A 57,671-nucleotide genomic window follows, 5' to 3' on the forward strand; every position below is an offset into this window, starting at 1 on the left:
GAGGACGACAGTACCGCACTGTCGGCAGCGCGCGTCGAGCAGCGACTGCAGAAGTTCTTCCCCAAAACGGACCCCTACCACGTCGAGTACGCCAGGGTCTACAGGGTCAATCAACGCGTGGCCGGGACCTTCCATAAAGGCCGCGTCTTGCTGGCTGGAGACAGCGCGCACGTCAACAACCCGATCGGCGGCATGGGCATGAACGGCGGCATCCATGACGCCATCAACCTTGCGGAGAAGCTCCCCCGGGTGATCCGCGGTCGGGACGGCGACGATCTGCTCGACCTCTACAGCCGCCAGCGCCGTCACGCCGCGCTGAACTACGTCCAAGCCCAGACGATCGCCAACAAGCGAATGCTGGAGGAACGCGACCCCGCCGTGCGCCGACAGAACCTCGACCAACTGCGCTGCACGGCCGAGAACCGTGATAGTGCGCGCTCCTATATGCGCCGCGCGGCCCTCTTTGACAGCCTGCGCGACGCCGCCTCCATCACCTAGGCCTGCCGCCTGGCCCCCGATCTGACGGTGGTTTGTCGGATCGGGGCGGGAAGTAGAGGTGCATGCCGTGACCCGCGCTGATGGCGGTAACAAGGGCATGGAGCTCAGGGGGCGGGGGCATGGTGGACGAGGCTTTCCACCAGCGGTGGAATCCGAGCCAGGGAGTCAGCCAGCCGCGGACCGTGCGTAGCGTCGTCGGCCAGGATGCCTGCGCGGATGATCGAGGCGTGTGAGCGCCTCCTCTCTCTCCGGTCGGGCTGCGTGGTGGGCTCCTGCTGTGGGGGCGGTGGCCGGGTGAATCAGGTGTTCCAACAGAACGAGAACGCGCAGAGCACCAGGGCCTGGTGACGGCGGATCGCGAGGTCCGGACGGGCCTGGGAATCGGCCCAGCCCAGTTCCTTCCTTGACCTGCTTGTAGCTCTGTTCGATCCAGTTCCGGATCCCGTAGATCCGGACGAGTTCAGCGAGACCAGCGGCCGGGTGCGGGCTGGTCGACGGCCATCCCCGTCCCCGGGGCGTGGGTCGCGGAACTGACCGGGCTGCTCGAACTGTCCGGCTGGCCGCCGGTATGCGAGTTCTCCGCTACCGCGAACCCCAGCACGCCGGCGCCCAGCTACGTATCACCCACGTGGGTGGCAACCGGATCACCGCATTCGCGACGAACGGCCTTCGCGGCCAGTTCGCCGTCCTGAGGTACGCCACCGCCGCCGGGCCTGCCGGGAGGACCGGATCCGCGGTGCCAAGGACACCGACCCCGCGAACCTGCCCCTGCACGACTTCGCGCAGAACCAGATCTGATGCTGGTCGTCGCTCTCGCTCTCGCGCTCTGCCTGACCGCCTGGACGCAGATTCTCGCGCTGCCCAGTGGGGCAGGCCCGCCGCTGGGACCCGAAGCGGCGACGCCACCGGTCTGTCCCGCTTCGCCGCCCGGATCGACCTCCACGCCCGCCGCGTCGTGGTGCACCTGCCCGCGCATCACTCCTGGACCCCACTCGCCGTCGAAGCGATCACCCGGGCTGCGGCACCCTGCCCGCACCCGGATAGCCACCAGCCTCCCCGCCTGACCGACCCGAAGGACCCCCGGACGCGGACCGGGCGCCCACCCCACGCGACAGCCGGGCACCCGGCCATGGCCCGACCCGGCCGAAACCGCAATTCGACACCAACAAGGCTGGGAGGAGCGCCCACGACCAAGGGACCCCATTCCATAGAAGATCGAGGACAACTATGGGCGCCAGACTCGCCGATCGGCGTTGTCGCCGACTTTGCCCAGCGCGTTCTCGAACGCCAGCATCACGGCACGGGCAAATCCGATGACCGTCAGAATAGTGCTGCCGGCCTCCACCCTGTATCGGATCACCGCGCGGTACGCTGCCTCGCTCGGTTCGATCGCCAAGGGTTCTGCACCGGCGGAATAGGATCGGCTAATAAGTATCGGCGCGATCGGTCTGCCGGCCAGGAGACGCCTACCCAGGCTACTGCCATAGCGTGCCAATGCGAACTCAGGATCTGGGTGCCAAGCATCCTGCTCGATAGGCACGGGAACGGCTACCGTCATCGGGCCGAGCCGCCCCAGGACGGCATCTGGCAGAAGAGCAGCTTCGTGATCTACGACACCGCCGAGTCGCGATCCGTACCCAGTCGCGTGCAGTGCTCGTCGGATGGTCTCGCGCATGGTGGCATCGGTGTGAGAGCCGTACCAGTGTATGACCTGAGTTCTGTCGGCCGAGTACAGTGCCTCGTCGAGTGAATCCGTGCGCTCGATCAGCTCAATCTGGTTCTCGATCTGATCCATGTTGAGAGCTGCAGCGATATCGGCGACTTCAGTCAAGGCCGTTGTGACGGGCGGCGCTGATGGCATGCTCGTAGTGGCGTTCTCATCAGTGAGCGTGCGGAGGGCCTCCAGTAGCTGGTGCACGGTGTATCGATCCGCCGCGGCAGCATGTACTGCAAGCGCAATGTCGGTGTGTGTCGAGCTGCTTGCGTATGCGAGGCCTGACGGCCGTGCATTGGTGGCATCGATCATCTGGCTGGCCATCGTCCGAAGAGCTGTCAGCTTCGTGGAGGGCGAGGCCTCTGCGAGATGCAGTCTGGAGAGAGTTGGTGCGATGGCTGTCACAGGGGTTACCCAGGTGAGCCACAGTCGACGACTTACCGTCTGAATCGACAAGCGAAGCAGATCATGTTCTTGAACAAGCGAAGCGTATGCCGCGAGTAGCGCGTCGTGCGATAACGAGACGGGGAGAACGGCGGTCTCGGTCAAGATCCATGAGTTTGGATCGTCGCGCGACTCACGTAGCCTCTCGAGAGTTGGAGAGGCGGGCACGGCGACTTTGCTTGTCGAATGCGCCTCGACTTCTCTGATGATCTTCTGAGACAGCTTCGCGACGGTTCGCTGCTCGAAGACGTCCCGCAAAGCGAAAGTGTGCTGTCGTTGTGACGCGCGAGCAACAAGACGTATCGCGAGGATGCTGTCACCCCCGAGCCGGAAGAAGTCGTCGTCCACGGACAGGGATATGCCCTCCGGAAGAGCGAGCACGTCACGGAACACCCCGGCCAACGCCAGTTCGGTGTCCGTCTCCGGAGGCCGGCCGCCACCGGACCCGGCAGCCAGATCAGGGACGGGGAGCGCTCGACGGTCGAGTTTCCCACTCACGGTCGTGGGAAGCACACCCAGGCGGGTGAACGACACGGGAACCATGTACTCCGGCAGAAGCCTGGCCGTGTGTTCCCGCAGCACCACGGCCAGCATGGTTGCGTCCGCCGGCGCGGACGGTCCGGTCGTGACATAAGCCGCGAGGAACTTCCCCCCGGCAGGATGATCGAGAGCGGTCACCGCGGCACCCGAAACAGCCGGGTGCCGTTCCAACACAGCACGGATCTCCTCGAGTTCGATCCGGAACCCACGCACCTTCACCTGGTCATCGGACCGACCCAGATACTCCAACTCACCCCGGCCGTTCCACCGGGCCAGATCCCCCGTCCGATACAACCGCCCACCCGACCCACCGAAAGGATCAGCGACGAACCTCTCCGCCGTCAGCCCCGCCCGGCCCACATACCCCTCCGCGAGCTGCACCCCACCCAGATACAACTCACCGGCCACCCCCACCGGAACCGGACGCAGCCACCCGTCCAACACCCGCACATAGGAATTCGACACCGGACGGCCGATCGGCGTCGAATCCGCGTCGACGCGCAGACCGGCGATGTCGTAGCTGGCGATCTCGACCGCCGCCTCGGTCGGCCCGTACAGGTTGAACAGCCCCGCCCGGTCGAACACCTCCCGGGCGCCGACCGCCGCCGCCACCGGCAACGCCTCCCCCGTGAACGACACCAGCCGCACACCCGGGAACGACCCCGCCTCCACCCCCGAATCCAGGAACGCCTGCAACATCGACGGCACGAAATGCACACTCGTCACCTGGCGTTCCCGCACCACACCGGCGATATAACCCGGATCCCCATGCGCGTTGTCACGGGCGACCACGACCACCGCCCCGACAACCAGCGGGAGGAAGAACTCCGGCACCGACACATCAAACGTGAACGGCGTCTTCAACAACACCCGATCCGACGACGAGAACCCCAACACCTCCCGGCCCCACACAAGCCGGTTCACCACCGCCGCATGCGACACCGCCACACCCTTGGGCCGCCCCGTCGTCCCCGACGTGAACATCACATACGCGGAATCGTCGGGACTCAGAGGACGCGGCAACACCGGCCCGTCAGACGCCCCCTGCTCCAACCGGCCACGGACAGCATCCTCATCGACGACCACCATGGCAACACCCGCGGCTGCGAACACGCCCGCCTGAGCCGCCGCCGTCGCACCATCGGCAATGACCACCCGGGCAGCGGAATCCTGCAGGATCGCCGCCACACGCTCCGCCGGATACCCCGGATCCACCGGCACATACGCAGCACCCGCACGCAGAACCGCGACCAGAGCGGTCACCAGATCCACCGAACGCGGCAAAGCCACCGCGACCCGGTCACCCACCGTCACACCCCGCCCAGCCAGAAGCCGGGCCAGCGCGTTCACCCGACCATCGAACCCCGCATACGTCAACACCCCACCATCCGCGTCATCCACCACCGCGACCGCCCCAGGAGAACGCACCACCTGCCCCCGGATCAGCCCATCCACCGTCACCGCCGGAACCACCACCCCCGCACCCACCGACCACACACCGGCCGCCGTGGTATCGGTCGAAGAGGGAGTGGTCGTGAGATCGGCGAGTTCGTGCAGTGTCCTGCCCGCAGGGCCATCGAGGAGGTGACCGAGGAACACGCCGAACGCCGCAGCATGCCGACTGGCCGTTTCTGCCGGCACGAGCGGAGACCGGCCGGAAACATTCATCCGCAGGCCCCGCCCCGGACTCCCATAGACGGAGAGATCCAACACGCCGGTCGGCCCGGGATTGACCAGCTCAATCAGCCCCGGAATCCCCCCGAACACCGGTGCCGCCCGGAATATCTTGATGTTGACCGAGGGCAGCGACAGGTAGGAAAGCTCGCCTCCCGTCCAGAGACGGGCAAGCTGATGATCCTCGATCGCGGAATTATCCCGTAGATCCCGGACCTGCGACCCCACCACCGACAACACCTCGCCGAAGGTGGCACCCGGGCGCAGAGCGGTCACGACGGGCAGCGCGCGGGCGACCGCACCCGGCACACGCAGCGACTCCGGCTCACCGCGCATCATCGACGGCACCCGCACAGCGAGGTAGTCCCGGTTCCCGGCAAGTGCCGTATACAGCCCCCACGCGGTGATGACGAGATCCGTCCACGTGCTCCTCACCTGCCGCGCCAGCATACGCAGACGATCATCGGCCCCCGCCGGAAGCGCCACGGGAACAGGCCGGTACGAAAACGAGAACAGATCAGCAGGCGCGCTTCCCGCAGGCTCGGAAAACACGTCGACAGCAAGCACATCACGCCAGTAACCAACAATGTCGGACCCACCCGGCGTCGATGCCGACCCCGCGACGAGATCCTCCAGACGACCGAACCACCTCGGCGGCGCAGGGGTCGCATCGACCGCAGCCGAGTACAGCTCCGCGACCCGGCGGATATAAAGAGACGTGCTATACCCGTCAAGCAGAAGATTATTCGTCGTGAACGACCACACCCACCCCCCACCGGCGCGTTTGAACAGCGTCGACGACGTGAGATCCGCAACCGCCGAAGATTCCCGCGCACTCACCCCGGCGCGAACCACGGCCCGGATCTCCTCATCGGTGAGCACCTCCTCGGGAACCACCGTCCGCAGAGACAGCCTCCCACCAACCGACTGCGAAGGAGCCCCGTCATCGTCATAAACGACCACCCGCAGCGCCTCCGTCTCCGCGAACGCCCCACTCACCGCGTCAGCGAACACCCCGGCATCGACAGGCCCGTCAAGCCACACCAGGTCGCACACACAGAACGCGGCAGAACCGGGGAACAACCGCTGCGCCGCCCAGTTCCCGCGCTGGGCAAACGAAAGAGGCAACCGCTTCCCACCGCTCACCCCCCGACCGGAAGGCACCGCTTCCCCAACCGATGGACTCCCCGCATCCTCACGGGAATCCCCGCTCATCGCGAACCCTCACCGCGCTGACCATCCATACCACCAGTGTAAGGTAACCTAACCTAAATTCACATAGGTCGGTCCGGGTGGGTGGTGTCCGGTGCCGCCAGGTGTATGGAACGTGTGTTCGATTCTGGATGTATGCCGCGCTCGCCGCGCTGCGGGAGTGTCTGGCCCGCCGAGACGGCTGGCGGAACATTGTCGCGACCAGCCCCAGTGGACCCGTCGCGCAGGCGTGGCATCTCGCGCTCCTACTACACTTGCAGTGAGATCTACTATGGATGTAGTGTTCTGCCGTGGCCAGTCGGCGGGATGACCTTCTTGACGCGGCGATCGCCCTGCTCGGGGAGCAGGGCGTTCGGGCGTTGACGCATCGCGCGGTGGATGCCGCCGCAGGCCTGCCCGCGGGGTCGACGTCCAATTACTTCCGGACGAAGGAGGCGCTGTTCGACGCGATCGTGGAGCGGGTACCGGCGCGGGAGCGGGCGAACTTCGAGGAGCTGGCCGCGCACCTGGCGCCGCGGACGACGACGGACCTGGCCAAGGCCCTGGCCGCCTTCGCCCGCGACAGCGCGGGTCGTGAGCGGGCGCTGACCTTGTCCCGGTATGCGATCCTCGTCGAGGCTTCCCGCCGGCCTGAGCTGCGGGAGAAGCTGGCGGATTCAGGCGCCCGGGTGAACGCCTGGTTCACCACCTGGCTGCGCCTGGTGGGGTCGACGAACCCCGACCACCACCTCCATGTCGTCGGCAACTACCTGACCGGTCTCGTTCTCCACCAGTTGGCGATTCCCGACCCGGACTTCGACCCGACGGCACACCTCGACGCCCTGCTGAGATCACTGATCCAGACCCAGCATGAGCAGGGCTCACAGGCCAGCGGCTCCTGATGAGCTCGGGCGCCAGGCGCCAGGCGCACCATGACCGATCTCGGTGCCGGGAACTTCCCGAACACCTTGTCTCGCCATGCCTCCGCGGGGTCGCGGCGCGGAGACTCCACCAAGCGTTGAGGAACAAACATGAACATCGACGACGCCTGGCAGGCCATCGACACCCAACGGCTACGGGTCGCTGACCTCCTGGAGAAACTGACCGACGAAGAATGGCGCACGCCCTCGCTGTGTGGCGGCTGGACGGTGCGGGATGTGGCGGCCCATCTGACCCTGCAACAGACCGGGCCGGGCGCGGCACTTCGCATGGCTGCCCGGTCACCGGGCGGGATGAAGCGGGTAATCCACCGCTCGGCGTGCCTGCGCGCGGAGATGCCGATCGAGCAGATGATCGCCGAGATTCGCGGAATGGTCGGTTCGCGAAAGCACAACGTGGGCGTCACCTACCGGGAAACCCTCATCGACATCCTCGTGCACGGCCTGGACATCGCCACTCCCCTCGACCGGCTCCTCGAGACACCCGCCGACGCCGCGGCCGTCGCTGCCGACCGGGTCTGGTCCGTTGCCTTCCCGTCCTTCGGCTACCCCTTCTTTCCCAGGAAACGACTCAGGGGACTGCGGCTCACCGCGTCCGACGCGGACTGGAGCGTCGGCGAGGGCGCGCCGGTCGACGGTCCTATGTACGCGATCCTGCTGCTGCTCACCGGCCGGACAGCCGCGGTGGAGCGGCTGTCCGGTGAAGGAACGCGGGTCCTGCGGGACGGGCTCGTGCCCGCCCAGGAGCCCTGATCACAGCCCCCATCGCCCTCGGGACGACTGAGCCACTCGCGGTGACCCGTCTGCATCTGTCGCCGGGGGGCAGATGCAGACGGTCGCCCGAGGGCTCAGTAGTTGCCGAGGCCGCCGCAGACGTTGAGGGCCTGCGCGGTGACCGCGCCGGCCGAGTCGCTGACGAGGTAGCGCACCATCGCGGCGACCTCGTCCGCGGCGACGTACCGCCCGAGCGGAACCCGGGCGGTGATCCGCTCGTGCACCTCCGTCGTCCCCACCCCCCAGATCCCGCTGTAGTGCTCCCGGACCTGTTCGGCCATCGGTGTCTCGACGAATCCCGGGCAGACCGCGTTGACGGTGATGCCGGTTCTGGCCAGTTCCAGGCCGAGCGCCTTGGAGAAACCGACCACGCCGTGCTTGGACGCCGAATAGGGCGCCGCGTGCACCACGCCCTGCTTTCCTCCGGTCGACGCGATGTTGATGATCCGCCCATAGGGCTGCCGCGTCATGCCGCCGATGGTCAGTACCCGCTTGGTCACGAGGAAGACGCTCGTGAGGTTCGTGTCGATGACGTCGCGCCAGAGCTCGTCGTCGATCTCGGCGGTCGCGCCGCCCCCGGGCCTGCCGGCGTTGTTCACGAGGATCTCGATCGGGCCGAAACGCTCGACACAGGCGGAGACCAGGCGGTCGACAGCGGCGGGCGACGTCACGTCGCAGGCATCTCCAGCGACCTCCCAGCCCTCCGCGGCGAGCTTCTCCACGGTGACGGCGACGGCCTCGGCGCGGCGCGAGCAGAGGTAGACGCGGTGGCCGTCGGCGGCGAGAGCACGGGCAGTTTCCAGTCCGATTCCACTGGTGGCTCCGGTGACAAGAGCGACCCGCCGGGCACTGGCAACCATGTCTGCTCCATTCCTTCGGCCCGGACAGACCGGTCCGGGCCGGGTCCGGTTCTTCGTGACCGGTGTCGGTCGAGCCGTTTGTAGGCGGGCCCGCTCAAATCGCGCTCAAGCCGCCTCCGTGATCGCCGGCCCGGCGCTGGACGCAGCCATGGAGTGCGTTCCGACCGGCCTTCGAGAATCCAGAGCGATCGTGGCGTCGGCCGCGCTGGAGCGCGGCGGCACCACCGGAACGGCCCGAAAGTCCAACGCTGAGCCCTTCCATCTCACGGCCGACGGTCAGGGACGCCGCGCGTCCGAGTCGGCGATGGAAAGGCTCACTCTGCGCGAGGAGCCGGCAGATGACGCTGACAGAGCACGAGGAACGCACTGATCCGTATCCCCGCAAGTGCTACCTGCCGTTCATCCTCTACCCGCCGGGAATGCATCGCACCACCGGTGGGAAGGAGTGGCTCGAAAGCCATATCGACATGCACCAGGACGGTGGTGACTTCGTCCTTTACATCGGCGTCCCGTTCTGCCGCACGCGCTGCAAGTCGTGTCCGTACTTCGCGAGCCTGCTGCCCGAGAACGACTCCCGTGGCCGCGAGGAGAGGTACGTGGACGCGCTGGTGCGGGATCTCCGCCACTGGGCGTCGTACCGGAAGTTCGGCACCGGTCGCATCCGCACCATCTTCATCGGCGGAGGGACCGGCAGCATCCTGCGGACCAGCAGCCTGCGCCGCCTGGTCGACACCGTGCACGAGCTGTTCGAGGTCGCCGACGACGCCGAGTTCACGCTGGAGGGAAACGCGCGCGACTTCGACGACGAGAAGATCGAGTACGTCGCGCAGTCGAAGATCAACCGGTTGAGTCTCGGTGTCCAGTCCTTCCAGCCCGAGATTCTCGGGGTCATCGGGTCGCCGCACGCGGCCGAGGACAGTGCCCGGGTCATCCGGGCGTTCCAGGCCAGGGGCTTCCGCAACATCCAGCTCGACCTCATGTACAACATGCCGGGGCACACGCTCGACATCTGGAAGCGTGACCTGGAGACGCTGGCGACGCTCGACGTGCCGCACTTCACGATCTACCTCTACCGGATTCACCGGGACACCATCCAGGACAAGCTCATCAGCCGGGGCCGGCTCAGCGCGCCGAAGGACCCGGAGGGCCCGATGGTGAAGGCGATGTATCGCGAGGCCGTCGAGATAGCCGAGCAGATGGGTTACACCATGTACATGGTCGACCATTTCTGCAAGCCCGGCTACGAGAACATGTACAACCACTGGAACTGGAAGGTGTACATCGACACCCTGGCTGTCGGCCCCGGGTCCTACAGCTACTTCGACGGCTACCGCCTGGGCACCGAGACCGATGTCGAGAAGTACATCGACGCCGTGGAAGGCGGTGACTTCCTGATCAGTACCATCACCGACGAACTCTCACCCCGGGTCGAGCGGGAGCGGTACGTCGTCTTCGCGCTGCTCTACTACGAGATCGAGTACTCGTTCTACCGGGACAAGTTCGGGACGTCTTTCCTGGAGGACTTCGCCGACGAACTCGCGCGGCTCGAACGCAAGGGACTCGTCGAGCTGACCGACGACCGGATGCGCCTGACCCAGCTCGGGCTGATCTGGCACACCAACGTCATTCTCGAGTTCTTCAACCCGTCGTTCTGGAACGACTCGGACTCCCTGAACGAGCCGAACTGGTCCCTGAACGGCGTCATGGTCGAGGTCGGCGCGCACAGCCGGGAGTACTGGCTGGGCGACCGGGGCGTGACCTTCTTCCCGGCCGCGCCCGACGCGGACCCGACCCTCGCGACGGCGTAGGAGGCCGACGATGACCGACGTACGGGAACCCGAAGCGCCGGCGTCCGGCGCAGTGAAGGCCGGAACCCAGGACTTCCTCGCGTCCGCGACGGTGACGGTCGGCGCGAACATGCATGACATCTGGGCGGTGTGGGTCGATGTCAACGCCTGGAAAAGCTGGGACACCGGCATCGAGAGCACGAAGCTGCACGGCAACTTCAAGGCCGGCAACACCTTCACCCTCACCCCGGCCGGGGGCCAGCCGATGGAGGTCACCATCACCTCCGTCACCCAGGGGGAGGAGTTCTCCGACGAGACCGTCCTGCCGTTCGGCACGATCCGGACGAGTCATCGCATGGAGCCACTCGGCGGGCTGGTACGGCTCACCCATGAGGTCCGCGCGGAGATCGTCGAGGACGCGGTGGAGATGTTCGGTGTGAAGATCTGGCCGCACCTGCAGAGCGGCCTGTCCACCGCGCTCAACGAGCTCGCCGAGATCGTGGCGAACTGAGGCCGTCCGCGGTGTCTCCCGACAAGCTCGTGTCCCTGCTGGACCGGGGCACCCGCCCCGGCGTGTTCGGCGCCTGCGTCCAACACGCCGGGGCCACCCACACGGCACGTCAGGCGCGCGCGGCGGTCACCCGACGCGCGCGCCGGCTGCTGGACCACGGTGTCGCCGCCGGCGACCGGGTGCTGCTGGTCTGTGACCACGACCTGGATGCCGTGGTCACCCTGGCCGCGGCGAGCGCGCTGGGGCTGCGGGTGCTGATGCCCTACAACCTGGCGGCGGCCGCCGTGCCCGAGTGGCGGTCCATCGCGACCGCTGCCCGGCCGGACGCCGTCGTGCACCAGCGCCGTGACGGTGTCGGCCTCGCCGATCTGCGGGCGGTCTGTCCGCGCCTCGTCGGCCTGAGCGACCTAAGTGCCCTGAACAACCTGGGTGCCCTGAACAATCTGGGTGCCCTCAACAACCTGGGTGCCCTGAGCGATCTGGATGCCCCGAGCGGGCACGACGAGGACGACGAGGCGCTGCCCATCGCGTGTCCCGATCCCGTCGACGGATTCCTGGTCCTGTTCACCAGCGGCACCACCGGCGCTCCGAAGGCCATCAGCCTGAGTGAGGACGTCGTCGCCCGCCGGGTGATGGCCGTGACGGAGCGGCTCGCGTTCGGCTCCGACGCGCGGGTGTTCATGTCCGGGCTGCTCAACAACACGACCGGCGTCATCTTCTCCTTCGGCGCGCTGGCGCACGGCGCGACGCTGATCATCCCGGACGGCCGGGACGTCTCCACCTGGCCCGCGCAGGTCGCCCGGTCACGTGCCAGCCACATCATGCTGCGGCCGGTGGCGATGGAGCGGTTCGTGGCGGCCGCGGTCGCCGGCGGCACGGACCTGTCCTGCCTGCGGGTCGTCGCCTACGGAGCGGCTCCGATGCCACATCGGCTGCTGGAGCTCGGCCGCCGGCTGATGCCGTGCGACTGGGTGCAGGGCTACGGCCTCAGCGAGACCTACGGCCCGTTCTGCTGGCTCGACGAGACCGCGCACCGGCAGCGACGATTCGAGGACACCTACTGCGTCGGACGGCCGGACGGCACCGTGGGGGTCCGCCTCGAGCCACTGCCGGGCCATCCCGATGGCGTGGGAGAGATCGTCGTGCGCGGCGACCTGATGATGGACGGCTACCTCGACATCACCACCGGTCGCCTCGACCCGCCGGGTCCCTGGCTGCGCACCGGCGACATGGGCGCCTTCGGCCCGGCCGGTGATCTGCTGCTCAAGGGCCGTATCGGAACCAGCGTGCTCAGCCAGGACGGCCACCGCATCTATCCGGAGGAGGTCGAGACCGTCCTCGCCGGCATGCCGGGTGTCGGTGAGGTCGTCGTCGTCGGACTGCGTGGCGGCGGCGAGAACGATCACACCCGGACGCCGGTCGCCTGCCTGTGGGGGCCTGTCACCCGCGACGGCCCGGCGGCGCTGCGCCGGGCGACGGCCGAGTTCCTGATTCCCCGGCTGAGCAGGGAGAAATGGCCTGATCTGCTCTACGCGAGCGCGGATCCGTTTCCCAAGAGCGGCAACGACAAGATCCTCCGTGCTGAGACCGAGCGGGCCATCGACCGGCAGGCGCTGTTCCCGCTCTGAAGCGCCGCGTTCTGCTTCGCCGCCTCCGGGGGCCCTGCGCTCCGGGGGCCCACGCTCCGACCGCTCACCGTCGACCAGACCGCTCACCGTCGACCAGACCAAGCCCGTCCTGAGGGAGACCAGCCGTGCGATATCACGCCAGCCACTCCATCGTCTGCGACACGCCTCCAGAACAGGTCTACGACGTGATCCGCCGCAGCCGGGACTGGCCGACGCTGCTTGAGCCGTGCCAGTCCGTCACCGTCCTGTCGGAAGAGCCCGACGGGGAGCACATCGAGATCTCCGCGCTCGTGGGTGGCGAACCGATGACCTGGCAGTCCCACCGCCGGTTCCACACCGACCTGTTCGGTGTGTCGGCCACCGTCGTCGTGCCCATGCCGCTGGTGAAGGCGATGTCCACCACGTGGCGGGTGATAGGAGTAAACGCCACCCAGTGCGTGCTGCTGCTGGAGCATGACTACGACCTGTGCGACGACATCGGCGGTCAGGTCGAGGGCGTGACGACCCGTGATCAGGCCGAGCGGTTCATCGGGGCGGCGATCGACGCGAACTCCCACACCGAGCTGGGCAACCTCCGTGGCGCGGCGCATCGGGCGGCGGCCGGGGCGGCCCAGGCGGATGGGGGAGACGCGATCGGGCTGGACGGCTTCATCCGTCATTCGGTCGTCCTGCGGGCTGATCCGGACACGGTGTACGGACTGATCCGCTCGACCGACTCCTGGCCCCGCCTGTTCGCCGCCTGCGTCGGCACCTCGGTGCTGGAGCATTCCGATGACCAGGAAACGGTCCGCGTCGAGGCGGAGCAGGACGGAAGGCCGGTCGCCTGGAACACCCGCCGCCGCTACGTCGACTCCGTGCGGCGGGTCGAGTACGACCTTCCGGTGCCGATGCCCTTCCTGGAGTCGATGCACGGGGTCTGGCGGGTCGTGCCGTTGGAGAACGGCCGCTGCCTGCTGACGGTGGACCGCCACTGGCGGCTGCTGGCCGACGTTCGCGGTATCCGTGACGGGATCAGCACCCGGTCCGAGGCCGCGGCGTTCGTCCGTGACTTCGTCGACGGGAACGCCGCCGCCGAGATGCTCGCGATCCGGGCCTTCGTCGAGGAGAACACCGAAGCGCTGCTGTCGTTGACCAGCCGCTACCGCCTGCCGCACAGCCCCCACCGGGTTTTCGCGCTGCTGGCCGACATCGGTGGCTGGCCGGCGATGCTGGATCATCTCGACTCCCTGGACGTGCTCTACGACGACGGCGCCCACCAGGAGTTCACGATGAAGGTACGAACCGCGCCGGGTACGGCAGGGTCGGCCGGTGAGCTGGAGAGCATCCGCAGCGTCCGGCACTGTGACGAGCGGACGCTGTCGATCACCTACTTCCAGCCACAGCCACCGCCGGGCATGCTCCGCCATGCGGGCCACTGGCAGGTCCGCGGCATCGCGGGCGGCAGCGAGGTGATCTCGCACCACCTCGTGGTCCTCGATCGCGACGGCTCCGCGGAGGTGTCCGGAACGGATGAGCTCCGGCGGCGGAAGACCCTGGTCGCCGACCTGTTGGAACGCAACAGCCGGGCGACGGTGGACGCCTGCGGGCGGGCTCTGGACCGCTCCGCCGGCCAGCCGTGAGCAGGGCCGCCCCGTCCGGCGGGACGGGCGCGCCCGAAGCCACGGCGGCGAACGGCTCGGGTGCCACGGCCGTGGCGCCTGGCCTCGGCGGCTCGCCGGACGTCCGGCGCACACGTCCGGCGCGGGTTCCCGCCGCCGTGCTGGAGGCGTGCGGGTACTTCCTTCCCCGCCTCATGTTTCTGCAGGCCCGGTACGCACCGCAGATCCACTGGGGTGATGTCGCGCTGGCACTCGACGGCTTCGGGCTCACCGAGATCGATCTGGGCTCGGCCGGGTTCTGGGACGAGTGGAGGGCCCGCTGGACCGCGCGGGCCGAGGTCTACGTGGCGGCGGCCGTGGCCTCGACCACTGCCGCCGGGCAGGCCCGCGCCTACCGGGGTGCAGCCGCCTGTTACCACTGGGCGGAGTTCATGGACTTCGGTGACCGGGCCCGCAAACTGGGCCTGCGCCGCCTGGTACGGACCTGCTTCGAACGCAGCCTGACCAGTCCCGATCCGGCGCAGGACGGCCTCGGCGGCCTCGGCGGCCTGGGCGACGACCTGGGTGGCGGCGTGCGCCGAGAGGCCAGGGCCCTCCCGGCGGGGAGCGTCTGCGCGCAACCGGTGCCGTACTGGCTCTACCTTCCACCGCGACGGGCGCGCGATGCCGATCGGCCGTTGGCCTGTGTCGTCCTGTCCAACGGGCTCGACTCGATGACGGAGGTCGAGATCCTCTCGCTGGCGGAGGCGTACCTCGACCGGGGGATCGCGGCTGTGCTGTTCGAGGGCCCGGGCCAGGGCCTGGACGCCGGCCAGACGCCCCTGCGCGTCGATATGGAGAGCGTCGTCGCGGCGCTGCTGGACGTGCTGCGTGCGGACAGCCGCCTCGCGGCCGATCGGATGGCCTTTCTCGGCGTCAGCTTCGGTGGTTATCTCGCGTTGCGGGTGGCTCGGACGCTCGGGCCGTCACTGCGATGCGTGGTCAACTTCTCCGGCGGCCCGCGTATCGCCCCGTTTGCGACCCTGCCGCGCCGGCTGCGCGACGACTTCCGTTACACCTTCGGCGGCGGCGAGCCGCTCGACGACGACGACATGCAGCACCGCTTCGATGCACTTGCGTTTCCGTCAGATCCCGCACCACATACCCGGGTGCTCAGCGTCCACGGCGCGCTTGACGACATCTTCCCACTCGCCGACCTGGTGGAGCTCGACCGGGCATGGGGTACCAGACACGAGTTGGTGACACACGAAAGCGAAGCACACGTGTGCCTGAATATGATCAACCTGTGTGGAATCGAGATAGCGGACTGGGTGGCACACCACCTGCGGCCCGATCCGCGCTGAGTCGGATACCCCGTGACATGTTCCGTTCCGGTGCCCTGCTCTGTCGGTGTGGTGCCCGTCCTGTACCGCTGCCCGGGAGGATCCGGTGAACGTGAGCCCACCGAGCCAGCCCCTGCCCGCGTCGCCGTCGGCACCTGCCGCCGCGGTCGCTACCAGGCTGTGGCACCGCTTCCGGATACCGGCGCGGCCGCCGTTCCGGTGGGACCATTCCCTCGATTTCGTCTGCGGGTTTCCAGCCACCCGAGGCGAGCAGGTCGCCGCCGGAGCGCACCTGGTGAAGGCCTGGCGTATCGACGGCTGTTTGCTCCTTACCAGGATCGGCCCGTCGCCGGCCGACGACGAGGGCCCAGACCCCGACTCTGGCGGGGGCCCGGGTGTGGGCAGTGACGGTCCCGGTGTCGAGGTGACCGTCGCCGCGCCGCATTCGCCATCCGAGCACGTTCTCGACGCGCTTACCGACCGGCTGCGTTTCTACCTCTCCCTGGATGACGACCTGACCGCCTTCGCGTCGGCCGCGTCGGCCGATCCTCCGTTCGCCCGGGTGGAACACCGTCTGCACGGTTATCACCAGGTCAAGTTCCCCTCGCCGTACGAGAACATCGTGTGGGCGATCCTTGCCCAGCGGACCCCCATCACCGCTGCCCGTGCCGTGAAGCTAAGGCTGATGCAGCACCTCAACCCGCCGTTGGCGGGCTTCGGGGCCGAGGTGACACCGTTCCCGAGTCCTGACCAGCTCGCCGAACTCCCGCTCGAGGTTCTCACCGGGATCCTGGGAAACAGCCGCAAGGCGGGGTACGTGTCCGGCTCGGTCCGGCGTCTCCTGGAGATCGAGGAGACGTTCCTGCGCACCGGCGACGTCGACGAGGTGGAGCGGTTCCTGCTGTCGCTGCCCGGAATCGGGCCTTGGTCAGCGACGTTCGTCATGATCAGAGGGCTGGGGCGGATGGAGCGCCTGCCCACGGACACCGAGCTGCTCAAGGCCGGCCGGCGGGTGTACGGCGCGGAGGTGTCCGCGTCGGATCTGGTTTCCCTGGCGGCGCCGTACGGCGCCCAGGCCGGCTACTGGGCGCACTACCTGAGGGCGGGCGGATGAGAGGGCTGGACGGGGCACCGGGCTCGGAGTGGGCTGAGTCGGAGTGGGCTGAGGCCGACATGCCTCCCCAGGCCGGCGCGGGCGAGATCGACCTGCAGGCACCGCCGGAGGGCGGGGTCCGGAAGTGGCTCGTGGCCGCGGCGACCGAAGCCGAGGTCGCGGCACTTCCGCGCGACCATCCGGCGCTGCTCGCGGTGCTGATCACGGGAGCGGGCAAGACCGCCGCCGCCGTCGCTGTCAGCGCGGCGCTGGCCCGGCTCGACGACCCGACGTCGATCGGCGTGATCAACGTCGGTACCGCGGGCGGGCTGGACGAAACCGGTGCCCGGCTGCGTTGGCCGAGCACGGCCTGGGCCTGGGATCTGGATGCCGCGAGCCTGAACGCGCTCGGCATTCCGGTGCGTGGCCAGCTCGCGCTGTCCGGTGGCGACGGATCGGTGATCGCCACCGGCGACCGTTTCGTCGCCGGTGGATCCCTGCGCACCGCCCTGCAGGCGCGGGCCGCGCTGGTGGACATGGAGTGCTACGCGGTCGCCGCGGCCTGCCATGCCTTCGGGACGCCGGTCCGTGCCGTCAAATGGGTCTCCGATGCCGCGGACGAGTCGGCGTCGGACGACTGGAGCGTCGCGGTGCCGCGCGGGGCCGCCGTTCTCGCCGAGGCCACCGTCGACTTCCTCGATCGTTTCCGCCCACACCCGGCCTGACTGGTCGGGATCGCCGGCATTCCCGCCGGTGACGGATATCCGACAGGAATGGGCTGCGTTGTGTTGTTCCGGTGGCGAGCCGGCCGGCCGCAGGCACCGCCAAACCAGTGGCAGGAGTCCGACAGACGGAGATTTTCCGCCATCCGGCTATTCGGTCCGATGGTCGCGGTTCAAGCCCGGGCCACCCCGTTGACCAGAGCATTCTTCGGAACGGTGCCCGGAGCAACGGCCAACACTCCGCGGTCCGCGGGACGATACATCTACCGCAGCCAAAGGCCGTCGCCCGCCGTTTGCGGCCACAACAACCTTCAAGATCCAGAATGCTGTGATCCAGGTCATGTTTGTCGAAAATTCAGCGCTGGCGCAAGGCTTACTCTGGCAATGCGGAGGGGTTAGGATCAACTTCGAGAGGGGGTGGGATCCTGAACCACGGGGCTGGGTATTATGGTCGGTTGGAGATCTCGGGGGAGGACCTTCTACATCGCTGTAGATGGTCGCCTGTCAGTATTCACGCGTCGCAGAGGATCGGTGCGGAGCGGTTTCCCGTTCTCGTTCGGCGCCAGCGCCAGACGACCTCGCCGGGTGCGACGCGCTCCACGCCCGGGCCATTACCTTCTCCGTCGGTCGGGGGTATTCCGCTGATTCCCCATGTCAGTTTCAGTCAGTCCCATATCTAGCGACACGAAGCCCGCGGCTCCGCCCGCACGCGTCGTGTCCGATTCGGACGGGGGCGATATGAAATTCAAGGTACTCGGCCGTGTCGAGATCGCGAACGGCACTGCCTCGACGGCGCTCGCCAGATCGAAGATCGGCCATATGCTCTCGTTGCTCCTGGCCATGAACAACGAGACCGTCAGCGTGGACATGCTGATCGACGAGCTGTGGGGGGAGCAGGTTCCCCGCAGCGCGCAGGCCACGCTGCAGACCTACGTCTATATGGCACGGAAGATGTTCACCGAGAGTCTGCGGGTCCCGAACGCCCAACGCCTGCTGGTTACCCAGCCACCCGGTTACATGCTCGCCGCCGACCAGGACGCTATCGACTCGGTCGTCTTCGAGCGCCTGGTCCGGGAAGGCAGCGAGAGCCTGGAGCGGGGTGACCCGGAATCGACCGTCGTCACGCTCACCGACGCGCTGAAGATGTCCCGCGGGTGCCCGTTCGCGGGCATGCCGACCGGGACGGCCCTCAAGGCGCACGTCACCTATCTTCAGGAACTCCGCCTGACCGCTCTCGGTCTTCGCATCGATGCCCGAGAACAGCTCGGGCGGCACCGGGACATCATTCCCGAGCTACGTTCCCTGGTGGCCGAGCACCCGCTCAACGAGGGATTCCACGCCCAGCTGATCAAGTCGCTGCTGCGCTGCGGTCGGCGGGCGGAGGCGCTGCAGGCCTACCAGCGCCTCTGGCAGATCCTGGACGCCGAGCTCGGACTCCAGCCGACGCCCGAGGTCCAACGGCTGCACCACGAGGTCCTCGGGTAGGTCGGGGCAGGCCGGCCCGGCCCGCCGGGGCCGGGCCCCGGCCCCGGTGCGGTGCGGCCCTGGTGCGGTGCGGCCCTGGTGCGGTGCGGCCCTGGTGCGGTGCGGCCCTGGTGCGGTGCGGCCCTGGTGCGGTGCGGCCCTGGTGCGGTGCGGCCCTGGTGCGGTGCGGCCCTGGCGGGCGACGTTCGGCGAACGCGCAGTGTTCTTTTCGGATCGTTCGGGCAGGCCGGGCACGCCGGCCGCAGCGATCACGCTGTCAGCGGCGCGCCCGATCCGCCCTCGGCGGTGCTCAGGCCAGGCAGGTCGGCAGACGTCCCCGGTTGTACGCCACCATCTCGGCGAAGACCGGCCCGACGTCCAGCGGCGGGGCGTCCGGTCCTCCGACCACCTCGGCGTACGCGCGGTGCAGGTTCCCGACCACCCGCTCCGGGTCGAGCAGGTGACCGAACTCGCCCGGCCCTGCCGCGCGGGCGGCACGGCTGATCGACCAGCCGGCCGCGACCCCGTCGGCGGCGATCTGTTGAATCCAGCGCAGGTACGCCACGTTCTCCGCGAAAACCTCCGGCCCGGCGACCGCTCCGTGCCCGCAGACGACAGTGGCCGGTTCGAGGGCACGCAGGCGTTCGATCGCCGTGAGCGATCCCGCTACCGAACCCATCAGCGTGAACGGCGTGCAGCCCGACAGGACGACGTCGCCGGTGAACAGGACCCGCTGTTCGGGCAGCCAGGCCACGATGTCGTTGCTGGTGTGCGCCGGCCCGACGTGGATCAGTTCGACGCGGTGCCGACCGACCGTCAGCGCGACCCGGTCGGCGAAGGTGAGCGTGGGGGCCGGCACCTGAAGGTCGCCCCAGTCGACGTCCGGCCACAGGCCGGTCAGGGCGAGACCTGTGCTGGCCAGCTCCTCGGCGGCCCGCTCGTGCGCGATGATCTCGGCCGCTGGTCCGAACACCTGGTTGCCGAACGTGTGATCGCCGTGGTGATGGGTGTTCACCACCGTTCGGCGCGGCCCCGCGCCGAACCCGTCGACGGTCTCCCGCAGCTGCCGGGCACGGTTCAGGGTGGCCAGCGTGTCGATGACGACGACCCCGTCGGGGCCGACGACCAGGCCGGCGTTGCTCACACACCACCCACCGGGCAGCTGGGTGTAGGCGTAGACGTCCTCGGCGACCTCGACCAGCTCTGATCTGGTCGAGGTCGCCGCTGTTGTCACGGCCGCGCCGCCACGGGGGCCGGGAGGTCGCCGGCCCCGGGTGCCCCGTTCACGAGGTCGAGCAGGTCACGTGGGGTCTGCATCTCGAAGATGTCGGCGTCGGGAATGCGCACACCGTACTCCTGGGCGATGCGTGCGGCCGCTTCCATCAGGGCCAGGGAGTCATACCCGAGTTCGGTGAACTCGGTGTCCGCCAGGTCGGTCGAGGCCACCTCGGCGATCGGTTCTCCGGCGACCGCCACCAGCAGGTGGCACAGCTCGTCAAGGGTCATGGCAGCCATGAACGTTCGTCCTCTCGTTGTCAGGGTGTTTCGCTGCCCGGTCGCGGGCTTCGACGGACGACGACGGCCGAGTTGAACCCCCACCGCCCGCGCCCCAGCACCAGTGCATGGGCCAGGTCGGCCGGTCTCGGAGCGTCGCGCACGAGATCGATCCGGTAGCTGTCGGGCACCCTGTCGGTGGCAGCGGTCGGAGGGATCAACCCGTCACGCATGGCCATCAGCGCGACGGCCACGTCGACCGGTCCGCCGCCCGAGTACAGCCGGCCCGTGACCGCCTTCGGCACGGTGACCGGGACGCCGCACGCCCCGAACAGCTCGGTGATCGTCTCGGCCTCGCTGCGGTCCAGCTCGGCGACGCCAGCGCCGTCGGCGAAGACCACGTCGACATCGGCCGGGCCGATACCCGCGTCCTCGAGCGCCAGCAGGGCCGCGCGGCCGAGCGCGGGCCGCCCACCCGACCAGGGCGGCGGGTCGAAGGTCGACCCGTAGCCGGCGATCTCGCCGTAGAGATTCTGGGCACCACGGGACGCAGCCGTGCCGGCGTCCTCCAGGACCAGAATCGCCCCGCCCTCGCCTGGGACATATCCGCGTGCGTCCGTGTCGAAAGGCAGATAGGCCCGATCCGGATCGGCGGCGGTACTCACCTGACCACCTGAAAGCTGGGCGGCCCATCCCCACGGATCGAGGGCCGAGTCGGCCCCGCCGGTGAGCATCATCGGCGTCCCGCGCCTGACGGCCCGGCAGGCATGGCCGATCGCGTCCAGCCCACCGGCCTGCTCGGCCACCAGCGCGCCGCTCGGGCCACGCAGCGTGTTGCGGATGGAGATCTGACCGGTGCTCACCGCGTAGAACCAGGCGAAGGACTCGTAGACGCTGACCGCGGCCGGGCCGGTCGTCCACAGCTTGCGGAACTCACGGTGCGTGAACTCGAACCCGCCGCAGGCGTTGGACGTGATCACACCGGTCTCGTAGTCGGTGTAGGTGCCCGGTTCGACCTTGGCGTCCCGCAGCGCCCAGTCCGCCGCGATCAGCACGAACCGGGTGGATATATCGGTCTGGACCAGCAGGCGGCTCGGCAGCAGCTCCGCCGGGTCCAACCCGGTGATCTGGCCCGCGAGCCGAGCCGGAAACCCGGATGTGTCGAACCGGGTCAGCTCGGATATGCCAGAACGGCGATCACAGACGCCCTCCCAGAACGGTTCGAGGCCGAGCCCGCCGGGCGCCAGTACCCCGATCCCGGTGACGACGACGGCGCTCATGCCGGGGCGCCCGTCGTACGACGCAGCACCATGGCGCTCTGGAAACCACCGAACCCGCTGCCCACCGTGAGTACGGCGTCCAGGCGCGCGTCGCGCGCGGTGATCGGAACATAGTCGAGGTCACATTCGGGATCACGTTCGTACAGGTTCGCGGTCGGTGGGATCACGCACCGGTCGATCGCCAGCGCGCAGGCGGCGATCTCGATCGAGCCGATCGCGCCGAGCGAGTGACCGACCATGGACTTGATCGAACTGACCGGGACCCGGTACGCGTCGTCTCCCAGGGCACGCTTGTAGGCCGCGGTCTCATGCCGGTCGTTCTGCCTCGTTCCGGAGCCGTGCGCGTTGATGTAGTCGATGTGCCCGGGGCCCACCCGAGCGTCGTCCATCGCCACCCGGATCGCCTCCGCCATCTCACGGCCGTCGGCCTTCAGACCGGTCATGTGATAGGCGTTGCAGCGCGAGGCGTATCCGGCCACCTCCGCGTAGACGCGGGCTCCACGCGCCCGGGCGTGCTCGTAGGATTCCAGCACCAGCACCGCGGCGCCCTCGGCGAGCACGAAGCCGTCCCTCGACCGGTCGAAAGGCCGCGACGCATGCTCGGGATCGTCGTTCCGTGGAGTGGTCGCCTTGATCGCGTCGAAGCAGGCGACGACGATCGGGGTGATCGGGGTGTCCGCCGCACCGGCCAGCGCCACGTCGGCCCGGCCCTCGCGAATCAGCTGACAGGCATGTCCCACGGCGTCGATGCCCGATGTGCAGCCGTTGGAGACCATCGCCACCGGCCCCTGCGCGCCGACGGTCCAGGCGACCTCCGCCGGCATCCGGCTCGGTATCAGGTAGTCGAACATGTGGGGCGACACCGCGTCGTTGTCCACCACCCAGTCGCGGCCGCCGTGAGAGACGGCGAGGTACTGCCGTTCCAGGCTGGTGGCGGCGGCGACGGCGCTGCCGATGCTGACGGCGATGGCGGCCGGATCCACGCGGTCGACGTCCAGACCGCTGTCGCTCACCGCCTCACGCGCGCACACCACGGCGAACTGCGCGGCCCGGTCCATGCGCTCCGTCTCCTGCGCCGTCAGCCCGTCCACCGCCGGATCGAACGACGCCTCGGCGGCGACCTGGGAGCGGAAGGGCGACGCGTCGAACATGGAGATCGTCCGGGTGGCCGTGCGCCCGGAGGCCAGCATTTCCCAGAATGCCTCGCGGTCACCGCCGCCCGGCGTCCGCACGCCAATTCCCGAGATAACGACCCGGCGGTTCACGTGCCCGCTCCACGGTCGCAGAAACCAGACCAGGGAACCATCGTCAACCTTTCCTTCAGGCCCGGCCGTCCAGGGTGCGAGCTGCCTCCCCGAAACTTCTCCGTCCGGTGCCACACGGTAGGTTGACGACTGGTTCTCGAACATCACTGAGCGCCCGGTCGCGCACGAATCAGACGATCTCCGCCGCATCTTTGAGTGGAGATTGAGTACGGCCCCAGGCAGCCCTGATAGGACGTCCTGAACACCTTTTCCCCGTACGTCCAGGTATCTCGCGTCGGATGGAGGCAGCATGTCGTCGACACCGGTCGACCTCACGGGCGACGAGGCGGCGCCGGGGAGCGCCGTCGGACCACCCCCGATATCGGAAGCGGACGCGGACGCCACACCTCCCGATCGCCAGGAGGCAGGTGCCGACGACCAGGTGGTGGGGCGACACGTATGGCTCGTCTCCGGCGTCGTCGTCGTCGGCGCGTTCATGACACAGCTCGACGGCGCCCTGGTGAACGTCGGACTGGCGACGGTGGCCCAGGACCTCGGCGCGAGCCTTTCGACCGCCCAGTGGATTGTCAGCGGGTATCTCCTGGCCCTGGTGATCGGCCTTCCGCTGTGCGGATGGGCCAGCCGGAGAATCGGGGCGGGGTCACTGTGGCTGTGGGTGCTCACCGGTTTCACCGTGACCTCGGCGCTTTGCGCGGCAGCACCGGACATCGGCTCCCTCGTCGCCGCGCGTGCGGCACAGGGGTTCGCCGGTGGTCTGCTCCTTCCCGCCGGTCAGACAATCATCGCCCAGGTCAGCGGCAAGAAGCTGATGGGCCGAGTGATGAGTACTGTCGGAATGGCGCTCGTGCTCGGTCCCGCGCTCGGACCGACAGTCGGCGGCCTGCTCATCGCGCATGCGTCCTGGCGGTGGCTGTTCCTGGTGAACATTCCGGTCGGCGTCGTGGGCCTGTGGCTCGGCCGCAGGCTCATCCCGCGCGGTGACCGGGCGCCGGGCTCGAACTTCGACCTCACCGGCTTCGCCCTGATCGGTATCGCCCTGCCCGCCCTCACCTTCGCGGTCAGCTGGTCCAGCGACCACCACGGACGGTCGCTGCCGCTGATCGCCATCCCCCTGCTGGTCGGAGTTGTGGCGCTCGGAGCGTTCGTCCGGCGTGGCCGGCGCGTCCAGACGCCGCTGCTGAACACCCGCCTGCTCACCGGGCGGGTGTTCGCCGCGGCCGCGGCGTCCAGCTTCCTCGCCGGAGTGATCCAGTTCGGCGCGCTGGTGATCTGGGCGCTCTACTTCCAGCTCGCGCGCGGGTATGACGTCGTCGAGACGGGCCTCGCGATGATCGGTTTCGCGGCAGGCGCCGCGGTGTTGCCGGTGGCCGGCCGGCTGACCGACCGGTTCGGCGGTGGCCCGGTGTCCCTCGCCGGCGGGTTGCTGACCACCGTGGCGTTCGTTCCGGTGGCGCTGCTCCCGGACGGCATCGACCTGATCGTCATCGAGGGCTGTCTGTTCGTACTGGGTGTCGGCAACGCACTGTCCGTCGTTCCGTCCTCCACCGCGGCGTACGTCGCGGTGGAACCGGCGCAGCTCCCGGATGCCGTCACGATGATCAACGTCTTTCTCCGGCTTGGTGGCGCGGTTGGTGCGGCCCTGCTGGTCACGGTGCTCAGCTGGGCCGCGGGCGCCGACGTCACGGCGGCAGGCAGCACGGGGAGCGCGACCTTCCACGCGCCGTTCTGGTGCCTGTGCGCGCTGTCGGGGCTGTTCGTCGCCTCGGCGAGCTGGCTGGTGGCATCCGCGGGGCGACCGGGCCGGCGGTGATCGGACGTTGATCAGACGGAGGTGATCCGGCGGACCGCCGCCGGCTTCGTTGTCCTCGGCACCGGGTCACCCGAGGGGGCGGAGCCGGCGGCGTCCTCGCGCGCACCAGCCGCCAGCCGCGAGCCGGGCGGTCGAAGTCCTGGGGCGAACACGATGAGCCCGAAATGTTCCCGTCGAGGCAGGCGTGACGGGCGTTACGGGCAACCGCGAAGAATCAGGCGGTTGCCCCGCCGTCGACGCTGATCACCTGGCCGGTGATCCATCTGGCGGCGTCACTCACCAGGAACGACACGACATCGGCGACGTCCTGAGGCTGGCCCGGGCGCCCGAGCGGCGACGGATGGGCCGGCGCTGCCCCGCCGCCGGCTGCCCCGCCGCCGGCCGGCACGGGGCCCGACGTCGGCAGGCCAGCCGACGTCGGGCCAGCCGGGTCCGCCGGACCGATGCGCAGCGAGTTGACGGTGATGCCGCGGGTGCCGAACTCCTTCGCGGCGACCTTCCCCAATGTCTCCCTTGCGGCCATACTCGCCGCGAAGGCCGCCGAACCCACTGTCGGAGCCGCCACCACGGTGGAGGTGAGGATGACGATTCTTCCCCACTCGGCGAGGCGGCTACTTGCCTCTCTCAGCAGGTGCACCGCGCCCCGTACGTTCGCGGCCAGGGTCTGGTCGAGGACGTCGGTCTCCAGCTCGGCCACCAGACGTGCCGTGCCGCCGGTGGGATTGCTGACGAGAAGGTCGACCCGCCCGTAGTCGGCGAGCACCTCGTCGAACAGGTCAGCGACCTGGTCGGCCCTCGTCAGGTCGACCTGGCGCGTGCTCGCCGAGCAGCCGGCGGCCGTCAGCTCCGCCACGAGATCGCGGGCCGCCGCCGCGGCGGGGGCGTGGTGGGCGACGACCACATGATGACCATCGGCGGCGAGCCGCTGGCAGATGGCCGCGCCAACACCGTGTGTGCCTCCGGTGACGACGGCCACGTTCCCGGTGAGCTCCACGCCCCACGACACCTTCCGTCAGGTCGGACTACCCGGCTTCGCGGTCGGTGCCGGCAGGCTGGATGTCGCCGGCGCGGCCCGCGGCATCCGACGTGGCTTCGACACCGAACTGGGCCAGCCGGCGCAGCTCCTCCATGAGCGGACCGGGGGCGTCGCCGAAGAAGGCCTCGTCGGCGTCCTCGACGACCTTGAACGCACGCAGCGCCAGGGCGGCTCCCGCATCGGTCACCACGATGACCTTCGCCCGGGTGTCCCGGGTGTCGGGACGCCGTTCGACGAGCCCGCGGCTTTCGAGGCGGCGAAGCACCTCGGAGGTCATCTTCACGTCCGTGGCGGCCTGCGCGGCGATCGTGACCTGGTTGGGCTGCTGGCCCTGCCGGTTGAGCCACCAGGCGCACGCCAGCAGCACGAACTGAACGTGGGTGAGCCCCAGCGGCCCGAGTGCGTCGGCCACGGAGCGCTGCCAGCGCAGAGTGGTCCGCCAGAGGAGAAAACCCGGGCTGTCGGCGGGGCCGCCAGCGAACCGGGTCACGGTGTGGGTGTGCCCTGGGGGACGCTCCCGGATGACGCGGCGGTGAAGAGGTCGGCCATGGCCTCCGGGAAGTCCTCGCTGATCTGCGGGCCCAGCTCCGGCCCGACGTCGTCGGATCCCGGGCCGCTGATCTCCAGGTGGTGCGTGACCTTCGTCCGGCCCGGCTCCAGCGGGATGAGCACGTGCCGGAACAACAGGGTCAGCTCGCCGAACTGGGTCTGGTCGGCATAGACCTTCGGCTCGTCAAGCTCGACGATCTTCGACCGGAACGTGTCCTGGCCGGCAGGGGTCACCGAGAGCTCCGTGCCGACGACGAACGGGCCGTGGAGCTCGAAGGTGTCACTGCGCTCGCTCAGTTTCACGCCCGAATGCAGGTCACGCAGCGCGGCCCAGACCGCCTCGGGGGCGGCATCCGCAACGGCGCTGTACTCGGTGGTCCACATGGCTGTCCCCTCGTCGATTGACTACGCACAGATTATCTGTGCGTAGATGGTCGAGACAAGGATTATGTCGTTCTGTCGAGGCTGAGCGTGTCGGCACCGGCTACTACGACGCCTCCGGCGCTGCCACGGGCGGCTACCGTCGCGATCTGCTCGCGCTCGCGCTGCGGCGCACCCCCGGCGAGACCGCACGGATTCGCCTTCCCGAGGTCGCGGCGCCCGGCGAGGCGGTGGGCCGCGGCGACCCCGGCGCCGGGCTCGGGCAGCTGCTGCTGGGCCCCGGCTGCGGCGACAATGCGGGCGCCGCCCTGGGCCTGGGCCTGCGGCTCGGTGAATGCCTGCTCTCGCTCGGCACCTCAGGTGTGGTCGCGGCGGTGTCGCGGGTCGGTACCCGGGACGGTGGCCGGCCAGGTTTCCAACGGTCGTCGCGAATCCCGACGTCTACGAGGCCATCCACCGCGGCCTGGTCGTCCCACTCGACCCGGACAACCTGCGCACCCGCCGCGCCTATCGTCACCGTCGAGGCCGCGGCCGGACCCGCGGCGGAGCCCTCAGGCAGCTGACCAACCTTCGCTCGATCCACGACCGGCCCGCCATCGTCGAATCCCGCGTGCTTATCGACGTGCCACCGCCACCCGGTTGCGGCCGCGGTGCTTGGCCTTGTAGAGCGCGGCGTCGGCGACCTCGAAGAACGCATTGAGATCGCCGTCCACGGGGGGAACGGCCGCCGCGACGCCGATGCTCACGGTGACGATTCCCCTGTCGACCAGCGGGTGCGGTTCGGCCAGCTCCTCGACCGCCGAACGGCTCCGATGAGCGAGCCGGGCGGCCGCTCCCAGGCCTGTCCTTGGCATGACTATGGCGAACTCCTCGCCGCCGTAGCGAGCGACCAGATGAGTGTCACGGATGTTCTTGGCGAGGCATGCGGCGACCTTTTTGAGACACTGGTCGCCCGCGCTGTGGCCAAAATGGTCGTTGTAAAGCTTGAAATAGTCGATGTCGACTATCGTGAGCGCGATAGGCGTAGAATGGCGTCCCGCGCGGTTCCATTCCACATCGAGGACCTCGCTGAGACGCCGGCGGTTGGCCAGCCCGGTCAGCGGATCAGTCGTCGACAGCTGTAGCAGCCGGCGGTTCACGACGGAGAGCTGCTGGGTTCGTTCGGCGACCTTGCGTTCCAGCGACGCATAGACCTGGGCGTTGTCGAGTGAGACAGCCAGCTGTCCGGCGACCAGCATGATTCCTTCCAGGCGTTCAATAGTAAACGCGCTACGGATCATTCGGTTCTCGAGGAGAAGCATCGCGCCCTGCGTGCCGCGTATTGTGATGGGCAGGGCAAGCAGGGAGCAACGGTCGAGGTCGGCGAAGTACAGATCGCGGCGAAACCGCTCGTCGTGGGTCGCGTCGTCGATAGCAAGGGGTTGGTGGGTGCGATCGACATACCAGATGACCGAAGCCGGCAGCATGCGCCGCCGACCGGCTTCGTCGAGAGAGATGGTGTCGCCGTCGCCTACCGGCACGGACCAGCCAGCTTCATTTTGCTCATGTAGCAACAGGTGTACGCTGGTGGCGCCGGTCATTTCCGACAGGATTCCCGCGACCCTTGCTCGTAGACCGTCGATGGTGGTCTCGGAGCCGAGCGCCTGGGACGCGGCCGCGATACCGAACAGGTCAATGGTCCGGGTCGTGGCGGCGGGCTTGCACCCGGCGGGCTCCGCCAGTCGGCGCGCATCTGGCTCCATGGCCGTGAACTCGATGCCCTGCACCGGGTGAACCCAGTCGAGCTGGCTGACCTTCGCCGTCGCGCCCCAGGCCAGATACTGACGGCGGGCAGCCGCGAGCGGAGCGTTTCCAGCCTCCAGCATGCCGTGGGAGAGGTAGAACCGGGCGGTGCGTTCGAGGATCAGCGCTCGGTGCCATGGACGATCCCGCGTGGACGCCTCGCGCTGCGCGACGTCGAACATGTACGCCGCCTTGTGGAAATCACCGACAGCCCAGGCCTGTTCCGCCTCCACCAGACGCAGCAGATGGAGGAAGTTGACCGGCGCGTCGGCCGCACGCGCGGACAACCATGCGACCAACTCGTCCAGCTCAGCCAGTGAGGCTTCACGCTGACTCGTTTCGGTGGCTCGTGCCTGCGCCGCGAGCGACATGGCCCGCAGCAGTCGTGCCGTCGTCGTCACATACATCGGCTCGATCACCGGCAGTAGCCGCATCGACGCCGCGGTGTGCCGGGCCAGCCTGGCCGGATGATCGAAGATCGCCGCGGCGAGGGCCAAGGCGATGTGCAGATGGGCGCGGGCGATCGGATTGGCCGCGAGTCTGCTCAGGGCGGACACCTCGTCGGCTTCCGATTCGACGGTCTCGCCACGCAGAATCCTGATCAGCTGGCGGCACGGCTGGACGTTCTCCACAAGATGCGCATTACCGGTGCCTGCCCCGGCCGCGAGCGCTGCGTCGACCTCGGGGGCAAGGGCGTCAAGAGTTGGTGCACAGTCCAGCAGATTGTGCACCAACATGTAGCGTGTATACGACGCATTCTGCAGGTCACCACTGCGGACAAGCACCTCCAGCGCCCGACGGGCCCCCGAAATATTCTCCTCGAGGGAATCGAACCAGTGCCCGACACCAGCCGCGTAAAGGTATTGAGCACGACCGATCTCAAGATCATAACCGAGTGACCTGCTCACCGAGAGGAGCCGCTGCACCACACGGTACCCGGTGCGATAGTCGCCGCGGCTGCCGATAGTCCACGAGGCGCCGGCGGCCGGGCCGAGAAAGGTGGCATGCGGGCCGTTCTGCACCCACATCTCCAGTACCTTCACGGTCAGCCAGCCCAGCATCGGCTGATCGCAGAAGTAGGCCGCGGGCAGGAGCCGGTCGATGATCCTGCAGGCGTCGAGTCGGGATTGGTCGATGCCGCCCGCCAACCGAAGATCATCCGACTCGTCGGTCCGATCGATCCACTGGCGGACCTCCTTCAGCCCACGGTCGATGTCCGAGTCCAGATGATCCCGGTCCGGGAAGGCGAAACCCAGGTGCCTCAGCTGGTCGAGGCCAAGCCGCATCGCCTCCCGAGCCAGGCCCCGGTTGGTCAGGCTGACAACCTGCGCCTCGACAGCCGCGGTCCGTTGAGTCGGGTGCGTACAAAGCCGACAGACGCTTTCGTAGGCCTCATCGGCCTCTTCCAGCAGGCCAAGCCGGTGAAGGGCGGCGTGCCGCTCGGTGCCGACCGCGATCAGCTGGTCGGTGTCAGCCGGATCGATGAGCGGCATCGCCGCGGTCAGGAACCGCTCTTCCAGCGGGTAGTTGCTGAGTATCCGGGCCTGGCCGGCGGCCCGCCGGAAGAGCGCCGCCATGAGCTGCCGTTCCTGCGTGGCGTGAACCGCGTCGGCAACCAGTAGATACTGCTCCGCGGCGACAGCGAAGTACTCGTCCCGTTCGGACAGACACCGGGCCAGGCGCAGCCGAACAGCGCGCCGTTCGGTCGCTGTGATTTTGTCCAGGAGAGACTTCTGCGTCCGGTCGTGGTGGAACCGGATCGTCGACCGGTCGTCGTGCTCCCGCACAAGCAAGGCGGCCGCGTAGGCGGGCGCCAGCCGTCGCTCGACCTCCGGTGCCGCGAGCCCGGTCGCCGTGGCCAGGAGATCCAGCTCCGCTCGCCCCGCCAGGCAGGCCATCGCCATCAGCACTTCTCGCGTGTCCGAAGGCAACGATGCCACCCGCGCGGCCAGCAGCTTCTTGATGTCCAGGCCGGCCAGCCGGCAACGCAGTGCGGCCCGATCCACGTGCCAACGGCTCTCACCGGGAGCGATCAGACCCTCGTGACGCAGCGCGTTGAACAGTTCCACGGTGTCGTACGGACTGCCCTCGGTGATGGACTCGATCATCCGTGCCAACTCACCGGCCGACTGAGGGGCGATGTGCAGGATGTCAGCGACCAGGCTGGTCTGCCCCGCGGGCACGAGGTTACCCAACCGCTGGTGGTGAGGTCCGGTCGGCTGGCGACTCCAGCGGTCGAGCATCGGCGTCAGTGGGTGAGCGATATCGACGTCGCTGTCCCGGTAGGCGCCGACCAGGAGCAATCCCTCGGTCTGCTCCTCACTGCCGAGGATCAGGTCGATGAAACCCAGCGGTGTCCGTCCAGCCCACTGCAGGTCGTCGACGACGAATACCAGCGGCCTTCGCCAGGACGTAATGGTGCGAAGTAGTGCGACTGAAGCGTGCTGTAGTCGTACCCGGGCCGTCATCGGGTCGCCCGGCTCGGGAGCGACCTTCAACAGCGCGGCGAGCTCCGGAAGGGCGGCGGCGACGAGTTCGGCGTTGGGCCCCAACGCATCCAGAAGCTGGTCCCTGACCTTGGCCAGCCGGCCTTCTGGCTCGGCCAGCAACAACCGACCCAGCGCACGGAACGCCTGCCGGACCCCGTCATACTCCTCGTCTCGGCGAAACTGGTCGAACTTGCCGGCGACGAACCAGCCGTTGCGACCGGCCACCATCGGCCGGAGCTCGTTGACCAGGGATGTCTTGCCCACTCCCGCCGCGCCGCTGACGAGGAGGCCGCGGCAGCGGCCCGCCATCGCCTCCGCGAACGCCGCGCCCAGGTCCCGGATCTCCTCGTCCCGCCCGGCCAGCCGGGACGGTGCAAGGGGTCGCAGCGGCGAGTCGTGTGCGCCGGGATCACTCACCCGCGCGCCGCGGCGGAGCAGGACGAGATCACGCACCAGTCCATCAGCGGTCTGGTAGCGATCGTCCGGCTCCTTCTTCAACAAATGCATGATGATCGCCGAGAGCTCTGCCGGCAGTAGCGGGTTCACCGCGGCGGGTGGCACCGGAATCCTCATCAGGTGGTCCTGGATGATCCGTGCCGGGTCGCTCGAACCGAACGGCGGTGCGCCGGTTGCCAGCTCGTACAAGGTGGCCCCGAGCGCGTACAGGTCGGCCCGCTGGTCGACCAGGCGCGCGGTCCGGCCAGTCTGCTCCGGCGCCAGATACGGCACCGTTCCCACGATCTCCCTGTGATGGGGGAATCCCGGCCGTAGATCGGCGATGCTGGTGGCCAGCGCGAAATCGACCAGATACGGGATGTTTCGGTTCCCGCCCACCACGATGTTCGCGGGATTGATGTTCTGGTGCGCCACGCCCCGGCGGTGCATCCCCGCTACCGCCCGCGAAAGCGATTCAGCCAGCTCGACCAGTGTCACCGGAGCCAACGGCGTGGCGAGCTCGCACAGAGCGATACCTCCGACATCGGCCAGCAGGATCGATCCCGGGCAGGACGGACTGCCATCCGCCAGCTGTGCCACACCATCAACACCGGACAACCGCTTCAGAATCTCGGTCTCATGACGTAGCCGCCATTCCGCGCCAGGTCCCAGCGGTTCCTTCCGGATCAGGCTCCCGGTCGCGGACATAATGCGGGTAACCCGAGTCCGTTCTGTCTCATGCAGCACGTCCACCCGCACCGCGGTTGGCAGATGTCGACTCGGTTCCGTCCCCTCCGATCCATCCACACCCCCGCACCTCACGCTCTGTCTCGACCCACGTTCAGCTCATCTATCCAGTCTGCCGCTGGTCAGAACGACGGCAACACTGCTGTCTCATTGGACGATGTTTACGGTGGTTCCGGCGACCTGGTGATCAAATAGCGGGATTTCAGGGGGCGTTGATGTCCGAACGGGAGTGTCCGACGTTCATCGGACACTCCCGTTCGTGTCCGGGCAACTGCCACGCGCGGCGGCCTGCCCGTTGCGCCCCTCGTCCTTCCGGGTTATCGGGTCGGGATCGCCACGATCACGCTCGTGCCGGTGTGCTGCACCGTCGGCTGTACCTGCGGTCCGGGCGCGGACTGGCGCAAGCCGACGAAGTAGGTGACAACGCCCTCGAAGTCGCCACCCGACCGCACCTGGACAACATTGGTGGTCACGCGGATCGGGAACAGGTTGCGCGGAGCCGTAGCCCTGCCCTGCTCGTCATGGGCCGCCGCATTATGGAAGACCACCTTGACGAAGGACCGGCCCCGCACGGCGACGGGAAGGCCGGAGCCGTCCTGTATCAGGTCCGAGATCGGCACGTACCGGGCGGTGACCTCGGCGGGGGCTGCCGGCTGGAAGTGGAACCGGACGAGGTCCGCGCGGGCACTGGCCGCATGTGCCGCGCTGATGCCCGTCAGGACCGGCGTGACCGGCGTGACGGGTGCGGCCGGAGACGCCGGTGTGACCGGAGTTACCGTTGGCCCTCCGGCTCGTGCCGGAACCGCCATGAACAGCAGGCCCAGGACCAGTGGGACTATCGCACCAGAAATCCCGTGCGCCTTCCTCATGATGCACCACCCATTCCTTTTTCCCGGAGCAGGGAGTCCGGCGTGCGGACGTGCTGATTGGATTCCGGGCCGCCCGGCTGATCCTGATCGCCGCGAGAAGGCCGCTGGCGACAAGGCCGGTCGGATCGGACGAAGTCGGCGTCAGCTCGCCGGTCGGAAGTCGGATGGATGGTGAGTGGTGATGGATGTCGACATGGGCCCACCCCCATTCGTTGTCGGCCAGACATGTGCGATCGTCGGGTGGCCGCCACCATGCGCATCGCTCCGGATACCCCGGAGTCGAGCGTCCACAAACATGCCCTTCGAGGAGAGGCTCGTGGGATGGCGAAGGAACGGCGTGCTTCGACGCTCCAGTCTCGACGGTTACCGACCGGGCATTCGCAGCTCGATCCGAGCCAGCAGCATCTCGGTGTCCACCGGTTTGGCGACGAAGTCGGTCGCACCCGCGGCGAGACATTTCTCCCGGTCGCTTTGCATCGCTTTCGCGGTGACGGCGATGATCGGCAGATCCGCGAAGCGCGGCATCTCCCGGATGGCGCTCATGGTCGCGTAGCCATCCATCTCGGGCATCATCACGTCCATCAGGATCAGGTCGACGTCGGTGTTGCCGAGCAACATCTCGATGCCTTCCCGGCCGTTCGAGGCGTGCAGCACGGTGAGTCCGTAAACCTCGAGCACGCTCGAGATCGCGAACACGTTCCGGACGTCGTCGTCGACCACGAGGATCTTCCGCTCGCGCAGCTGGGGGCGGGCGGGCGGTTCGGTCACGCCGTCGCGCTCGACGGCCGCCGCGTCGTTGGCGAGCAGCGGCGGCAGGTCATCAGGCCGGTCGGCGGACAGGTGAAGAGTGATGCGCTCCCGCACCTCGTCCAGCGATGGAAGCAGCTCCAGGCGCAGGGTCCGGTACCGAGCCTGCGCCAGCCGCTCGTGCGCGTCGTGCATCTTCTGGGTGGGGTGGGCGAGGACGGGGACGTCCCGCAGGTCCGCGTTCTCCTGAACCCGCTGCAGGAATGCGAATGCCGAGGCGTCAGGCAGCGTCAGGTCGAGCACCACGCAGCGGTACGGCGTCGCTTCCAGGACTCGGATGGCGTCGTCCGGCGTGGTGACCGTGGCGACCTGGATGGGGCCGTGGGTGTCGGCGAGGTCCGCCGATGCCCGCTGCGCGATCAGGCCTAGCAGTCCGTTGGATTCGGGTTCGAGGATCAGCAGGCGACGGTCCGGCGGCGCCTCGCCGGACGACGACAGCGCCGGCTGGCTGATCCGAGCGGGGTGAGCAGGCTGGGCGACGACCTCGTACTGCAGCGCCCCGGACCGCGCCGGCAGGGACGGAACCGGCTCGGATGCAGTTCCAGGCAGCGGCAGGTCGTCCAATGGCAGGTAGAGGGTGAAGGTGCTGCCGCGCCCGAACTCGCTTTCCACGCGGATGTCGCCGCCGAGCAGCGCCGCGACCTCACGGGAGATGGACAGGCCGAGCCCGGTGCCGCCGTACTTGCGGCTGGTGGTTCCGTCGCCCTGCTGGAAAGCGCCGAAGATCCGCTTGAGGTTCTCGTCGGAGATGCCCACGCCGGTGTCGACGACGGCGAACGCGATCTTCGAGGTGCCGCCGCCGTCAGGTTCGAGCGGGTGACGGGTGTGGATGCGTAGCGCCACCTGGCCGTCCTCGGTGAACTTGACGGCGTTCGAGAGGAGGTTGCGCAGCACCTGCTCGAGCCGTTGCTCGTCGGTGAACAGCCGGGTTGGCACGTCCGGCGCGACCTCGACGGCGAAGTCCAGGCCCTTCTCGGCGGTCAGCGGTCGGAACGTCGCCTGCAGGTCGTCGACCAGCTTGCCGAGGTCGGACCACTCCCGGTGGACGTCCATCTTGCCGGCCTCGACCTTGGACAGATCCAGGATGTCGTTGATGAGCTGCAGCAGGTCCGAGCCGGCCGAATGAATGACGTTGGCGAACTCGACCTGCTTGGGTGTGAGGTTGCGTGTCGGGTTCTGCGCCAGCAACCGCGCGAGCACCAGCAGGCTGTTCAGCGGAGTCCGCAGTTCGTGGGACATGTTGGCCAGGAACTCGGACTTGTACTTGGAGGCCAGCGCCAGCTGCTGGGCCCGCTCCTCGATCTCCTGCCGGGCCTGCTCGATCTCGATGTTCTTGAGCTCGATGTCCCGGTTCTGACGTTCCAGCAGCGCCGCCTTCTCCTCGAGGTCGGCGTTGGACCGCTGCAGCTCCTCCTGCCGGACCTGCAGCTCGCTGGACCGGGCCTGCAGCTCGCCGGCCAGTCGCTGCGACTCGACGAGCAGCGCGTCGGTCCGCGAGTTGGCGATGATCGTGTTGACGATGACGCCGATGGTTTCCATCAGCTGGTTCAGAAAGTCGCGGTGCACCTCGGTGAACGGTGCGAACGAGGCGAGTTCGATGACGCCGAGCACCCGGTCCTCGAACAGGATCGGGAACACGATCAGGTTGACCGGTCTGGCCTGGCCCAGGCTGGAGGAGATCCGGACGTAGTCGGCCGGCGTCTCGGCGACCAGGATCTGCTTCTTCGTCCTCGCCGCCTGACCTACCAGCGACTCGCCGACCTTGAAGGTCACCGGCACGGCCGCGCTCCCGGCGTAGCCGTAGCTGGCGATGAGCCGCAGCATCGCGTCGCCGTCGGTGACGTCGGTGAGGAAGAACGTGCCGTGCTGGGCGTCGACCAACGGCGTGAGTTCGTCCATGACCAGCTCGGCGACCGTGGCGAGGTCGCGGTGTCCCTGCATCAGGCCGGAGACCCGGGCCAGGTTGGTCTTGAGCCAGTCCTGTTCCTGGTTGGCCCGGGTGGTCTCCCGCAGCGACTTCACCATCGCGTTGATGTTGTCCTTGAGCTCGGCGACCTCACCCTTCGCCTCGACCGTGATGGATCGGGTCAGGTCGCCGGTGGCCACCGCGCTGGTGACCTCGGCGATCGCGCGCACCTGGCGGGTCAGGTTGCCGGCGAGCTCGTTGACGTTCTCGGTGAGCCGTTTCCATGTTCCGGACACGCCCTCGACCTCGGCCTGGCCGCCCAGGGCGCCGTCGGTGCCGACCTCCCGGGCGACCCGGGTGACCTCGGCGGCGAACGACGAGAGCTGGTCGACCATGGTGTTGATCGTCGTCTTGAGCTCGAGGATCTCGCCCCGGGCGTCCACGTCGATCTTCTTCGACAGGTCGCCCTGAGCGACGGCCGTGGTCACCTGGGCGATGTTGCGGACCTGGCTGGTCAGGTTGTTCGCCATCGAGTTGACGTTGTCGGTGAGGTCCTTCCAGGTGCCCGACACGCCCATTACGTCGGCCTGGCCGCCGAGCATCCCCTCGGTGCCGACCTCACGCGCCACCCTGGTGACCTCGGCCGCGAACGACGACAACTGGTCAACCATCGTGTTGATGGTCTGCGCGAGCGCCGCGACCTCGCCCTTCGCCTCGACCGTGATCTTCTGTGACAGGTCGCCGCGGGCGACCGCCGTGGCCACCTGCGCGATCGAGCGGACCTGGGCCGTCAGGTTGGACGCCATCACGTTGACGTTGTCCGTCAGGTCCTTCCAGGTGCCCGACACGCCGCGGACGTTGGCCTGGCCGCCGAGGTTGCCCTGGGTGCCGACCTCGCGTGCCACCCGGGTCACCTCGTCGGCGAACGCGGACAGCTGGTCGACCATCGTGTTGATGGTCTCCTTGAGTTCCAGGATCTCGCCGCGGGCGTCGACCCTGATCTTCTGCGACAGGTCGCCCTTGGCCACCGCCGTCGTCACCTGCGCGATCGAACGGACCTGGTCGGTCAGGTTCGCCGCCATCACGTTCACCGACTCGGTGAGGCCCTTCCACGTACCCGCGACACCCTTGATGTCGGCCTGACCACCGAGCCGGCCCTCGGTGCCGACCTCGCGTGCTACCCGGGTGACCTCGTCGGCGAACGACGACAGCTGCCCGACCATCGTGTTGATCGTGCTCTTGAGCTCGAGAATCTCGCCCTGGGCCGGCACGGTGATCTTCTGGGTCAGGTCACCGCGGGCCACCGCCGTGGCTACCTGCGCGATGTCGCGGACCTGGCCGGTGAGATTGCCCGCCATCGCGTTGACCGAGTCGGTGAGGTCCTTCCAGGTGCCCGACACGCCGGGAACCACGGCCTGGCCACCGAGCTTGCCCTCGGTACCGACCTCCCGGGCGACCCGGGTGACCTCGGAGGTGACCAGCGCCAGCTGGTCCGCCATACCGTTGAACACGGTGGCGATCTCGTCCAGCAGCGCGTCGCCGCTCTGTGGCAGTCTGGTGCCGAAGTCACCGCCACGCACCGCCGACAGGCCGGCGAGCAGACGTCGAAGAGCGGCGTCGTCGAGTGCTCGGTCAAACGCCTCAGCCTCAGTCACACGAGCTCCAGATGTCGGCCCATGCAACCGGGCATCGGTCAATTTTAGGTTCAGAGCGGTGGACTAGGGTAAACACAGCCGAACGCGCGAGCGGGTGAGCGGCCGCTCACCCGTCTGTGATCAGAAGCTCGCTCTTGGTGTAGGACGTGCATGCCTCTCGGCGGGGGCAGGCGGATCCTGGAGGTCGAGTGGACGGCGGCGAAGCTGTCCACGATCCGCGCTGGCCGTCGTGGGCCACGCTGGTCGCCCGCCTGCAGTCCGAGCTCGACCTCGAACGGAAGCAGCGGACCGCACAGGCCGTGGTGGAGCTCGCCAAAGGCGTCCTCATTGAACGCCTGCGCTGTTCCCCCGCGGAAGCCGCTGCCCAACTGGCACGGCTCGCCGGCCAGACCGGCGTGCCAGTGTGGGAACTCGCGCTCGACCTCGTCGACCAGACTGCCCTCGACGATATCGCCCACTCGGATCTGCCTGTCAGCCGGCGGCGTGAGGCACGGCTCGCGCAGGTCGAGGCGCACACCGCGGCCGGCGACGACGTCGCCACCGTGGTGTTCGACCAGATGCTCGCGGGGTCAGGAGCACAGTCGGTGGCGCTGTGGGCGTTGGAGCCCGACGGCAGTCTCGGACTGGTAGGACACACCGGTCTCAGCTCACTCGACGCCAGCCGCTGGTCACGTGTGCCGCCGCAGTTCGACAGCCTCCCCCTGCGCGTCCTCCACGACGCGGCCGCCCAGTGGTGGCCCCGCGGCGTCCCACCCGGCGAACCCGTCCCCACGACCGGGAGCCGAGCGGCAGCACGGGCGCTGCTCCCCATGACCGACACAGGCACCCTGGTCGGGGTGATGGAGGTCTGCTGGCCCGAATCCGTCGCGGAGTTCGACGTCGTGCTTCGGCGTCAGTTGCTCGCGGCTGCTCAGGTGGCGGTGCAGGCACTCTTTCTGCACGGGGACCCGTCGCGTGACCAGCGAGCTCAATGGCTGCCGGCTCTCCTGGACGGGCTGTTCGAATCCGGGATGCTCGCGCGCGCGGTCCGGGACTCGGCTGGAGGCGTCGTCGACCTCCACGTCGACCACGTCACCGAGGGCTTCGTCGACCCAGCCGGCCGCAGCCGCGCCGAACTGCTCGACCGCCGGTTCCGCACCCTCTACCCGCTTACCGCGATGCCCGGCGGACTGTTCGAACACCTGCGTCAGGCCATGGCTGTCGAGAAGCCCTTTTACGCCCGTCAGTTCCCCGTCCAGGTGCTCGTCGAGGGCGCTGTGAAGGTGGTCGACCTCGAGGTCCGCGCGGTCGGACTGTTCGACGGGATCGTGATCGGGTGGCGGGCTGCCGACCACAGCGCTCAGCTTCGGGCCTTGTTGGAGAACGCGGAGAAGCTGGGTCAGCTCGGCGGCTGGGAACAGGACCTCGCCACAGGTGAGGTGCTGTGGACCGACAACGCGCACGCCGTGTTCCGCCGCCCTCGGCCACAGCTCCCGATCCGGCTCGAAGAGCTGGACGGTCACGCCCACCCCGAGGACGCCGAGCGGGTGCGCCTGTTCCGGGACAGTCTCGTCCGGCTGGGACGACCGGCGGTGAGTGCGTTCCGCCTGATGCACTCCGACGGCTCGGCCCGCAGCATCCGTGCCTTCGGCGAACCGGTCACCGCGCCCGACGGCACCCGGACCGCCGTGCGCGGGGCCTACCAGGACATCACCGCCGCCTACGGCGCCCACGTGGCCCTCGCTGCCACCCGTGACCGGCTCGCCGAAGCGGAACGGCTTTCTGAGGACAGACAACGGCTTGCGCTCCGCCTGCAACAGGCGATCATCGCCACCTCATCGCCGCTGCCGCGATCAGCGCGGCTGGACATCGCGGTCCGCTACCGGCCGGCGGAACAGGACGATCTCGTCGGTGGTGACTGGTACAGCGCGGTGACCATGCCCACCGGCGACGTCCTGCTTGTCGTCGGCGACATCGCCGGCCACGGCATCGACGCCGTCACCGCCATGGTCAACCTGCGCTACAGCCTCCGGGGCCTCGCCGTCACCGGAGCAGGGCCGGCTCAGCTCCTCGGCTGGCTCAACACGATCACCCATCACCTCACCGACCAGGTCACCGGGACCGCGATCTGCGGGCGCTACGACCCCCTCACCCGGACGCTGCGGTGGTCCCAGGCCGGGCACCTCCCGCCGGTGCTCCTGCGTGACGGCCGCGCCCGCCACCTCCCGGTCCCCGAAGGCATTCTGCTCGGCGTGGTCGACGACGCCGAGTACGAGGAGCGCACCACCGTCCTCGAACGTGACGACATCCTCCTGATGTTCACCGACGGACTGGTCGAACGACGGGGGACCTCGCTGGACGAATCCCTGGAAGCGTTGTTCCGTCTCGCGGAACGTCCAGTAGACGACGTCGAGGCGTACGCCGACCATCTCCTGGCAGGCGCTGCGTCCGACACCGACGACGACACCTGCCTCATCGCCGTCCACGTCCGATGATCACCTGTGCTCGTGGCTCGTGATGTCTCACGCGCGGCGCTCCTCCAGGGCAGCGTCCGGTCCTACGCATGCGAGCCGAGCGCGGCATGACGACCGGTACCCCGGCCGGCGTCGACCACCCGGTGGCTGGCACGCTCGTTGACGGGGCGGTGTGTCGGCTCGCTGTGGACGGGCACGCTGAGATCGTGACGGCATTTGTCGTTTCAATGTGCCCGGCCTGCCGCCCGAGCGACTGCTTGGCCTGCGGTCCGCGAGCCTGGCCACGTTCGGCGCGGTGCAGGCTCGAATCGGCGAGCAGGGGAGCGGCTACATCACCACGACCTTCGGTCCCGCGGCCTGGCGGGACGTCTGGATCTGTCCCTGGCGCAACGGTCTTCATCCCGGAGGATGAAGCCCGGGCACACGCCACGTTTACCGCTCCGGCTTCTGAACAGACTTCGGTCAGATCTGGTTCCGGCAGGCCCCGATGTTGGAGGTGCAGTGGCAGCTTTGGGTAACGAGCAGCAGCGCCCGAAACAGGAGCAGACCTGGCCTGGCGAGTCATTGGCGATGGTCCCGCCACCCAAAGGCGAAATTTCTGCCTATGTGGGGAGGAACCTGCTTCGCGAGCGAGTCGCCCTGATTGCCGGTGGAGATTCCAGAATCGGTCGGGCACCGCCTGAGGGTGCTGACGAAAGGATTCTGCGCCGCCCCGGGGACGGGAGCCCGGCTGCGTGGAGTTCACCTCGTCAAGATTCGGAGGACATGAAATGTCGACGGACGCCATCGTGCTCCTGAAGGAAGACCACAAGGCGATCAAGGCTGCGTTCAAGCGTTTCCAGGAAGCGGGGGAGAAAGCCTACGCTGCCAAGGGCAGGCTTGCCGACAAGTTCATCGAACTACTCACGGTGCATACCTACATCGAGAACGAGGTCATGTATCCGGAGGTGCGTGGGCTGCTGCCGGTGCTGGAGGACGACATCCTCGAATCGTACGAGGAGCACCATGTCGCCGATCTCCTTGCCGTGGAGCTGGCCGCGCTCTCGCCGGAGGCGGAGCGTTTCAGCGCCAAGGCGGCGGTTCTGATCGAGAGTGTGACGCACCACATCGACGAGGAAGAACGGGAGTTTTTTCCCCGGGTTCGTGATGGACTCGGCCGCAAGCAGCTTTCCGAGATCGGGGAACGGCTGCTGGAGGCGAAGGAGAAGGCTCCGCACAACCCGGCCCATCCGAGCGCCCTCAAGAAGGCTGTTGACGCCGTCATCAAGTAGCCACGCCGGTTCCAGCACTGTGGATGGTGTTGTCACCGCTCCGGACCGGGTGTGGGGTCGGGGGGAGTCGCCGTGGGGGTGTTCACGAGTCGCTGCGGTTGCGGGCCGCCGCGGTGGCTCGCCGGTTCTCCTTCCTGATGGCCGCTATGAGGTCCGCCTTCCGCATTGTCGAACGACCTGGTATTCCGAGGTCTCTCGCGATGCCGCGCAGGTGTGCGACGGAGGCGTTGGCGTCGACGCCTTCCGCCGTCGGAGACGGATGGCGGAGCGCCTGCCGGGTCGGCTTCGCCGCCTGCTCGTCCGAGGGACCGGGAGCTGCTTTCGGCTGCCAGTGGTCGCCGGTCTTCTCATGGGTGTGCTTGAGGGAGGCGAAGGCCGCTCGGTGCGCCCGCTCTCCTTCCCCGTAGGTCTCCACGGCCGAATCGTGTGTCTTCTTCCAGGTGCGCACGGCCTTGTCGTCCGAACGGGCCACTGTCGACGGGACCTCGGAGCGGGCCCGCTGTGCCTGCTGCTTCTTGCTGATCATGGCGTACCGATCTCCTCTCGCCCGACTCGTCGATCCGGGCGGAGAGCTGAAGCCAGGCCGGCACGGTAGCGTCCGGCCGGCACCGTCGATCGTCGGTGCTCTCGCTCGAGCCGATCGAGCAGCTTGCCGGCGGGCCGCTGGGCGCCGCCGGGAGACGACGTACGGGACGCTTACCCGTGCCCAGGCCCGGCACACGCTCCGTGTACTTCGGAGGGGGTACTCGGCGGTTACTGCGATCGGAGCGGGTACGCCCGAAAAGAACGGGGCCGGCCGATACGGAGGGTGTTATGCGTACACCGACATCTGCTCGTCAGGAGGTAGAGGCCAAGTTCGACGTCGACCTGACGTTCGTCGTTCCACCGCTGACGGGCCTGGCGGGGATCGCTTCTGCCGCAGGGCCGACCGAGAAGCGTCTCGACGCCGTCTACTACGACACCGACGATCTTCGGCTGGCTCGCCACCGCATCACGCTGCGCCGCAGGCAGGGCGGAGGTGACGCGGGATGGCATCTCAAGCTGCCGCTTTCCGGCGCCACCCGGGACGAGATCCGCCGCCCCCTGAACGTCATCGAACGAGATCCGTCCCGCGAGGGCACCGTCCCGGGCGAGTTCGCCGACGTCGTCGCCGCCACCACGCGGGGCCGGCCGCTGGCCCCCGTCGCGCGGGTACGAACCGTCCGTCGCGCGACGACGCTGCGCGCCCCCGACGGACATGACCTGGCTGAACTCGCCGACGACGAGGTCCACGCCCAGGCGCTCGGCTCGGCGACAACAGTGTCCTGCTGGCGTGAGATCGAGGTCGAGGCCCTCGGCGACGATCCCCGCGTCCTGCCGGCGGCCGGCGCGGTCCTGTGCGGTGCCGGGGCACGGCCAGCCGCCTGGCCATCCAAACTCGTCCGGGCACTCGGATCGCAGGTGCCCACGGAACTCCCCGAGCTCCGTGAACCACCCAGCCGGGTCGCCGGGGCTGAGGAGACCGCGGGTGAGATCGTCCGCGGCTACCTGGCGACCCACACCCGGGCCCTGCTGGCCGCCGACGCCCGCGTGCGCCTCGGCGACCCCGAGTCCGTACACGACCTGCGAGTCGCCGCCCGTCGGCTGCGGAGCTCCTTGCGCACGTTCCGGCAGCTGTTCGACCCGATCCCCGCCGGCGCGCTGCAGGACCGGCTGCGAAAGCTCAACCTGTTGCTCAACCCGGCCCGGGACGGTGAGGTCCAGCTCGAGCGGTTCACCGCCGCGATCGACGCGCTCGACGACCGCGACCTGCTCGGCCCGGTCGCCGCCCGGGTTCAGGGCCACCTGCGCTCGCAACACCTGCGCGGCCGTGAACAGGCCCTTGTCTGGATGCGTGACGCCCGGTACCTGACGTTTCTCGATGACCTGATCGCCTTCGTCGCGGAGCCACCGTACTCGGCGCGGGGTTACCGCCCGGCCGGCGCGGCACTGCGCATACCGATCCGCAAAGCCGACCGCAAGCTGCGCCGCCGGGTCGACCGGGCCCTGCACACCCCCGCCGGCGCCGGCCAGGACGCCGCCCTGCACGCCGCGCGGAAGGCCGCGAAACAGCTGCGCTACGCCGCCGAGACCGCCACACCGGTCTACGGGGAGGACGCCGGGAAGCATGCCCGGCGAGCCAAGAAGATCCAGAACAGCCTGGGCGAGCACCAGGACTGCGTGATCGCCCAGGGCGTCCTGCGCGAGTTCGCGATCGCCGCCAACCAGGCCGGCGAATCCTCGTTCACCTACGGCCTCCTTCTCGGCGCCGAACGGGAACAGGCCCACCTGACCAGGGACACCTTCACCGCGCGCTGGCCCGAACTCGCTCGCCGGCGCCACCGCCGCTGGTTGCGCTGAGCGCCCTGTACGTGCCATGAGGGAGGCGTACGTGCCGTGAGGAGGTCCCCCTCCGTCTCGCGGTCGCAGGGACACCGCGCCGCGAACCACACGTTTGCGCCGACATCGAGTGGGCACGGGGACGCACACAGGAGTGTTTCGGGTCGGCTCGCCCTCCACGGACCCGGGAGTGGCCGACAGACCTGATGTAGGAGACATGCCAGCCGACGATCCGGCGGACGGGCGACGGGCATCCCAGATGGCCGCGGGCAGCGGGCTCGCCACTGTCGCGAGTCGTTGCCTTGAGGAGTTCGGAACGCTGGTGGGCCAGGCTCCCGAGCGGGTCACCGGGGCACGCAGGACAGAGTCCGGGTGGTCGTTCCTGGTCGATCTGACCGAGCTGGAACGCATTCCGTCGACTACCAGCGTGATCGCCACCTACCGACTCGATGTTGACGACACAGGCTGCCTGCTGGGGTACGAGCGGCTGCGCAGGTTCGTGCGCGGCGCCACCGACTAACCGCCGACTAGCCGCCGGTATGCGGTCCAGGCCGGGGGCCATGCTCCGTGGACCTGGGGGCACTGTGATTTTCGGAAGATCGATTTTCGGAAGATCGTGAGTCATGGCGATAGACCGTGCTCCCCTCGCCGCCCCGCGGCTGCGAACGCTGAGCGGGCCGCATTCGGACTCTCTCGCTGACGTGCTGGAGCGGGTGCTCGACAAGGGAGTCGTCATCGTCGGTGACGTGGTCATCAGTGTTCTCGACGTGGAGCTCCTCACGCTCAAGCTGCGCCTTTTCATCGCATCGGCCGATACCGCCCGCGAGATGGGCCTGGACTGGTGGACCACCGACCCCTTCTACAGCAGCGAGGCACGGTCGTTGCAACAGGAGCAGGAACGGGAACTGCGCGAGGAGACGGTGCGGGCGCTGCACGCTGAGAACGATGAACTGCGCTCCAGGCTCGCCCTGTTGGAGAGCTCGTCCGGCCAGGCTCTTCCCTACCGGGAACCGGATGCGGTCGAGTCCTCTATGCGGTCGCCCGCCGGGCGCCGGGCGGCGGCCCGCCGGGACGAGTCGCGGCCGTTCTGGGAGGAGGATGCCGGAAGGAGGTCGGACCGTGGACGCGGCCGACGCTGATCTCGGCGTTGTCGAAGAGCTGGCGGCCCGGCTCGCGCCCGGCGTGCTGGCCGACGCCGTGGCCGAGGCCCGCGAGGTCGCGCGTGCGCGGCTGGCGCAGCTCCTGGCCCAGGAGATCACCAGAGCCGCCTGTGAGCGAACGGCAGCAGGCGCGCCCTCGTCCGCAGCGGGCCTGCCCTCGTCCGGGGCAGCCCGCGCATCGGTATCCGGCCCGGCCCGGCCGGAGTCCCGCGGCGACCGCCGGGTCGCAGCCGAGCGCCCCGCCACACCTCACGATGGCCCGGTGCCGGCTTTCCGCAAGGGCCCTGAGCCCGGTGACCGGGACGTCCCTCAGCCTGGCGGTCGCGACGGACCCTGGGCCAGCGGTCGCGATGGCCGGCCAGTGGGAAGCGAGCGGAATCAGGCGCTCTACGCCTATGGAATCGTCCCTGCCGGTACCGATGTCGATGACCTGCCGGGCCTCGCCGCGGACACCGCTGCCCGTGCCGTCACGCGGGGCGGGGTCTCACTGGTGGTCTCGGCCATCGACCCGGCGCTGCTGCGCGACATCGACGAGGACCTTTCCGAGACGGGACGTCTCGCCGCCCTGGCACGCGGCCATGACCAGGTGCTGCGGGAGCTGCAGGACCGTGCCGCGGTGCTGCCCCTGCGGTTCGGCACCGTCCTCGCCGGCGAACGTGAGGCCGTGGGCGTTCTCGACGATCCCGAGTCCGAGCTGACCGGCGCGCTCGACGCGCTGCGCGGCGCCCGCGAGTGGGGTTTTCGGATCGACGCCGAACACCCGACCGCACCCGACGCGGCTGGCGTCGCCGCGGACGAGCCGCCCCCGGCCGGCTATGTCGACGCCGCGGAACCGGCCGGTGCGGGATCGACCGAGGGCAGCGACACCACCACCAGCCCGGGCGCGGGTACCGCGTATCTGACGGCCCGCCGAGACGAGCTGCGCGAGGAGGAACGACAGCGCGAGGAGATCTCCCGCCTCGTGGACCGGACGCGCCGGGAGCTGCTCGCGCACGCGCGGGACGTCGCCCGCCGCCCGAGCCGGCCGGACCGGATCCTCGACTGCGCCTACCTTGTCGACCGCGACGAGGAGGAGGAGTTCCTCGACGCGGCCGAGCGGCTGGCCCCGCCGCTGGCGGAGGTCGGTTACGCCGCCGTGGTGACAGGGCCGTGGCCGCCCTACTCCTTCGTCCATCTGACTCTCGGCGGGAACGGCGCGACCGGCCGCGGAGCCGAGCGCGGGCCGGGAGCCGCGCCGGGCTCTTCGGAGGCGGCTGCCGGTGCGGCGGCGGGAGTCAGACGATCCGACCGGTTCGCCGTCCCGCACGGGGGTCGGCCGGATGACGGTGCGCTGTACGAACCAGGTGAGGAGCGTGACTGATCAGCGATTCGTCCCGACACCGCGGTACCGCGGTGGTGACGGCGATACCCGGCGATGGCCACGGGGCCGGACGGAACGGCTGCCAGGACGGGGAGTGCCAGGGCTGGAAGGGCTGCCGCAGCGCTCCCTGGGACCGGCACGCCGCTCGGCGCCCGGAGCCGCCGCGGCGCCCTCGGGCCGCCCGGGGCGCACCGCGCGGACCTCGGCACAGCCGCTCGCGGACCTGTTGGACAGGCTTGTCGACACCGGCGCGGTCGTCAGCGGCGACGTGGTCGTCGCACTAGCCGGGGTGGACCTCCTTCGGGTCGATCTCCGTCTGCTCCTGGTCGGCGTCCAGACCGCGCTCGAAGGAGCCGGCGAGGTCCGGCCATGACGACCGGCGGGCATCGTGACGGGCATCGTGACGGGCATCGTGACGGCCGGCGCCTGCGACTCGACGCGGACCCACAGGACGTCGGGCGCGGGCTCGGTCAGCTCGTCGTGGTCGTCCTCGAGCTGCTCCGAGAGGTCCTGGAGCGGCAGGCCATCCGCCGGGTGGAGGGCGGTGGGCTGACCGCCACACAGATCGACGATCTCGGCCGTGCGCTGTTGGAGATCCGCGCCAGTCTGGTGCAGGTACGCGAATCACTGGGGCTGTCGGCCGAGGAGGCTGAGACCGCCGTCGCGAGGGCCGGCCGACTGCTCGCCGCGGACGACGCCTGGCCCGGCCCGCGGGCCGCGGCCGATCCCAGCGCGAACCCCCGAGGATCCGCTCCCCGGGAGAAGGCGAGGACTGTGTCATGACCGTCGCCAGCTATCCCATGGGACGGGCCCCCAGGCCCAGCGGCCTGGCAGACGTCCTCGACGTGGTGCTCGACAAGGGCATCGTCATCGACGCCTACGTACGCGTCGCGCTGGTCGGCATCGAGATCCTCACGATCGACGCGCGCATCGTGATCGCCAGCGTCGACACCTACCTCCGGTTCGCCGAAGCCGTGAACCGGCTGGACATCCAACCGAAGGAGCAGGTGGCGGGGCTGCCGGGGCTCATGCGCGAGGTGACCGACGGCACGTCCCGCAACAAGGTCAAGGGGGCCCTGGGCGGGCTCAAGGACACCGCCGAGGATGTCGCCGAGGTACTGCGCGGCTCGCCGTCCCACTCCGCCGACGACGCGCGGGGCCTGCCTGTCGGGCGATCCGCTCCGGCGGAGCGCCGAGGCGGCCGGGGAGGCTGAGCCATGCCTGTCGTGCTCTACGGAATAGTCCGGGCCGATCACCCTCTCCCGGGCCAGGAGCCGGGCGCTGGCTCCGGCTCGGAGCTTGGCATCGGACACCCGGCGGCACCGCTGCGCCTGGTGCGCTCGGGGCCGCTCGCCGCGGCCGTCAGCCCGACGACGGACGTCGGCGAGCTGGGCGAAAAAGAAGCCGTCAGGCACCTGGAGATCCTCCAGCGGCTGCTCGCCGACGGCCCGGTGCTCCCGGTGCGACTGGGAACGGTCGCCCCGGACGACGACGCGGTCCGCACCGAGGTCCTCGAACCCGTCCAGGACAGCCTCCCCGAGCAGCTGGACGCGATCGACGGGCTGGTCGAGCTGTATCTCGACATAGAAGAGGAAGAGCAGACCGAACTCGCGGAAGCGGTCGCCGCGACCCCGCTGGCATACGCTCCGCCTCCGGATGATCTCGACGCCCGGATCCAGCTCGGCCAGCGGATCGCGGACCTCGTCGTCGCGCGCCGGACCGCACAGGCGGAGGAGATCCTTGACGACCTGCGCCCGCTGGCACGCGCGGACCGGCCGCGCAGGCATCACGGCGGCCCGGAGGACCCGGCCCTCAGCTGGGCGTTTCTCGTACCCGCTGACAGGCTGCCCGACTTCGACGCGGCCGTGGAGCGCGTCCGGGCGGCCCGCCCGTCCCTGAAGGTCGACTACGTCGGACCGCTGCCGGCGGTCGACTTCGTCGACTTCCCGGCCCGCGTCCTCACCGCAGAGCCCGCCGCGAACACCACCGGCGACACCTTCGGCGGTTCGGGCCGATGGGGCTGGGGCGGAGACGGCGAACAGCGGAACACCAGCGAGGCCGCCATCCGCGCGGGCGCCAGCCCTGTGAGCGGCAGCCCTGCGGGCGACAGGCGCGCGGGCAACGGCGGCACGCGCGACGACCGGAAGCGAAAGGAGCCCTGATGAGCAACGTCAAATGCGCCTTGGCCCTGATGGGAGGGTATGTCCTTGGCCGGACGAAGAAGGCCAAGGCGGCCATCAGCCTGGGCTTGTGGCTCTCTGGCCGCAACTACCACCCGAAGGACATCCTGCGCGACCAGGCAGGCCGACTCGCGCGCTCCACCGACGGCGAGCAGTTGATCAATCAGCTCAGGGGGCCGGCGACCGAAGCTGGTCGCCGCGCCGCGGTCGCGATGTACGAGGCCCAGATCAACCGGCTTTCCGACACGCTGGCGCAGCGAACCGAGCGGCTGACAGCCGCACTGGGCGGCTCGGAGCAGCTCGCCCGCGACGAGGGCGAGGCAGTGCGCGGCGCCGTGGAGGATGTCGCCACCTCGGTGGTGCCTGGCACCAGCCACAACGGTGACAGCGGTTCGGGTGACAGCGGTTCGCCGGGCCGCGGCGACGACACGAGCACGACCGGCCAGCACGACACAGGCCAGAACGGAGCAGGCCAGGACCGCAGCGCCGTGGACGGCCACGACGCCGCCGACCGTAGCGTTCCCGACAGATCTGGCGGGCGGCGCAGGGATGCCCTCCGTGGCCCGCGCGAGCGGATGGCGCAGGCATCGACCGGTGGAGGTTCGCGATGACGCGGCCGACGGAGCATCCGAACGGGCTGACCGGAGCTCTCCTGAGCAATCCGGCCACCAGAAGGCTCGCCGACCAGGTGCAGGACCTTGCGAAGGCGGGCGGCAGCCGGCTGGCCGGCAGTATCGGCGAACGCCTCGCGTCCAGCACGGACAGACTCAATCACCTGGGCGACTCCAACGGGCAGACCTCGTCGCTCGTCGACGGCGCGAAACGCCTGGCCGAGGGCCAGTCTCCGCTCAGGGCGGCTGCCGGGTCGGTCCTGTCCAACGTCAAGGACAAGGTGACGGGGGCTCTCGGCGCTGCCAAGGGCCGGGCTGGCGGGAAAGGGGGCCCACCCAAGGCGACGAACATCGAGGAGGCGGTGGACATCGGCGTCCCGGTATCCGTGGCCTTCGACCAGTGGACCCAGTATCCCGAGTTCGCCAAGTTCATGAAGGGGGTCGAGGCGGTCGAAACCAAGAGCGAGACCGAGCAGAACTGGCGGGTCAAGGTTTTCAAGTCCCGGCGCAGCTGGCAGGCGAAGGTCACCGAACAGGTCCCGGACCGCCGGATCGCCTGGACCTCCGAAGGAGCGAAAGGTTCCGTCAAGGGTGCAGTCACCTTCCACCCGCTCGCCGACGACCTGACCCGTGTGCTGCTGGCCATGGAGTACTACCCCAGCGGGTTCATGGAGAAGACCGGGAACCTGTGGCGGGCCGGCGGGCGGCGAGCCCGGCTGGATCTGAAGCACTTCCGCCGCTTCATCACGCTCCGCGGCGAGGCCACCGGTTCCTGGCGAGGCGAGATCCGTGACGGTGAAGTCGTGCGCTCGCCGGACGAGGACGACTCCGGCGAGAACGGCGAGCAGAAACTGAGCGCCGAAACTGCGCAGGCCGCGGAATCCAGAGACCAGAACTCGGGAACCGACAAGCCGGCCGGTGCCGAGAAGCCCGTCCATGCCTGACACGTCTGGCAGAGGCATGCCACGCCGGGTGTCACCGCCCGGTTCTCGGGCAGGCCCCCGGAGCGAGGGCGCGGGGTGTGCGCCGGTGCGGTGCGGCCGATAAGGGGGCAGGCATGTTCTACGACCCGGTCGAGTACACCTTCTATGCCTGGTGCGTCGAACGGCTGCTCAGCTCAGCATCGGTAGCCCCGTACCTGCGTGATGGTGTTGTCGAACTCGGGGCCGGGTCGGGCCTGCCGATCGTCGAGGCGCTGCGGCGCTGCGAGATGCCGGTTCAGGCCCGCGGCTTCGAGCGCGATCCGGAATCGTTCCGGATCGCCAGCCGGCTGGCGGCGCTGAAGGCGCCGCCCGGCTACTCCGTCGAGCCAGGTGACTTCTTCGACCGGGGCCTCGACGGCCCGGAGCGGGTCGCGATCGCCAACCCGCCCTACCTGGCCGCCCCTACGGGTAAAACGTCCGCCCCTGAGCTGTGGGGCGGTGAAAGCGGCGCGGAGGTGACGTGTCGGATGCTGTCCGGGCCGTTTGACGTCCTCATGCTCATGATGGCCTCGATCGCGGACCCCGTCGGGGTGATCGACCATGCCGCGCGCTCGGGCTATCTCGTCGTCGACTGGTGCGCCCGGCCGAATCGTTGTCCGATCGGGTCGGTGGTCTGCCTGGATACCAGGCGCGTCGGGCGAGCCGCGACATGGAGGCCTATGTGTCGACCACACCGTGCTCGGACAGTCCACCAGAGGAGCGGGTTGATCCCCCGCAGGGTCGGGGGATCGGAGCACTCGCCACCTCGGCGCTGGTGGGAGACCTGGTTCGGCTCGAACTGCTCAGCCATGGCCATGCCCGCGACCTGATGGTCTCGGCCGAGGAGGACCGCAGCTCCTACGCCTTCACCTGGGTACCCACCGCTGCGGAGGTGAGCGGCTACATCGATGCCCAGCTCGCCCGTGCCGCGGCCGGATCGGTGGTGCCCTACGCACAGGTGGCGGTGGCGACCGGCCGCGCCGTAGGGGCGACTGCCTATCTGGAGTTCCGGCCCTGGCCCCAGGGGATCGGAGTGTGCGCGGTCGAGGTCGGGTTCACCTGGCTGGCCTCATCCGCACAGGGCACCGGCATCAACACCGAAGCCAAGCTGTTGCTGTTCGGCAACGCGTTCGAGCGTTGCGGCGCCGCCCGTGTCGATCTCAAGACCGACGCCCGTAACCGCCGCTCCCGCGCAGCGATCGAGGGCGTTGGTTGCACCTTCGAAGGTGTGCTCCGGAACTGGTCGAAATCCTGGGCGCCTGGCGAGGACGGCCTCCTGCGAGATTCCGCGATGTATTCGATCATCGCGTCGGAATGGCCTGATCGTCGCACCCGGCTGAGGGCACGGCTGGCCAGGGCCCACCCGCCGGACGGCTGGCGCACTCACGATGATCGTGCTCCCGGCAGCAGCAGCTGACGCTGACGTACGGCGGCACAGCGAGCGGCCGGTTCTGTCCGCCACCGCCCCGTAACCTGCTGACCTGGGTACATGATCAACTTGGCTGTACGCCGTGATGGTCGTGCGAGCCGGAAATCCATCGCTGCGGCGGTCGTGGATGTTCCGCGGCCAGGGCGTGGTGAGTTCTCGGACTTGACCGGGCCTGAGTTCTACGGGTTCGACGGGGCGCCGCTGGCCCCGCCGGCCGCACGGGCCGGGCCTTCTGGCGCCGAGGTCCGCCCGGACGCGTGAGCGGACTGGGTCGACTCCGCTGCCGGCTGCCTCAGCAGTCCGTCGACCAGCGCGTTCAGCATGACGGCGAAGGTGCGGCCGCGGTTCGGCGGACGGCTGAGTGTGGCGGTCACGGTCGGGTCGAGCGATGGAACGATGGCGTCGGCGACAACGTCGCCGACGGCCTGTTCCGGCCAGTCGCGGGCGACATGGCCGACCGTCACATGATCGCCGACGAGCTGGACGACGGCATTGGTCGCGTCGGCGACCTGAGCCCCGTGCAGGCCCGCCCGGGCGAATTCGCCTGCCAGTGCCAGCCGGGCCGGCCCCAGCAGCGCCAGCAGGATTCCCCGCTGATGGGCCAGCTCCACCAGCCCGCGGTGTTCGTTGATGTTCCCCAGCAAGGAGGTGGCGGCCGACACGATGCGTTCCGCGGGCGACGCGCCGACGACGCCTACCGCGCCGATCGTGTCGCCCATCTGGCCGAGGACGGTGTCGAGAAGCTCGTCCCGGTTGCCGACGTGCCAGTAGATCGCGGTCGGCGCCACGCCCAGCTCGGCCGCGAGCCTGCGCATCGAGAACTGCTGGTAGCCGTCCCGCTCCAGCAGCGATCGGGCAGCGGCGATCACCTGGTCCGGGGTGAGGGCATCTCGCACAGTCCGGATGTTACCTACCTGCCACCCTCATCAATTTGCCACACGTACCGCGAAAATTCGCCAGCGCCGCGCGGTATTCGTCGTACCGATCACGTCCTGATCTCGGGTTTGACATTCGTAATGGCTCGTCGGCGGCGCGGCGGATTCACTTGGCCGTGAGTCTCCTCCGGGCAGCCAGCCCAGATCGGACGCGTCATAGGGAACGACGGCGACATAATCGGTTGGCCCGTTCTCGGTCACCGTGCGGACGCTGTCGGTGGCATGGTCCGAGACACACAACCGGCCGTCGGCCCGATCACGGGGATCATGTGTCTTGTCTCTGTGTGCGGCGGGGTGCGACAGACGACAGCCCCGGTCAGCCGCGGGGCAGGCCCAGGATCCGCTCGGCGATGACGTTGAGCTGGATCTCCATGGTGCCGCCGCCGATCAGCTGTGTCGGCACGCTGAGGTAGCGGTCCACGCGCGCACCCGCGGGGCCGTCGGCCAGCGCGGCCTTGGCACCGAACCAGCGCATCGACCGCTGGCCGATCTCGGCGACGAGGAAGCCGGAGGCGACCTTGGAGACGCTGGATTCCGCGCCGGGGCGCAGCCCGGACAGGGTGCGCTGGGTGGTGCGCAGGGCCATCGCAGCCAGCGCGTGGGCGGTGGCGAACATGGCGCCGACCTCGCGTGTCGTGTCCCGCGGCGCGCTGGCGAGCTCACCCGAGGCGACGAGGTCGAGTAGTTGGGTCGGGATGTGCTGCATCCCGCTGATACTGACCCGCTCGTTGCCGAGCGTAGTGCGGGCCAGCGGCCAGCCCTGGTTGACCTCCCCGACCAGGCGGTTATCGGGTACGAAGACGTCGTCGAGGAAGACCTCGTTGAACAGGTAGCCGCCGTTCGCCTCGCGCAGCGGCCGGATGTCCAGGCCGGCGGCCAACATGTCGACGACGAAGTAGGAGATGCCCTTGTGCTTGGGGGCCGCAGGGTCGGTTCTGGCCAGGCAGATGCCGTAGTCCGCTTCCCGGGTGCCGGTGTTCCAGACCTTCTGACCGGTCAGCAGCCAGCCGCCTTCGGTCTTCTCGGCCCGGGTCGACAGGGACGCGAGGTCGGAGCCGGCGCCCGGCTCGCTGAACAGCTGGCACCAGCGCAGGCCGCCGCGCAGTGTCGGTGGCACGAAGAAGTCCTTCTGCTCCTGGGTGCCGTGCGCGAGGATCGTCGGCAGCGCCCAGTCACCGATGATCAGTCGTGGCTGGGTGACCCCGGACCGTTCGTACTCCTGCTGGATCACCAGCTGCTCGACCGGGCTCGCGGCGAGGCCGTAGGGCTTCGGGTAGTGCGGCAGGACGAGCCCCTCGTCCGCGAGCCGCTGCCGGCGGGCCGGCCCCTCGGCGGGCAGCGCCGCGACCTCGGCGAGCACTCCCGCGACGCGGGCCCGGAACGCCTCGTCCGCGTGTGACAGGTCGATGCTGAAATCGCGGGCGGTGTGCTGGACGAGTTCGCCCGTCAGATGTTCCCAGTCGGCGATCGGGCCCAGCAGGTTCTCCAGGACCATCGCTCGGCGCCAGTAGAAGTGGGCGTCGTGCTCCCAGGTGTAGCCGATCCCACCCAGCAGTGTGATCGTCTGCAGGCCGATCTCGGTGGCTCGCGGCAGGCAGGCGACCGCGGCGCCGGCGGCGGCGAGGGCGAGTTGCTCGTCGCCCTGCTCCATCGCGCGGGCTGCGTCCCAGGCCGACGCCGACATCGTCTCGACGTCGATGAACAGCCGGGCGCACTTGTGCTTGATCGCCTGGAACGAGCCGATGGGCCGGCCGAACTGCTCGCGGATCTTCGCGTAGTCGATGCCGGTCGTGACGCACCACCGTGCGAGCCCGACCGCCTCGGCGGCGAACAGCACCGCCGCGACCGCTCGGACCTGTGCGGAGTACACGTCGAGGACCTGTTCCGGGCCGACGGTGACGTCGGTCAGGGTCACCGTCCCGACGGCGCGGGTGTGGTCGACCGGTGCGCCTGCGGTCGCCTCGATGCCGCCGCCGGGTTCGGCGGTGAACCAGACCTCGTCGCCGTCCGGAGTGGTCGCGCCGAGAATCAGGATCGCCGCCCCGGGGGCGCCGAGCACCGGCAGGGTGGTGCCGGTGACCCGGTAGTTGCCGTCGGGGCCGGGCGTGGCTGTGACGCCGTCGGCCGCGAGCGCCGTGGCCCCGGTCGTGCCGGCCGCGAGCGCTGGCAGCAGCCGCTTGCGCAGGCTGTCGTCGCCATACCGGGCCAGCACGCTGCTGGTCAGCACGCTGGGCAGCAGCGGGCCGGGCAGCAGCCCGCGTGCGCTCTCCTCGACGACGACCGCCAGTGCCAGCGCCCCCGCCTCGGCGCCGCCGAGATCCTCCGGCAGGTGCAGCGAGGTCAGTCCCTGATCGACGAGCGCCTGCCAGTAGTCGGGAGCGGTGCCCGCGACCCACTCTTCCGACCCCGCTCGGACCCGCTCGGACCCGGCGTGCCGAGCGACGAAGCCGCGCACGGCGTCCGCGAGGGCGGCGTGGTCCTCGTCAAGACCAATGGACACGGTGCATCACTCCTCGCGGCCGACGAGCAAGCCGTCGGCCCATCTGGGACTCTCAGGGCATTGAGCAAAAACTGCGCGAGCGTGACGGCCCGCCCAGGTCCGGCGCGGTGGGCCCGGCTGCCCGTGCCCGGCTGCCCGTGCCCGTGCCCGTGCCCGCGATCGTGGGCAGCCAGGCCAGAGCCGTGCGGGTCAGTGGGCGGGGTGCAGGGCGACGAGTTGTTCGCTCTCGTCCCAGAGCCGCTGGGCGAGGCCCAGGTCGGCGGCGACGGTGCTCAGCGTCGCCGGCTTGCGCCGGTCGAAGTAGACGCCGGTGGTCGTGGCGAGCTCCGGGGACGTGGCCAGGGTGATCGAGGGGACGGCGCCTCGCACGGCGGTCAGCGGCTCCGGGAGATTCGCCAGCGCGGCGTTTGACGCCACGTTGTCGCGTGGCACGGTGACCGCGTGCGCGAGGTCGGCTTCGCGGGGCTGGCCCAGCTGGGTGGCGACGTAGCCCGGGTTGAGGGCGTTGACGGTCACGCCGGAGCCGGCGAGCTGGCGGGCCAGGATCTGCATGAAGTAGAGGTTGGCGAGCTTGGACTCCGCGTAGACCTGGAGCGAGTGGAAGCGCTCGCGGTGCTGTAGGTCGTCGAAGCAGAGGCCGTCCGGTGCCGCGCGGTAGGCACCGGACGAGACGATCACGATCCGGGCCGGTGCGCTCGCGATGATCCGTTCCCGCAGCAGGCTGGTCAGCAGGAACGGGCCTAGGTGGTTGACGCCGAACGCCGCCTCGAACCCCTCCGCCGTCTCCCAGCGGTGCCCGCCCGGCGCGAGCCCCGCGTTGTGGACGAGGACGTCGATGCGCGGGTAGCGGTCCAGTACGGTCGCGGCGAACTCGCGGATCGAGGCGAACGACGCCAGATCGAGCGGCACGAGGTCGACGGCCTTGCCGGTCCGGCGCTCGATCTCGGCCACCGCCGCGGAGCCGCGGCGCGGGTCTCTCGCGGTGGCGACGACCCGTAGGCCCCGCTCCGCCAGGCCGAGGGCCGTTTCGAGGCCGATGCCGGTGTTCGCACCCGTGACGATCGCGACCGGCTGGGTGACGCCGTTGTTCATAGTCGAGTTCCTTCTGTTGTGGCGTGGCGCGTAGGCACGGTCAGTCGTCGGACCACTCGGCGGCGACGCTGCCCCGCCAGCGCGGCGACCGCCGTTCCAGGAAGGCCAGGACGCCTTCCTTGGCGTCCGGTGCGCCCATGGTGTGGTGGTGGGCAGCCGTCTCCCGGGCCTCCACGCCGGCGGGGTCCAGTCCCCAGGTGTCCCAGAGCAGCCGCTTGCTGTACGCGACGGACAGCGGGGCGGTGTTGACCGCGATGTCCCGGGCGATCTCCAGGGCTGCGGGCAGGACCTCCTCGTTCGGCAGCACCCGGCTGCAGACGCCCAGCTCTCGGGCCTCCTGGCCGTCGAACGTGCGCCCGGTCAGCAGGATCTCCGCCGCGCCGGACATGCCCGCGATCCGGGGCAGCGTCCAGTGCGAGTAGGCATCCCCGAGCACGCCACGACGGGCCTGGACGATGCCGTACTTCGCGTCGGCCGCGAAGATCCGGATGTCGCACTGCAGGGTCAGGGTGAAGCCGATGCCGATCGCGTGGCCGTTGACCGCCGCGATGACGGGCTTACGCACCCGCCACGCCGGCATGCTCAGCCCCGCCGCGCTGAACGCCGCGCTGCCGGGACGGGCGAACGTGTCCCCGCCGGACGTCATGTCCGCGCCGGCGCAGAACGCCGGCGGCGTTCCCGTCAGCACGACCGCCCGGACCGCGTCGTCGGTGTCGCACCGCTCGTACGCCGCCACGAGGTCGCGGGCCATCGAGCCGCCGAACGCGTTACGCACCTCGGGCCGGTGCAGGGTGAGCGTTGCGACGCCGTCGGTGAGGTCGAACAGGACCGTCACCGTTGCACCGTCCCGGAGGCGGAGGCGGCGGCGGGGGCCTGGCCGTCGGCCTTCGCGGACGCGGCGTGCAACGACCGTGCCACGTCACCGAAAAGGTCGTCACCGACCGGGTAGCCGGGGAAATAGGCACAGACCCGGTCACAGTCGCCGTAGCGGCGGACGATCTCCTCGGCCACCTGGTCAGGGGTGCCGCAGACGGCGATGGTCTCGAACATCTCGTCCGTGACCAGCTCGGTCATCCCGGCCCAGTCCCCGCGCTTGGAGCGCGCGTTGAGCTCGGGCTGCAGGTCGCCCCAGCCCTCCACCTCCAGCACCGGCCGGTAGGACGGAGTCGAGCCGTAGAACCCGATCAGGCTGCGCGCCGCCCGCGCCGCGGCCAGCTCCTGCTCCGAACGCCCGACCGCGACGATCACCTCGGCGGTGATCTCCAGGTCGGCGCGGCTACGGCCGGCGGCGGCGAGGCCGGCCTCGATCGCCGGCATCGTGCGTTCCCGCATATGCCGGTCGCTGTTGAACGGCATCACCAGGATCCCGTCGGCGACCTCGGCCGCCATCTGGTTCATCTTCGGCCCAAGCGCGCCCACCAGCACCTTCGGCACACCGTACGGGTTCGGCCCCGGATTGAACGCCGGGGTCATCAAGGTGTGGGTGGTGTATTCGCCGCGGAAGTCCAGCCGGGCGCCGTCCTGCCAGCTGCCCAGGATCGCCTTCGTCGCCTGAACCCACTCGCGCATCTGCGCCACCGGCCGACCCCACCGGGCGCCGTACCGCTTCTCCACGTGCGCCCGCACCTGCGAGCCGAGCCCGAGCCGGAACCGGCCCTGCGACAGCAACTGCAGATCATAAGCCGCGTGCGCCAGATGCAGCGGGCTGCGCGGAAACGCGATCGCGACGTTCGTCATCAGATCCAGCGAACACACCGGCGCTGCCGCGACCAGTGGAAAGAACAAATCATGCGAGTTCTCGAAGCTGAACACCCCGTCCACCCCGGCACGCTCCAGCGCCCGGGCCCGCTCGGCCGCGTCCACGACCGAATTCGACAACATCACATCCAGCTTCAGCGCCATCGCCGGCTTCCGCTCCTCGTCTCCCGATCAAAATGCGCACAGCGGTATGGCCTCTGCCGCCTCTGTCCAACGAGGCCGGGCGCGATTCTGGCGGTGGCGCCAGGCTCCGCCCGTCGATTCGGCGGATACCTGGGCGTCCGTCAGGCGGCCCCATCGGGAGCGAGACCGAGCTGGGCAGGCGTCGGTCCGAGCTCG

Annotated in this window: 46 protein-coding genes and 1 pseudogene (2 of these 47 only partly in view); 28 read left to right on the top strand and 19 right to left on the bottom strand. The window is 69.2% G+C overall.

Going from position 1 to position 57,671, the window contains the following annotated elements; all coding sequences use genetic code 11:
• Together ACG83_RS12855 and ACG83_RS46620 are read left to right on the top strand one after the other, a co-directional pair.
• A protein-coding gene (locus ACG83_RS12855) for an NAD(P)/FAD-dependent oxidoreductase (protein WP_054566332.1) crosses the window boundary here: on the top strand, positions 1-498 show its final stretch. 729 nt of this gene lie to the left of the window's left edge; the window shows 498 of its 1,227 coding nt (coding positions 730-1,227); the start codon falls outside the window, past its left edge; the stop codon is at positions 496-498.
• A gap of 503 nt (positions 499-1,001) precedes the next feature.
• Positions 1,002-1,542: pseudogene (locus ACG83_RS46620) on the top strand (transposase); the annotation flags it as partial.
• A gap of 181 nt (positions 1,543-1,723) precedes the next feature.
• Here ACG83_RS46620 and ACG83_RS12860 read toward each other — a convergent pair.
• On the bottom strand, positions 1,724-6,016 hold the full coding sequence (locus ACG83_RS12860) for a non-ribosomal peptide synthetase (RefSeq protein ID WP_161934748.1): 4,293 nt from the start codon (positions 6,014-6,016) through the stop codon (positions 1,724-1,726).
• A 356-nt stretch (positions 6,017-6,372) separates the two neighbouring features.
• On the opposite strand from ACG83_RS12860, the gene ACG83_RS12865 reads away from it, so the two are divergent.
• Together ACG83_RS12865 and ACG83_RS12870 are read left to right on the top strand one after the other, a co-directional pair.
• On the top strand, positions 6,373-6,963 hold the full coding sequence (locus ACG83_RS12865; protein ID WP_054566334.1) for a TetR/AcrR family transcriptional regulator: 591 nt from the start codon (positions 6,373-6,375) through the stop codon (positions 6,961-6,963).
• A 129-nt stretch (positions 6,964-7,092) separates the two neighbouring features.
• Positions 7,093-7,752 (top strand): maleylpyruvate isomerase family mycothiol-dependent enzyme, encoded by a 660-nt coding sequence (locus ACG83_RS12870; protein ID WP_054566335.1) that lies wholly within the window; start codon positions 7,093-7,095, stop codon positions 7,750-7,752.
• Positions 7,753-7,847: 95 nt separating this feature from the next.
• Here ACG83_RS12870 and fabG read toward each other — a convergent pair whose 3' ends face one another.
• On the bottom strand, positions 7,848-8,633 hold the full coding sequence (gene fabG, locus ACG83_RS12875; RefSeq protein WP_054566336.1) for a 3-oxoacyl-ACP reductase FabG: 786 nt from the start codon (positions 8,631-8,633) through the stop codon (positions 7,848-7,850).
• Positions 8,634-8,971: 338 nt separating this feature from the next.
• Here fabG and ACG83_RS12880 point away from each other — a divergent pair, with 338 nt between their 5' ends.
• From ACG83_RS12880 to ACG83_RS12915, 8 genes are all read left to right on the top strand, one after another.
• The gene (locus ACG83_RS12880) at positions 8,972-10,441 is read left to right on the top strand and encodes a coproporphyrinogen-III oxidase family protein (RefSeq protein WP_054566337.1); all 1,470 of its coding nucleotides are present in this window, start codon (positions 8,972-8,974) and stop codon (positions 10,439-10,441) included.
• Between the two features lie 10 nt (positions 10,442-10,451).
• Positions 10,452-10,931: an SRPBCC family protein gene (locus tag ACG83_RS12885; RefSeq protein WP_054566338.1), complete on the top strand. Its 480-nt coding sequence runs from the start codon at positions 10,452-10,454 to the stop codon at positions 10,929-10,931.
• Between the two features lie 11 nt (positions 10,932-10,942).
• Complete coding sequence (locus tag ACG83_RS12890) at positions 10,943-12,559, top strand: class I adenylate-forming enzyme family protein (RefSeq protein WP_054566339.1); 1,617 nt, start codon at positions 10,943-10,945, stop codon at positions 12,557-12,559.
• A gap of 125 nt (positions 12,560-12,684) precedes the next feature.
• The gene (locus ACG83_RS12895) at positions 12,685-14,178 is read left to right on the top strand and encodes an SRPBCC family protein (protein ID WP_083473177.1); all 1,494 of its coding nucleotides are present in this window, start codon (positions 12,685-12,687) and stop codon (positions 14,176-14,178) included.
• Positions 14,175-15,500 carry a S9 family peptidase gene (locus tag ACG83_RS12900; protein WP_054566341.1) on the top strand — a complete coding sequence of 442 codons (1,326 nt, stop codon included), beginning with the start codon at positions 14,175-14,177 and terminating at the stop codon, positions 15,498-15,500. Before ACG83_RS12895 ends, ACG83_RS12900 begins: the two co-directional genes overlap by 4 nt.
• A 91-nt stretch (positions 15,501-15,591) precedes the next feature.
• Entirely contained in the window at positions 15,592-16,593 is a 1,002-nt protein-coding gene (locus tag ACG83_RS12905; protein ID WP_161934749.1) for a DNA-3-methyladenine glycosylase, read from the top strand.
• A 59-nt stretch (positions 16,594-16,652) separates the two neighbouring features.
• Positions 16,653-17,297, top strand: a complete 645-nt coding sequence (locus ACG83_RS12910) for a nucleosidase (RefSeq protein ID WP_054566343.1) — start codon at positions 16,653-16,655, stop codon at positions 17,295-17,297.
• Positions 17,298-18,032: 735 nt separating this feature from the next.
• Positions 18,033-18,779 carry an AfsR/SARP family transcriptional regulator gene (locus ACG83_RS12915; RefSeq protein WP_054566344.1) on the top strand — a complete coding sequence of 249 codons (747 nt, stop codon included), beginning with the start codon at positions 18,033-18,035 and terminating at the stop codon, positions 18,777-18,779.
• Positions 18,780-19,068: 289 nt separating this feature from the next.
• Here ACG83_RS12915 and ACG83_RS12920 read toward each other — a convergent pair whose 3' ends face one another.
• From ACG83_RS12920 to ACG83_RS12935, 4 genes are read right to left on the bottom strand one after another with little or no spacing between them, the layout of a single operon-like run.
• On the bottom strand, positions 19,069-19,992 hold the full coding sequence (locus ACG83_RS12920) for an MBL fold metallo-hydrolase (RefSeq protein WP_054566345.1): 924 nt from the start codon (positions 19,990-19,992) through the stop codon (positions 19,069-19,071).
• Positions 19,989-20,273: an acyl carrier protein gene (locus ACG83_RS12925; protein WP_054566346.1), complete on the bottom strand. Its 285-nt coding sequence runs from the start codon at positions 20,271-20,273 to the stop codon at positions 19,989-19,991. The genes ACG83_RS12920 and ACG83_RS12925 overlap by 4 nt, the downstream gene beginning before the upstream one ends.
• A gap of 20 nt (positions 20,274-20,293) precedes the next feature.
• Positions 20,294-21,532, bottom strand: coding sequence for a ketosynthase chain-length factor (locus tag ACG83_RS12930; RefSeq protein WP_054566347.1), 1,239 nt, complete (start codon positions 21,530-21,532; stop codon positions 20,294-20,296).
• Positions 21,529-22,797 carry a beta-ketoacyl synthase gene (locus ACG83_RS12935; protein WP_054566348.1) on the bottom strand — a complete coding sequence of 423 codons (1,269 nt, stop codon included), beginning with the start codon at positions 22,795-22,797 and terminating at the stop codon, positions 21,529-21,531. The genes ACG83_RS12930 and ACG83_RS12935 overlap by 4 nt, the downstream gene beginning before the upstream one ends.
• Positions 22,798-23,086: 289 nt before the next feature.
• On the opposite strand from ACG83_RS12935, the gene ACG83_RS12940 reads away from it, so the two are divergent.
• A complete protein-coding gene (locus tag ACG83_RS12940) occupies positions 23,087-24,607 on the top strand; it encodes a DHA2 family efflux MFS transporter permease subunit (RefSeq protein ID WP_083473178.1) in 1,521 nt (506 codons plus the stop codon).
• A 214-nt stretch (positions 24,608-24,821) separates the two neighbouring features.
• Here the strand turns inward: ACG83_RS12940 and ACG83_RS12945 are convergent, their stop codons facing one another.
• From ACG83_RS12945 to ACG83_RS12955, 3 genes are read right to left on the bottom strand one after another with little or no spacing between them, the layout of a single operon-like run.
• Positions 24,822-25,601, bottom strand: coding sequence for an SDR family oxidoreductase (locus ACG83_RS12945; protein WP_054566349.1), 780 nt, complete (start codon positions 25,599-25,601; stop codon positions 24,822-24,824).
• Positions 25,602-25,629: 28 nt separating this feature from the next.
• Complete coding sequence (locus ACG83_RS12950) at positions 25,630-26,133, bottom strand: MarR family winged helix-turn-helix transcriptional regulator (RefSeq protein WP_054566350.1); 504 nt, start codon at positions 26,131-26,133, stop codon at positions 25,630-25,632.
• A complete protein-coding gene (locus ACG83_RS12955; protein ID WP_054566351.1) occupies positions 26,130-26,576 on the bottom strand; it encodes an SRPBCC family protein in 447 nt (148 codons plus the stop codon). The genes ACG83_RS12950 and ACG83_RS12955 overlap by 4 nt, the downstream gene beginning before the upstream one ends.
• A 38-nt stretch (positions 26,577-26,614) precedes the next feature.
• On the opposite strand from ACG83_RS12955, the gene ACG83_RS46625 reads away from it, so the two are divergent.
• Positions 26,615-27,136, top strand: a complete 522-nt coding sequence (locus tag ACG83_RS46625) for a hypothetical protein (RefSeq protein WP_235497855.1) — start codon at positions 26,615-26,617, stop codon at positions 27,134-27,136.
• Between the two features lie 51 nt (positions 27,137-27,187).
• On the opposite strand, the gene ACG83_RS12965 is transcribed toward ACG83_RS46625, so the two are convergent.
• The 3 genes from ACG83_RS12965 to ACG83_RS12975 all read right to left on the bottom strand — a co-directional run bounded on the left by ACG83_RS12965 (position 27,188) and on the right by ACG83_RS12975 (position 37,263).
• Positions 27,188-31,987 (bottom strand): diguanylate cyclase, encoded by a 4,800-nt coding sequence (locus ACG83_RS12965; RefSeq protein ID WP_083473180.1) that lies wholly within the window; start codon positions 31,985-31,987, stop codon positions 27,188-27,190.
• A gap of 356 nt (positions 31,988-32,343) precedes the next feature.
• Entirely contained in the window at positions 32,344-32,895 is a 552-nt protein-coding gene (locus tag ACG83_RS12970; protein WP_054566354.1) for a hypothetical protein, read from the bottom strand.
• A 363-nt stretch (positions 32,896-33,258) separates the two neighbouring features.
• Complete coding sequence (locus ACG83_RS12975; RefSeq protein WP_063793045.1) at positions 33,259-37,263, bottom strand: HAMP domain-containing protein; 4,005 nt, start codon at positions 37,261-37,263, stop codon at positions 33,259-33,261.
• Positions 37,264-37,451: 188 nt separating this feature from the next.
• Here ACG83_RS12975 and ACG83_RS12980 point away from each other — a divergent pair, with 188 nt between their 5' ends.
• Positions 37,452-39,737 (top strand): SpoIIE family protein phosphatase, encoded by a 2,286-nt coding sequence (locus tag ACG83_RS12980; protein ID WP_054566355.1) that lies wholly within the window; start codon positions 37,452-37,454, stop codon positions 39,735-39,737.
• A 749-nt stretch (positions 39,738-40,486) separates the two neighbouring features.
• Positions 40,487-40,987, top strand: a complete 501-nt coding sequence (locus ACG83_RS12990) for a hemerythrin domain-containing protein (RefSeq protein ID WP_054566357.1) — start codon at positions 40,487-40,489, stop codon at positions 40,985-40,987.
• An 82-nt stretch (positions 40,988-41,069) separates the two neighbouring features.
• On the opposite strand, the gene ACG83_RS12995 is transcribed toward ACG83_RS12990, so the two are convergent.
• Positions 41,070-41,513 (bottom strand): ChaB family protein, encoded by a 444-nt coding sequence (locus ACG83_RS12995; RefSeq protein ID WP_054566358.1) that lies wholly within the window; start codon positions 41,511-41,513, stop codon positions 41,070-41,072.
• 287 nt (positions 41,514-41,800) lie between these two features.
• On the opposite strand from ACG83_RS12995, the gene ACG83_RS13000 reads away from it, so the two are divergent.
• The 12 genes from ACG83_RS13000 (at position 41,801) to ACG83_RS13055 (ending at position 51,035) form a co-directional block, all read left to right on the top strand.
• Complete coding sequence (locus ACG83_RS13000; protein WP_054566359.1) at positions 41,801-43,366, top strand: CYTH and CHAD domain-containing protein; 1,566 nt, start codon at positions 41,801-41,803, stop codon at positions 43,364-43,366.
• A 196-nt stretch (positions 43,367-43,562) separates the two neighbouring features.
• Positions 43,563-43,865, top strand: coding sequence for a gas vesicle protein GvpO (gene gvpO, locus ACG83_RS13005; RefSeq protein WP_076834368.1), 303 nt, complete (start codon positions 43,563-43,565; stop codon positions 43,863-43,865).
• 103 nt (positions 43,866-43,968) lie between these two features.
• Complete coding sequence (gene gvpJ / locus ACG83_RS13010; RefSeq protein ID WP_054566360.1) at positions 43,969-44,484, top strand: gas vesicle protein GvpJ; 516 nt, start codon at positions 43,969-43,971, stop codon at positions 44,482-44,484.
• Positions 44,465-45,865 (top strand): GvpL/GvpF family gas vesicle protein, encoded by a 1,401-nt coding sequence (locus tag ACG83_RS13015; protein ID WP_054566361.1) that lies wholly within the window; start codon positions 44,465-44,467, stop codon positions 45,863-45,865. Before gvpJ (ACG83_RS13010) ends, ACG83_RS13015 begins: the two co-directional genes overlap by 20 nt.
• Before the next feature lie 94 nt (positions 45,866-45,959).
• The gene (gvpJ, locus tag ACG83_RS44115) at positions 45,960-46,238 is read left to right on the top strand and encodes a gas vesicle protein GvpJ (RefSeq protein ID WP_235497856.1); all 279 of its coding nucleotides are present in this window, start codon (positions 45,960-45,962) and stop codon (positions 46,236-46,238) included.
• On the top strand, positions 46,235-46,648 hold the full coding sequence (gvpK, locus tag ACG83_RS13025) for a gas vesicle protein GvpK (protein ID WP_054566362.1): 414 nt from the start codon (positions 46,235-46,237) through the stop codon (positions 46,646-46,648). Before gvpJ (ACG83_RS44115) ends, gvpK begins: the two co-directional genes overlap by 4 nt.
• Positions 46,645-47,079: a gas vesicle structural protein GvpA gene (locus ACG83_RS13030; protein WP_054566363.1), complete on the top strand. Its 435-nt coding sequence runs from the start codon at positions 46,645-46,647 to the stop codon at positions 47,077-47,079. Before gvpK ends, ACG83_RS13030 begins: the two co-directional genes overlap by 4 nt.
• 3 nt (positions 47,080-47,082) lie before the next feature.
• On the top strand, positions 47,083-48,027 hold the full coding sequence (locus tag ACG83_RS13035; protein ID WP_083473181.1) for a GvpL/GvpF family gas vesicle protein: 945 nt from the start codon (positions 47,083-47,085) through the stop codon (positions 48,025-48,027).
• A complete protein-coding gene (locus tag ACG83_RS13040) occupies positions 48,027-48,656 on the top strand; it encodes a hypothetical protein (RefSeq protein WP_054566364.1) in 630 nt (209 codons plus the stop codon). The genes ACG83_RS13035 and ACG83_RS13040 overlap by 1 nt, the downstream gene beginning before the upstream one ends.
• Positions 48,653-49,600 carry an SRPBCC family protein gene (locus ACG83_RS13045; protein WP_054566365.1) on the top strand — a complete coding sequence of 316 codons (948 nt, stop codon included), beginning with the start codon at positions 48,653-48,655 and terminating at the stop codon, positions 49,598-49,600. The genes ACG83_RS13040 and ACG83_RS13045 overlap by 4 nt, the downstream gene beginning before the upstream one ends.
• Positions 49,601-49,713: 113 nt before the next feature.
• Positions 49,714-50,448 carry a methyltransferase gene (locus ACG83_RS13050; protein ID WP_235497857.1) on the top strand — a complete coding sequence of 245 codons (735 nt, stop codon included), beginning with the start codon at positions 49,714-49,716 and terminating at the stop codon, positions 50,446-50,448.
• Entirely contained in the window at positions 50,448-51,035 is a 588-nt protein-coding gene (locus tag ACG83_RS13055) for a GNAT family protein (protein ID WP_347280174.1), read from the top strand. Before ACG83_RS13050 ends, ACG83_RS13055 begins: the two co-directional genes overlap by 1 nt.
• Positions 51,036-51,226: 191 nt before the next feature.
• Here the strand turns inward: ACG83_RS13055 and ACG83_RS13060 are convergent, their stop codons facing one another.
• The 6 genes from ACG83_RS13060 to ACG83_RS13085 form a co-directional block, all read right to left on the bottom strand.
• Positions 51,227-51,943, bottom strand: coding sequence for a TetR/AcrR family transcriptional regulator (locus ACG83_RS13060; protein WP_054566366.1), 717 nt, complete (start codon positions 51,941-51,943; stop codon positions 51,227-51,229).
• A gap of 355 nt (positions 51,944-52,298) precedes the next feature.
• Positions 52,299-54,482: an acyl-CoA dehydrogenase gene (locus ACG83_RS13065; RefSeq protein WP_054566367.1), complete on the bottom strand. Its 2,184-nt coding sequence runs from the start codon at positions 54,480-54,482 to the stop codon at positions 52,299-52,301.
• A gap of 189 nt (positions 54,483-54,671) precedes the next feature.
• A complete protein-coding gene (locus ACG83_RS13070) occupies positions 54,672-55,574 on the bottom strand; it encodes an SDR family oxidoreductase (RefSeq protein ID WP_054566368.1) in 903 nt (300 codons plus the stop codon).
• 40 nt (positions 55,575-55,614) lie between these two features.
• The gene (locus ACG83_RS13075; protein WP_054566369.1) at positions 55,615-56,409 is read right to left on the bottom strand and encodes an enoyl-CoA hydratase-related protein; all 795 of its coding nucleotides are present in this window, start codon (positions 56,407-56,409) and stop codon (positions 55,615-55,617) included.
• Positions 56,406-57,476, bottom strand: coding sequence for a TIGR03617 family F420-dependent LLM class oxidoreductase (locus tag ACG83_RS13080; RefSeq protein WP_063793046.1), 1,071 nt, complete (start codon positions 57,474-57,476; stop codon positions 56,406-56,408). Before ACG83_RS13080 ends, ACG83_RS13075 begins: the two co-directional genes overlap by 4 nt.
• 140 nt (positions 57,477-57,616) lie before the next feature.
• Positions 57,617-57,671, bottom strand: partial view of an amidohydrolase family protein gene (locus tag ACG83_RS13085; RefSeq protein ID WP_076834352.1) — the 3' portion only. The gene runs 1,151 nt beyond the window's last position; 55 of the gene's 1,206 nt are visible here — the last part of the coding sequence; its start codon lies beyond the right edge, outside the window; the stop codon is at positions 57,617-57,619.

The organism is Frankia sp. R43 (genome assembly GCF_001306465.1).
Taxonomy (GTDB): domain Bacteria; phylum Actinomycetota; class Actinomycetes; order Frankiales; family Frankiaceae; genus Parafrankia; species Parafrankia irregularis.

What these genes read in the sequence shown, in the direction of transcription:
- ACG83_RS12870 (WP_054566335.1), top strand. Translation starts at nt 7,093, where the DNA reads ATGAACATCGACGACGCCTGGCAGGCCATCGACACCCAACGGCTACGG.
- fabG (WP_054566336.1), bottom strand. Translation starts at nt 8,633, where the DNA reads ATGGTTGCCAGTGCCCGGCGGGTCGCTCTTGTCACCGGAGCCACCAGT.
- ACG83_RS12880 (WP_054566337.1), top strand. Translation starts at nt 8,972, where the DNA reads ATGACGCTGACAGAGCACGAGGAACGCACTGATCCGTATCCCCGCAAG.
- ACG83_RS12885 (WP_054566338.1), top strand. Translation starts at nt 10,452, where the DNA reads ATGACCGACGTACGGGAACCCGAAGCGCCGGCGTCCGGCGCAGTGAAG.
- ACG83_RS12910 (WP_054566343.1), top strand. Translation starts at nt 16,653, where the DNA reads ATGCCTCCCCAGGCCGGCGCGGGCGAGATCGACCTGCAGGCACCGCCG.
- ACG83_RS12915 (WP_054566344.1), top strand. Translation starts at nt 18,033, where the DNA reads ATGAAATTCAAGGTACTCGGCCGTGTCGAGATCGCGAACGGCACTGCC.
- ACG83_RS12925 (WP_054566346.1), bottom strand. Translation starts at nt 20,273, where the DNA reads ATGGCTGCCATGACCCTTGACGAGCTGTGCCACCTGCTGGTGGCGGTC.
- ACG83_RS12930 (WP_054566347.1), bottom strand. Translation starts at nt 21,532, where the DNA reads ATGAGCGCCGTCGTCGTCACCGGGATCGGGGTACTGGCGCCCGGCGGG.
- ACG83_RS12940 (WP_083473178.1), top strand. Translation starts at nt 23,087, where the DNA reads ATGTCGTCGACACCGGTCGACCTCACGGGCGACGAGGCGGCGCCGGGG.
- ACG83_RS12955 (WP_054566351.1), bottom strand. Translation starts at nt 26,576, where the DNA reads ATGTGGACCACCGAGTACAGCGCCGTTGCGGATGCCGCCCCCGAGGCG.
- ACG83_RS12965 (WP_083473180.1), bottom strand. Translation starts at nt 31,987, where the DNA reads ATGTCCGCGACCGGGAGCCTGATCCGGAAGGAACCGCTGGGACCTGGC.
- ACG83_RS12970 (WP_054566354.1), bottom strand. Translation starts at nt 32,895, where the DNA reads ATGAGGAAGGCGCACGGGATTTCTGGTGCGATAGTCCCACTGGTCCTG.
- ACG83_RS12990 (WP_054566357.1), top strand. Translation starts at nt 40,487, where the DNA reads ATGTCGACGGACGCCATCGTGCTCCTGAAGGAAGACCACAAGGCGATC.
- ACG83_RS12995 (WP_054566358.1), bottom strand. Translation starts at nt 41,513, where the DNA reads ATGATCAGCAAGAAGCAGCAGGCACAGCGGGCCCGCTCCGAGGTCCCG.
- ACG83_RS13000 (WP_054566359.1), top strand. Translation starts at nt 41,801, where the DNA reads ATGCGTACACCGACATCTGCTCGTCAGGAGGTAGAGGCCAAGTTCGAC.
- gvpO (WP_076834368.1), top strand. Translation starts at nt 43,563, where the DNA reads ATGCCAGCCGACGATCCGGCGGACGGGCGACGGGCATCCCAGATGGCC.
- gvpJ (WP_054566360.1), top strand. Translation starts at nt 43,969, where the DNA reads ATGGCGATAGACCGTGCTCCCCTCGCCGCCCCGCGGCTGCGAACGCTG.
- gvpK (WP_054566362.1), top strand. Translation starts at nt 46,235, where the DNA reads ATGACGACCGGCGGGCATCGTGACGGGCATCGTGACGGGCATCGTGAC.
- ACG83_RS13030 (WP_054566363.1), top strand. Translation starts at nt 46,645, where the DNA reads ATGACCGTCGCCAGCTATCCCATGGGACGGGCCCCCAGGCCCAGCGGC.
- ACG83_RS13035 (WP_083473181.1), top strand. Translation starts at nt 47,083, where the DNA reads ATGCCTGTCGTGCTCTACGGAATAGTCCGGGCCGATCACCCTCTCCCG.
- ACG83_RS13040 (WP_054566364.1), top strand. Translation starts at nt 48,027, where the DNA reads ATGAGCAACGTCAAATGCGCCTTGGCCCTGATGGGAGGGTATGTCCTT.
- ACG83_RS13045 (WP_054566365.1), top strand. Translation starts at nt 48,653, where the DNA reads ATGACGCGGCCGACGGAGCATCCGAACGGGCTGACCGGAGCTCTCCTG.
- ACG83_RS13050 (WP_235497857.1), top strand. Translation starts at nt 49,714, where the DNA reads ATGTTCTACGACCCGGTCGAGTACACCTTCTATGCCTGGTGCGTCGAA.
- ACG83_RS13055 (WP_347280174.1), top strand. Translation starts at nt 50,448, where the DNA reads ATGGTCTCGGCCGAGGAGGACCGCAGCTCCTACGCCTTCACCTGGGTA.
- ACG83_RS13070 (WP_054566368.1), bottom strand. Translation starts at nt 55,574, where the DNA reads ATGAACAACGGCGTCACCCAGCCGGTCGCGATCGTCACGGGTGCGAAC.
- ACG83_RS13080 (WP_063793046.1), bottom strand. Translation starts at nt 57,476, where the DNA reads ATGGCGCTGAAGCTGGATGTGATGTTGTCGAATTCGGTCGTGGACGCG.